62 protein-coding genes and 1 tRNA gene (2 of these 63 running past the window's edge) are annotated in these 52,723 nt (G+C 67.8%); 28 read left to right on the forward strand and 35 right to left on the reverse strand.

The genetic code is table 11. The annotated features are described in order from the left end of the window. A protein-coding gene (gene kdsA, locus NOV74_RS07415; protein WP_257310668.1) for a 3-deoxy-8-phosphooctulonate synthase crosses the window boundary here: on the reverse strand, positions 1-509 show its 5' portion. The gene continues 322 nt to the left of window position 1, outside the view; 509 of the gene's 831 nt are visible here — the first part of the coding sequence; its start codon is at positions 507-509; the stop codon falls past the left edge of the window. A 119-nt stretch (positions 510-628) separates the two neighbouring features. Here kdsA and NOV74_RS07420 point away from each other — a divergent pair, with 119 nt between their 5' ends. From NOV74_RS07420 to NOV74_RS07450, 7 genes are all read left to right on the forward strand, one after another. Then, on the forward strand, positions 629-1,132 hold the full coding sequence (locus NOV74_RS07420) for an Lrp/AsnC family transcriptional regulator (protein WP_257310669.1): 504 nt from the start codon (positions 629-631) through the stop codon (positions 1,130-1,132). Further along, the gene (locus NOV74_RS07425) at positions 1,129-1,467 is read left to right on the forward strand and encodes an antibiotic biosynthesis monooxygenase family protein (protein ID WP_257310670.1); all 339 of its coding nucleotides are present in this window, start codon (positions 1,129-1,131) and stop codon (positions 1,465-1,467) included. Before NOV74_RS07420 ends, NOV74_RS07425 begins: the two co-directional genes overlap by 4 nt. Beyond that, positions 1,467-2,333 carry an EamA family transporter gene (locus tag NOV74_RS07430; protein ID WP_257310672.1) on the forward strand — a complete coding sequence of 289 codons (867 nt, stop codon included), beginning with the start codon at positions 1,467-1,469 and terminating at the stop codon, positions 2,331-2,333. The genes NOV74_RS07425 and NOV74_RS07430 overlap by 1 nt, the downstream gene beginning before the upstream one ends. A gap of 213 nt (positions 2,334-2,546) precedes the next feature. Beyond that, a complete protein-coding gene (locus NOV74_RS07435) occupies positions 2,547-2,774 on the forward strand; it encodes a Fe-Mn family superoxide dismutase (protein WP_257310674.1) in 228 nt (75 codons plus the stop codon). A gap of 2 nt (positions 2,775-2,776) precedes the next feature. Further along, entirely contained in the window at positions 2,777-3,118 is a 342-nt protein-coding gene (locus tag NOV74_RS07440; protein WP_257310675.1) for a ferritin family protein, read from the forward strand. A 29-nt stretch (positions 3,119-3,147) separates the two neighbouring features. Then, positions 3,148-3,972, forward strand: coding sequence for a family 1 encapsulin nanocompartment shell protein (locus NOV74_RS07445; protein ID WP_257310676.1), 825 nt, complete (start codon positions 3,148-3,150; stop codon positions 3,970-3,972). A 78-nt stretch (positions 3,973-4,050) separates the two neighbouring features. Then, positions 4,051-4,617, forward strand: coding sequence for a hypothetical protein (locus NOV74_RS07450; protein WP_257310677.1), 567 nt, complete (start codon positions 4,051-4,053; stop codon positions 4,615-4,617). A gap of 95 nt (positions 4,618-4,712) precedes the next feature. Here NOV74_RS07450 and NOV74_RS07455 read toward each other — a convergent pair whose 3' ends face one another. From NOV74_RS07455 to NOV74_RS07465, 3 genes are all read right to left on the reverse strand, one after another. Beyond that, positions 4,713-5,930 (reverse strand): hypothetical protein, encoded by a 1,218-nt coding sequence (locus tag NOV74_RS07455; RefSeq protein ID WP_257310679.1) that lies wholly within the window; start codon positions 5,928-5,930, stop codon positions 4,713-4,715. Beyond that, the gene (locus NOV74_RS07460; RefSeq protein ID WP_257310682.1) at positions 5,927-7,654 is read right to left on the reverse strand and encodes a DUF2339 domain-containing protein; all 1,728 of its coding nucleotides are present in this window, start codon (positions 7,652-7,654) and stop codon (positions 5,927-5,929) included. The genes NOV74_RS07455 and NOV74_RS07460 overlap by 4 nt, the downstream gene beginning before the upstream one ends. Positions 7,655-7,733: 79 nt before the next feature. After that, the gene (locus tag NOV74_RS07465; protein WP_257310684.1) at positions 7,734-9,191 is read right to left on the reverse strand and encodes a GGDEF domain-containing response regulator; all 1,458 of its coding nucleotides are present in this window, start codon (positions 9,189-9,191) and stop codon (positions 7,734-7,736) included. A gap of 138 nt (positions 9,192-9,329) precedes the next feature. Here NOV74_RS07465 and NOV74_RS15470 point away from each other — a divergent pair, with 138 nt between their 5' ends. After that, the gene (locus tag NOV74_RS15470; protein WP_257310686.1) at positions 9,330-10,793 is read left to right on the forward strand and encodes an NFACT RNA binding domain-containing protein; all 1,464 of its coding nucleotides are present in this window, start codon (positions 9,330-9,332) and stop codon (positions 10,791-10,793) included. Between the two features lie 113 nt (positions 10,794-10,906). Here NOV74_RS15470 and NOV74_RS07475 read toward each other — a convergent pair whose 3' ends face one another. Genes NOV74_RS07475 through NOV74_RS07495 form a run of 5 tightly spaced genes read right to left on the reverse strand, consistent with a single transcriptional unit; the run spans position 10,907 to position 14,360 of the window. Next, positions 10,907-11,425, reverse strand: coding sequence for an SPOR domain-containing protein (locus NOV74_RS07475; protein WP_257310687.1), 519 nt, complete (start codon positions 11,423-11,425; stop codon positions 10,907-10,909). After that, positions 11,422-12,516 carry a beta-ketoacyl synthase N-terminal-like domain-containing protein gene (locus NOV74_RS07480; protein ID WP_257310689.1) on the reverse strand — a complete coding sequence of 365 codons (1,095 nt, stop codon included), beginning with the start codon at positions 12,514-12,516 and terminating at the stop codon, positions 11,422-11,424. Before NOV74_RS07480 ends, NOV74_RS07475 begins: the two co-directional genes overlap by 4 nt. After that, positions 12,513-13,691, reverse strand: a complete 1,179-nt coding sequence (locus NOV74_RS07485; RefSeq protein ID WP_257310692.1) for a beta-ketoacyl-[acyl-carrier-protein] synthase family protein — start codon at positions 13,689-13,691, stop codon at positions 12,513-12,515. The genes NOV74_RS07480 and NOV74_RS07485 overlap by 4 nt, the downstream gene beginning before the upstream one ends. Further along, positions 13,688-14,095: a 3-hydroxyacyl-ACP dehydratase FabZ gene (fabZ, locus tag NOV74_RS07490; RefSeq protein ID WP_257310694.1), complete on the reverse strand. Its 408-nt coding sequence runs from the start codon at positions 14,093-14,095 to the stop codon at positions 13,688-13,690. Before fabZ ends, NOV74_RS07485 begins: the two co-directional genes overlap by 4 nt. 7 nt (positions 14,096-14,102) lie before the next feature. Then, positions 14,103-14,360: a phosphopantetheine-binding protein gene (locus NOV74_RS07495; protein ID WP_257310695.1), complete on the reverse strand. Its 258-nt coding sequence runs from the start codon at positions 14,358-14,360 to the stop codon at positions 14,103-14,105. Positions 14,361-14,534: 174 nt separating this feature from the next. Between NOV74_RS07495 and NOV74_RS07500 the strand changes: the two genes are divergently transcribed. From NOV74_RS07500 to nuoD, 4 genes are all read left to right on the forward strand, one after another. Then, entirely contained in the window at positions 14,535-14,915 is a 381-nt protein-coding gene (locus NOV74_RS07500) for an NADH-quinone oxidoreductase subunit A (RefSeq protein WP_257310697.1), read from the forward strand. A gap of 2 nt (positions 14,916-14,917) precedes the next feature. Further along, positions 14,918-15,526: an NADH-quinone oxidoreductase subunit B gene (locus NOV74_RS07505; RefSeq protein WP_257310698.1), complete on the forward strand. Its 609-nt coding sequence runs from the start codon at positions 14,918-14,920 to the stop codon at positions 15,524-15,526. 12 nt (positions 15,527-15,538) lie between these two features. Further along, complete coding sequence (locus NOV74_RS07510) at positions 15,539-16,057, forward strand: NADH-quinone oxidoreductase subunit C (RefSeq protein ID WP_257310699.1); 519 nt, start codon at positions 15,539-15,541, stop codon at positions 16,055-16,057. Between the two features lie 121 nt (positions 16,058-16,178). Further along, positions 16,179-17,333 carry an NADH dehydrogenase (quinone) subunit D gene (nuoD, locus tag NOV74_RS07515; RefSeq protein WP_371748436.1) on the forward strand — a complete coding sequence of 385 codons (1,155 nt, stop codon included), beginning with the start codon at positions 16,179-16,181 and terminating at the stop codon, positions 17,331-17,333. 170 nt (positions 17,334-17,503) lie between these two features. On the opposite strand, the gene NOV74_RS07520 is transcribed toward nuoD, so the two are convergent. Beyond that, a complete protein-coding gene (locus NOV74_RS07520; RefSeq protein ID WP_257310703.1) occupies positions 17,504-17,992 on the reverse strand; it encodes a MarR family winged helix-turn-helix transcriptional regulator in 489 nt (162 codons plus the stop codon). Between the two features lie 115 nt (positions 17,993-18,107). Here NOV74_RS07520 and NOV74_RS07525 point away from each other — a divergent pair, with 115 nt between their 5' ends. From NOV74_RS07525 to NOV74_RS07540, 4 genes are all read left to right on the forward strand, one after another. Beyond that, positions 18,108-18,701: a YceI family protein gene (locus tag NOV74_RS07525; protein ID WP_257310705.1), complete on the forward strand. Its 594-nt coding sequence runs from the start codon at positions 18,108-18,110 to the stop codon at positions 18,699-18,701. A gap of 93 nt (positions 18,702-18,794) precedes the next feature. Then, a complete protein-coding gene (locus NOV74_RS07530; RefSeq protein WP_257310707.1) occupies positions 18,795-19,370 on the forward strand; it encodes an NADH-quinone oxidoreductase subunit NuoE family protein in 576 nt (191 codons plus the stop codon). 102 nt (positions 19,371-19,472) lie between these two features. Then, entirely contained in the window at positions 19,473-20,843 is a 1,371-nt protein-coding gene (gene nuoF, locus NOV74_RS07535; protein ID WP_257310709.1) for an NADH-quinone oxidoreductase subunit NuoF, read from the forward strand. 67 nt (positions 20,844-20,910) lie between these two features. Then, complete coding sequence (locus NOV74_RS07540; RefSeq protein WP_257310710.1) at positions 20,911-22,260, forward strand: metallophosphoesterase; 1,350 nt, start codon at positions 20,911-20,913, stop codon at positions 22,258-22,260. Here NOV74_RS07540 and NOV74_RS07545 read toward each other — a convergent pair. The 4 genes from NOV74_RS07545 to argF form a co-directional block, all read right to left on the reverse strand. Next, positions 22,244-23,722: an MFS transporter gene (locus NOV74_RS07545; RefSeq protein ID WP_257310712.1), complete on the reverse strand. Its 1,479-nt coding sequence runs from the start codon at positions 23,720-23,722 to the stop codon at positions 22,244-22,246. The two genes, NOV74_RS07540 and NOV74_RS07545, sit on opposite strands and share 17 nt — an antisense overlap. A 101-nt stretch (positions 23,723-23,823) precedes the next feature. Continuing rightward, positions 23,824-24,237: a nuclear transport factor 2 family protein gene (locus NOV74_RS07550; protein ID WP_257310713.1), complete on the reverse strand. Its 414-nt coding sequence runs from the start codon at positions 24,235-24,237 to the stop codon at positions 23,824-23,826. Positions 24,238-24,293: 56 nt separating this feature from the next. After that, positions 24,294-24,791 carry a hypothetical protein gene (locus NOV74_RS07555; protein WP_257310715.1) on the reverse strand — a complete coding sequence of 166 codons (498 nt, stop codon included), beginning with the start codon at positions 24,789-24,791 and terminating at the stop codon, positions 24,294-24,296. Positions 24,792-24,891: 100 nt separating this feature from the next. Continuing rightward, complete coding sequence (gene argF / locus NOV74_RS07560; RefSeq protein WP_257310717.1) at positions 24,892-25,884, reverse strand: ornithine carbamoyltransferase; 993 nt, start codon at positions 25,882-25,884, stop codon at positions 24,892-24,894. A gap of 213 nt (positions 25,885-26,097) precedes the next feature. On the opposite strand from argF, the gene NOV74_RS07565 reads away from it, so the two are divergent. After that, positions 26,098-26,526, forward strand: a complete 429-nt coding sequence (locus NOV74_RS07565) for a CBS domain-containing protein (RefSeq protein WP_257310719.1) — start codon at positions 26,098-26,100, stop codon at positions 26,524-26,526. Positions 26,527-26,557: 31 nt separating this feature from the next. Here the strand turns inward: NOV74_RS07565 and NOV74_RS07570 are convergent, their stop codons facing one another. Beyond that, on the reverse strand, positions 26,558-27,124 hold the full coding sequence (locus tag NOV74_RS07570; protein WP_257310720.1) for a hypothetical protein: 567 nt from the start codon (positions 27,122-27,124) through the stop codon (positions 26,558-26,560). Between the two features lie 95 nt (positions 27,125-27,219). Next, positions 27,220-28,347: a Rossmann-fold NAD(P)-binding domain-containing protein gene (locus NOV74_RS07575; protein ID WP_257310722.1), complete on the reverse strand. Its 1,128-nt coding sequence runs from the start codon at positions 28,345-28,347 to the stop codon at positions 27,220-27,222. A 92-nt stretch (positions 28,348-28,439) separates the two neighbouring features. Here NOV74_RS07575 and NOV74_RS07580 point away from each other — a divergent pair, with 92 nt between their 5' ends. The 5 genes from NOV74_RS07580 (at position 28,440) to thrC (ending at position 34,722) form a co-directional block, all read left to right on the forward strand. Continuing rightward, a complete protein-coding gene (locus tag NOV74_RS07580) occupies positions 28,440-29,714 on the forward strand; it encodes an NTP/NDP exchange transporter (RefSeq protein WP_257310724.1) in 1,275 nt (424 codons plus the stop codon). 31 nt (positions 29,715-29,745) lie between these two features. Further along, positions 29,746-29,892 (forward strand): hypothetical protein, encoded by a 147-nt coding sequence (locus tag NOV74_RS07585; RefSeq protein WP_257310725.1) that lies wholly within the window; start codon positions 29,746-29,748, stop codon positions 29,890-29,892. A gap of 71 nt (positions 29,893-29,963) precedes the next feature. After that, a complete protein-coding gene (gene thrA / locus NOV74_RS07590) occupies positions 29,964-32,447 on the forward strand; it encodes a bifunctional aspartate kinase/homoserine dehydrogenase I (RefSeq protein WP_257310726.1) in 2,484 nt (827 codons plus the stop codon). Beyond that, entirely contained in the window at positions 32,444-33,457 is a 1,014-nt protein-coding gene (locus tag NOV74_RS07595; RefSeq protein ID WP_257310728.1) for a homoserine kinase, read from the forward strand. The genes thrA and NOV74_RS07595 overlap by 4 nt, the downstream gene beginning before the upstream one ends. Continuing rightward, the gene (gene thrC, locus NOV74_RS07600) at positions 33,454-34,722 is read left to right on the forward strand and encodes a threonine synthase (RefSeq protein ID WP_257310730.1); all 1,269 of its coding nucleotides are present in this window, start codon (positions 33,454-33,456) and stop codon (positions 34,720-34,722) included. Before NOV74_RS07595 ends, thrC begins: the two co-directional genes overlap by 4 nt. 18 nt (positions 34,723-34,740) lie before the next feature. On the opposite strand, the gene NOV74_RS07605 is transcribed toward thrC, so the two are convergent. The 11 genes from NOV74_RS07605 to NOV74_RS07655 all read right to left on the reverse strand — a co-directional run bounded on the left by NOV74_RS07605 (position 34,741) and on the right by NOV74_RS07655 (position 42,357). After that, a complete protein-coding gene (locus NOV74_RS07605; RefSeq protein WP_257310732.1) occupies positions 34,741-35,178 on the reverse strand; it encodes a c-type cytochrome in 438 nt (145 codons plus the stop codon). A gap of 203 nt (positions 35,179-35,381) precedes the next feature. Then, the gene (locus NOV74_RS07610) at positions 35,382-35,591 is read right to left on the reverse strand and encodes a hypothetical protein (protein ID WP_257310734.1); all 210 of its coding nucleotides are present in this window, start codon (positions 35,589-35,591) and stop codon (positions 35,382-35,384) included. 33 nt (positions 35,592-35,624) lie between these two features. After that, entirely contained in the window at positions 35,625-35,864 is a 240-nt protein-coding gene (locus tag NOV74_RS07615; RefSeq protein WP_257310735.1) for a hypothetical protein, read from the reverse strand. Beyond that, positions 35,854-36,510: a glycerophosphodiester phosphodiesterase gene (locus NOV74_RS07620; protein ID WP_257310737.1), complete on the reverse strand. Its 657-nt coding sequence runs from the start codon at positions 36,508-36,510 to the stop codon at positions 35,854-35,856. Before NOV74_RS07620 ends, NOV74_RS07615 begins: the two co-directional genes overlap by 11 nt. An 11-nt stretch (positions 36,511-36,521) precedes the next feature. After that, positions 36,522-37,856 carry an FAD-binding oxidoreductase gene (locus NOV74_RS07625; RefSeq protein ID WP_257310738.1) on the reverse strand — a complete coding sequence of 445 codons (1,335 nt, stop codon included), beginning with the start codon at positions 37,854-37,856 and terminating at the stop codon, positions 36,522-36,524. Positions 37,857-37,889: 33 nt separating this feature from the next. Next, positions 37,890-38,594, reverse strand: a complete 705-nt coding sequence (gene pyrH / locus NOV74_RS07630) for a UMP kinase (RefSeq protein WP_257310739.1) — start codon at positions 38,592-38,594, stop codon at positions 37,890-37,892. 88 nt (positions 38,595-38,682) lie between these two features. Continuing rightward, on the reverse strand, positions 38,683-39,333 hold the full coding sequence (tsf, locus tag NOV74_RS07635) for a translation elongation factor Ts (protein WP_257306878.1): 651 nt from the start codon (positions 39,331-39,333) through the stop codon (positions 38,683-38,685). 88 nt (positions 39,334-39,421) lie between these two features. Then, on the reverse strand, positions 39,422-40,174 hold the full coding sequence (gene rpsB, locus NOV74_RS07640; protein WP_257310740.1) for a 30S ribosomal protein S2: 753 nt from the start codon (positions 40,172-40,174) through the stop codon (positions 39,422-39,424). A 155-nt stretch (positions 40,175-40,329) separates the two neighbouring features. Then, positions 40,330-40,722, reverse strand: coding sequence for a 30S ribosomal protein S9 (rpsI, locus tag NOV74_RS07645; RefSeq protein WP_257310741.1), 393 nt, complete (start codon positions 40,720-40,722; stop codon positions 40,330-40,332). A 13-nt stretch (positions 40,723-40,735) separates the two neighbouring features. Then, positions 40,736-41,170: a 50S ribosomal protein L13 gene (rplM, locus tag NOV74_RS07650; RefSeq protein WP_257310742.1), complete on the reverse strand. Its 435-nt coding sequence runs from the start codon at positions 41,168-41,170 to the stop codon at positions 40,736-40,738. A gap of 107 nt (positions 41,171-41,277) precedes the next feature. Next, positions 41,278-42,357, reverse strand: a complete 1,080-nt coding sequence (locus NOV74_RS07655; RefSeq protein ID WP_257310743.1) for a hypothetical protein — start codon at positions 42,355-42,357, stop codon at positions 41,278-41,280. 464 nt (positions 42,358-42,821) lie between these two features. Between NOV74_RS07655 and NOV74_RS07660 the strand changes: the two genes are divergently transcribed. Further along, complete coding sequence (locus tag NOV74_RS07660) at positions 42,822-43,559, forward strand: DUF4190 domain-containing protein (RefSeq protein ID WP_257310744.1); 738 nt, start codon at positions 42,822-42,824, stop codon at positions 43,557-43,559. Between the two features lie 6 nt (positions 43,560-43,565). On the opposite strand, the gene NOV74_RS07665 is transcribed toward NOV74_RS07660, so the two are convergent. Next, a complete protein-coding gene (locus NOV74_RS07665; RefSeq protein ID WP_257310745.1) occupies positions 43,566-44,147 on the reverse strand; it encodes a gamma carbonic anhydrase family protein in 582 nt (193 codons plus the stop codon). A gap of 20 nt (positions 44,148-44,167) precedes the next feature. Next, positions 44,168-45,121, reverse strand: coding sequence for a YeiH family protein (locus NOV74_RS07670; protein ID WP_257310747.1), 954 nt, complete (start codon positions 45,119-45,121; stop codon positions 44,168-44,170). 80 nt (positions 45,122-45,201) lie between these two features. On the opposite strand from NOV74_RS07670, the gene NOV74_RS07675 reads away from it, so the two are divergent. The 5 genes from NOV74_RS07675 to NOV74_RS07695 all read left to right on the forward strand — a co-directional run bounded on the left by NOV74_RS07675 (position 45,202) and on the right by NOV74_RS07695 (position 49,113). Next, the gene (locus NOV74_RS07675) at positions 45,202-46,125 is read left to right on the forward strand and encodes a LysR substrate-binding domain-containing protein (RefSeq protein WP_257310748.1); all 924 of its coding nucleotides are present in this window, start codon (positions 45,202-45,204) and stop codon (positions 46,123-46,125) included. Between the two features lie 10 nt (positions 46,126-46,135). Next, the gene (locus NOV74_RS07680; RefSeq protein ID WP_257310749.1) at positions 46,136-47,350 is read left to right on the forward strand and encodes a pyridoxal phosphate-dependent aminotransferase; all 1,215 of its coding nucleotides are present in this window, start codon (positions 46,136-46,138) and stop codon (positions 47,348-47,350) included. 82 nt (positions 47,351-47,432) lie between these two features. After that, positions 47,433-47,507, forward strand: a tRNA-Val gene (locus tag NOV74_RS07685). 75 nt (positions 47,508-47,582) lie between these two features. After that, a complete protein-coding gene (gene efp / locus NOV74_RS07690) occupies positions 47,583-48,149 on the forward strand; it encodes an elongation factor P (protein ID WP_257310751.1) in 567 nt (188 codons plus the stop codon). 289 nt (positions 48,150-48,438) lie between these two features. Then, complete coding sequence (locus NOV74_RS07695; RefSeq protein WP_243287177.1) at positions 48,439-49,113, forward strand: Crp/Fnr family transcriptional regulator; 675 nt, start codon at positions 48,439-48,441, stop codon at positions 49,111-49,113. A 65-nt stretch (positions 49,114-49,178) separates the two neighbouring features. On the opposite strand, the gene NOV74_RS07700 is transcribed toward NOV74_RS07695, so the two are convergent. The 6 genes in view from NOV74_RS07700 to NOV74_RS07725 are tightly spaced (at most 43 nt apart) and all read right to left on the reverse strand, a layout consistent with a single transcriptional unit that may run on beyond the window. Then, a complete protein-coding gene (locus NOV74_RS07700; protein ID WP_257310753.1) occupies positions 49,179-50,312 on the reverse strand; it encodes a molybdopterin molybdotransferase MoeA in 1,134 nt (377 codons plus the stop codon). A gap of 43 nt (positions 50,313-50,355) precedes the next feature. Next, entirely contained in the window at positions 50,356-50,976 is a 621-nt protein-coding gene (locus NOV74_RS07705; RefSeq protein WP_257310755.1) for an HPP family protein, read from the reverse strand. 40 nt (positions 50,977-51,016) lie between these two features. Next, entirely contained in the window at positions 51,017-51,244 is a 228-nt protein-coding gene (locus NOV74_RS07710; RefSeq protein ID WP_257310758.1) for a hypothetical protein, read from the reverse strand. Further along, on the reverse strand, positions 51,241-51,798 hold the full coding sequence (locus tag NOV74_RS07715; protein ID WP_257310760.1) for a QcrA and Rieske domain-containing protein: 558 nt from the start codon (positions 51,796-51,798) through the stop codon (positions 51,241-51,243). Before NOV74_RS07715 ends, NOV74_RS07710 begins: the two co-directional genes overlap by 4 nt. After that, on the reverse strand, positions 51,798-52,379 hold the full coding sequence (locus NOV74_RS07720) for a 4Fe-4S dicluster domain-containing protein (RefSeq protein ID WP_243302800.1): 582 nt from the start codon (positions 52,377-52,379) through the stop codon (positions 51,798-51,800). The genes NOV74_RS07715 and NOV74_RS07720 overlap by 1 nt, the downstream gene beginning before the upstream one ends. After that, positions 52,379-52,723 carry the final stretch of a molybdopterin oxidoreductase family protein gene (locus NOV74_RS07725; RefSeq protein ID WP_257310764.1) on the reverse strand. The gene runs 1,917 nt beyond the window's last position, so only the last 345 of its 2,262 coding nucleotides appear in the window; its start codon lies off the right edge, out of view; it ends in the stop codon at positions 52,379-52,381. The genes NOV74_RS07720 and NOV74_RS07725 overlap by 1 nt, the downstream gene beginning before the upstream one ends.

Below are 52,723 nucleotides of genomic sequence, written 5' to 3' on the forward strand. Positions count from 1 at the left end.
TTCCCGTAGCCGAAGCTGGAGCCGCGCTCGGTCACCCACACGGGCCCATGGCCGGGGACGGACTGGAGTTTCTCGACGCCGTGCTTGAGGTCCCAGGGGGCCAGGAACTGGCCCTTCTTCAGGTTCACCGTGCGGCCCGTGGCGGCGGCCGCCACCAGCAGGTCCGTCTGGCGGCAGAGGAACGCCGGGATCTGGAGCACGTCCACGGCCTGGGCCGCGGGGGCGCACTGGTCGCTCTCGTGCACGTCCGTGAGCACCGGCACACCGTAGCGGCTGCGGACTTCCGCCAGGATGTCGAGGCCCTCGTCCATGCCCGGTCCCCGATGGCTGTCGCGGCTGGTTCGATTGGCCTTGTCGAAGCTGGATTTGTAGATGAAGGGGATGCCTCGGGCCTCCGCCAGATCCCGCAGGCTGGACGCCATCTGGTGGGCGTGATCCCGGCTTTCGATGACGCAAGGCCCCGCGATCAGGAAGAAGCTCTGGCCGGTGAAGGGTCGGGCAAAGTCCATGTGCACCTCTGCCTGCATTTTACCTCTACCTGAGTCATTTACGGGTTGTCATCCGTATTGATGGGTAGTCTTGCACAGTGTTCAATGGATCCATCCAACCCCATTTTCCGGAGTCCAGCATGGTGAAGACGTTGATGGACGACGACCTTAACCGGCGTCTGGTGGCCCTGCTCCAGCAGGAAGGGCGCATGAGCCACGCCGAACTCGCGGAGCGGCTCGGCGTGAGCCGTCCCACCATCATCGACCGCGTGAAGCGCCTGGAGGCCGACGGCATCCTGGCGGGCTACGCGGCCCGCGTGGCGCCCGCGGCCGTGAACAAGCCCAACGTGGCCTTCGTGGCGGTGCGCTACAAGGACAACAACGAGGCCATCGAGCAGCGCTTCATCAAGGCGCTGGAGGACGAGCCCGACATCCTGGAGGCCCACACGGTGGCGGGCGAGGACGCCCTCATGCTGAAGGTGGTGGCGGACACCCCCGCGGGCATTGCCGAGCGTCTGCGCCGCATCCGGGCCCTGGGACCCATGGTCACCACCCGCACCACCATCGTGCTGGAGACCCACTGGGAGAAGGCCGGCCCCAGCCCCTTCCCCGCCGACGGCCAGGGGAAAAAGGCCAAGAAGTGATCGCGCAAACCCCTGAGCCGCCCTACCTCGCCGTCATCTTCAGCAGCCAGCGCACCCCGGGCGACCAGGGCTATGCGGCCATGGCCGAGCGCATGGTGGAACTCGCCAGCGCGCAGCCAGGCTTCCTCGGCGTGGAGAGTGCCCGCGACACCGACGGCTTCGGCATCACCGTGTCGTACTGGAAGGATGAGGCCTCCATCGCGGCCTGGAAGGCCCACGCGGAGCATGCGGTGGCCCAGCGCCTGGGGCGGGAGCGGTGGTATGGCGCCTTCCACCTGCGGGTCTGCCGTGTGGAGCGTGCGTCCGGCGTTGGAGCCAAGCCGGGATTGTCCTGATGCTCGCTTGGCTCGCCTACCTCACCGTGGCGGTGGTGTGGGGCTCGACCTACTTCGCCATCGCCCTGGGCCTGGAGTCCTTCACGCCCTACGGCATGGTGGCGGCGCGGTTCTCCGTGGCCTCACTGCTGGCGCTGGGCCTGGGGCGACTGCGCCGGGAGTCCTGGCCCTCCGCGAAGGAGGTGGGCCACCTCATGATCGTGGGGGCCCTGCTGCTGGGTTGTTCCAACGCCCTGATCTCCTGGGCCGAGTTGCACGTCTCCTCGGGCCTGGCGGCGGTGCTGGCGGCTCTGGTGCCCCTGTGGCTGGCCGTGTTCTCCATGGCGAAGCAGCCGCTGGGGACCAAAGGCTGGTTGGGGCTCCTCCTGGGCCTGGCTGGCGTCTGCGTGCTGGTATGGCCCGCCGGTGGCGTGCGGGTCCACGGGGGAAGCCTGATCGCGCTGATCGTCGCGCCCATCCTCTGGTCCTGGGGCACGCTCCACGGCAAGCACTTCGTCCACGGCGGCGGACTGCTGACCAACGTCGGCATCCAGATGGCCACGGCCGCCGTCATCGGCCTCGCCGCCGCGCCGCTCCTGGGCGGGTTCCTGCGCGGCCCGCTCACGCACAAGGCGCTCGCGGCCGTCGCCTACCTGGCCCTGTTCGGCTCCATGCTCGCCTTCTCCGCCTACATCTACCTGGCCAAGGCTTGGCCCCCCGCCAAGATGGGCACCTATGCCTACCTGAACCCGTTGGTGGCCGTCCTGCTGGGCAGCCTCGTGCTGCACGAAGCTTTCGGCCTGCGCCAGGTGGTCGGCATGGCCATCATCCTCGGCGCGGTGGCCCTGGTGCAGGTGCGGGCGAGAAGAGCGGATGGGGCGGCCTGAGCCACCTTTCCTTCAGCTGAGAGCACTACATCTGGGCCTTCAAATTGAAGGGACCGATAACTCATCTTGATAGAAAGTGGTGCTAAACCAGTTGATGTTTTGTTATTTAAATATTGGTAATAAAAAGTTTATAAATCGGATCGAATATTGCCCAAGGACCCGTTGATGTGATTGGACCGTTGTGCCCGTCAACAACAAATCCGAGGGGACTTCATGGCCTACGAGCCGAAGAACTATGAGCACTTGAAGGGCGGAGTCATGAAGGGGTTCAGCGACAGCCAGCTGGACCTGCTCCTGGTGTTGGATAGCTGGGAGCACGCCTTCATGGTGGACTACGGCATCAAGCGGCCCGAGTACATCAACGCCTTCATGGACAACATCAAGTGGAGTGAAGTGTCCCGGCGTTTCGATGAAGTGAGCGCCGGAGGAAGGAGACCGTAGCCATGAGCAGCGGATCCATTGAAACGGGACTGTCCAGCGAGGCCCTCAACATCCATCGGGCCCTCGCCAGCCTGCAGGAGGAGCTGGAAGCCATCGACTACTACCACCAGCGGGTGGATGTGGCCGAGGACGAGGCCCTTAAGGCCGTGCTGGCCCACAACCGGGACGACGAGATGGAACACGCGGCCATGTTGCTGGAATGGCTGCGGCGCGCCCTGCCCGGGTTCGACCTCCAGCTGAAGACGTTCCTGTTCACCTCGGAGTCCATCCCGGCCCTGGCGGGGGGGAGTAAAGCACCAGCAGCCAACAACGGCACGGGGTTGGGCTTGGGGCCGTTGAAATGAGCGGGCGTTAAGGCCCAGGAGGAGCGGTCATGGTCGACATACTCAGGCGTGAGATGGCACCCATCGTGGACGAGGCCTGGCAGGAGATCGAATTGCAGAGTTCGCGTCTCCTGAAAGGGAATCTCTCCGGCCGGAAGCTGGTGGATTTCAGGGGCCCCCATGGCTGGTCGTTCGCAGCCGTGAACCTCGGAAGGCTGGAGGTGGGCGCTGAAGATGCGGCGACCGGCGTGGCCTGGGGCCTGCACAAGGTGCTCCCGCTGGTGGAGATCCGGGTGCCCTTCACCTTGAAGGTCTGGGAACTGGATGACGTGGCCCGGGGCGCCAAGAACCCGGACCTGAGACCCATGATCGAAGCCGCACGGAAGGTGGCGGTCTTCGAGGAGACGGCCCTCTACCGCGGGTTTGGTGGGGCCAGCATCCAGGGCATGCTCGAAGTCTCCAGCCATGCGCCGGTGCCTCTGAGCTCCGATCGAAGCAAGCTGACAGAATCGGTGGAACTGGCCCTGCTCGCCATCCAGGAGGCGGAAATCGGTGGGCCCTTCGCGCTGGTGCTGGGCACCGAGCCGTACAAGTGGTTGATGGCGGGGGAGCCCAGTGCCTACCCCTTGCGCGAGCGCATCAAGGCCCTGGTCACCGGCGGCATCCACTGGAGTCCGGTCCTGGATGGCGGCGCCGTGCTGTCGCGCCGGGGCGGCGATTTCGAGATGACCGTGGGCCAGGACGTGGCCATCGGCTACAAGATGCACACCGCCCGGGAGGTGGAGCTGTACTTCACCGAATCCTTCACGTTCAGGGTGCTGGACCCCGCAGCCGCTGTGGAGCTGAAATTGAAAGCAGCCGCTCGTTCTAAGTGAACGCGATCCAACCGGCCGTTCCGGCAGGGACTGGGGAAGGCTGATCTTCCGGGGGAACGCCGGGATGGCTTCCAGATCGTGGAACAGCTTGCCCATCACCTTGTGGAGGGACGCCTGGAGCTGGCGGTTGCGCCGATTTTGTTCCGCAGGCGGAAAGGCGGCCAGCTCCCGGCGGGCCCACAGCACGTAGTAGGTCTCCTGCCAGAGCGGCTTCTCCTCGCCGGCACGGATGACCCGCGCCTCCACCACGGCCGGGCTGGACCACCGGCCCACGAGGACCGAGCCGCCGATCCAGAAGGCGCTCTCCTCCACCAGCTCGTAGGCCCCGAGGCCCACGGCCAGTCGCGGGTCGTGGGCCAGCAGGCCCACCCCCACGCCCCAGCCGACGCCGCTGGCGATGCCCCAGGCGATGTACTTGGCTCGCACTTCGCCCAGGCTGGTGATGGTGAGGTCCAGGCGCAGGTCCGCGGCCGGATCCAGGCGCAGGCCCCGGGCGGCGGCTTCTCCGCGCAGGTCCGCCTCGAAGGCCGCGCGCTGGCCCTCCAGGGCGGCCCGGCGCGTGGTGGGCGTGTCCACCTCCCCTTCAGGATCCTTCAGGCGGGCCAGCTTCCGGCTGTGGTCCTCGAGACGGACGGTCAGGGCTAGGGAAGGTGGGCCGTGCTCGAGTTTCAGGTCCGCCAGCGGCGATCGGCAGGCAAGACCCACCAGCCCGAGGGCCGCAAGCAGGAGGGCGCGGCCCCTCATGCGGCGGGGCTTCCCTTCAGCAGCCTCCAGGCCACGGCCGCCAGGGCCAGCACAACGATTCCGGCCACCCATGGCATCCAGGGCCGGGCGCGCTCATCGGCGCCGATGCGGTGGGGGATGCCCTGCGGATCCGGCTCGCTGGGACCGAGCGTCAGGGGCGCGGCCGAGGCGAGGGTGCGCAGGGAGGGGAGGGCGCCCAGGTTCCCGGGGGCGGGTTTGGGCTCACCGCCGAGGTGCAGCGAGTAGGACTGCCCGGCCTCCACGGGAAGGATCAAGGTCTGCCTCCGGATCAGGACCCGCAGGCTTTGCGGGGTGGCGCCTTCGGGCAGGCTGAGGGTGATCGTCTTCGCGAGCCTGGGGGCGAGGGCGATCCGGGTGGAGCGGGTGCGAAGGGCCGGGAGGTTCCACACCAGGTCGCCGCAGGCCCAGGTTTGCTCGGTCTCCGGGCTTTCGCCCAGGTGGATATCCGGGGCCAGGGGCGCGGCGGGCGGCGCCAGCACCAGCTCCAGGCCCACCACGCGCTCGGTATCCGGCAGCGTCAGCCGCCAGGTGCGGGGTCGGCCGGGCTCGGGTGCCAGCGTTCCGTCCAGGGCCAGTTCCGTTTCCAGGGCCTCAGGCCGTGTTTCGGCGCGGGCGGAAAGGCCGCGGATCCGCGGAGCCTCCCCTTGGGATGCCAACAGCGTCAGCCGGTAGCGCTGGCCGTCCCAGGGCAGATCCAGCGTGTGGCGACTGCCCGAAGGCGACAGATCGTAGAGATGAAACGGCGACACCGGATCGTAGGCGATGAAGGCGCCGCCATCGCCTCCATCCTCGCGTCGCCGCTCGGCCTTCACCTGGGCCACCCATGGCGCGTGTCCGTCGAGCTCGAAATCCAGCTTCAGTGTTTCCCGTTCGCCCACTTGCCAGCCTTTGGGGAGCTTCAGGGAGAACTCCACTGTGGGTCGGCCGTCGCCGTCCTTGCCGGTCAGCAGATGTTTCAGTGGCAGGGTGCGGGCTTCCCACAGACCTTCCCGCGCCTCCAGGAAGGGGATGCTGCGCCCGGCGGAGTCGCCGATCCAGGCGCCCTGCAGCTGGCGCTGGGCGTCCGCGTCCAGGGGCAGGCGCGCCCACCCGCTGGCGGCGGTCGGCGGGATGGGGCGGCGATGCAGGGCGGCGGTGTCTTCGCGGGCGCAGGCGAGGCAGAGCAGGGAGGCGAGGAGGAGGGCCGGTTTCATGCGTTCTCCCCGGGATGACGCCGATGCGCGAGGATGGCGGCCGCCATGCCGATGGCGCCCACACCCAGGAAGGCCAGGGCGCGCAGCGGCGTGTCCGCGCGGTCCAGGTCCGAGACGATGAGCTTGAAGCTGGCCAGGCCCATCCAGGCGTAGCCGGCGGCGAGCAGGGCCCGGCGGGCTGCCTCGCGCTGCCCCAAGCCGCGCATCCACTGCCAGGCCCCGGACAGGGCCCAGACCAATGTCATAGCGATGGAGGCAGCCCGGGAGGGACCCCAGCCCCAGCGCTGGGGGCCAGGGGCCTGCAGCCAATGGACCAAGCGCGCGGCCTCGAAGGCCAGGGTCACGTTGGCGGTCAGCTCCAGGGCGAGGAAGGCGATCAGGCCGAGCGGACCACCCCTTCGCGTGAGCAGGAACCAGGCGACGGAGGCCAGGGCCCCTTCCGCAAAGGCCGCATTGAAGAAGGGCGTCAGTCCGCCGCCCTGGAAGAACAGGCCGTCCAGGCCATGGACCGCCCAGCGCACCGTGGTCAGCAAGGCCATGCCGGCCGCCAGCCAGCGCAGGGCAGTGGCTTCCTGGGCGAAATCACCGGCCTCGGCCTTCAAGGAGGCCCAGGCCAGGCCCAGCGCGAAGGCCCCCCAGAGCGGGCCCACCCAGCGCCAGGCCAGGGCCACAGGCACCGCCAGGGCCAGGTGCCCTGTGGCCAGGGCCAGGAGGCCCCAGTCCGCCTGACGGCTCCCCAGGCGGCCCCGCAGCGGCTTCACCAGGGCCAGGTTCAGCGCGGCGAGGACAAGCACCGGCAGGGCGAAGGCTTCCGGGGCGAGGTCCAGGCGCTTCCACAGCAGCCATCCGTACGAGGTGGCCAGGATCGAGGCGATGAGCCAGAGCACCGTGGGCGTACCGGGTTTCTCCTCCCGCCCCGGCAGCCAGGCCCAGCAACCGGCCAGGGCCAGGTGGAGCACCAGCAGGCCCGCCAGCAGCGGGGCGTCGGCCTTCAGCACCTCGGCGCAAGCAGAGAGTAACAAGAGCCAGGTGCCGATGAGCGCCGTCCAGCGGGCGCCATGCCAGGCGCCACCGACTCCTGCGAGGTAGGGCACCGCCAGGGTGGCGGCCATGAGCACGGCGAGGTAGATGGTCAGGGCCACTTCGTGGTGGCCCCCCTGGCTGAAGACCAGGGGCGCGACCAGGCCTGAGATCAGGGCCACCGTCAGGGCGCCGCCGCTGCGACCGCGGGCCGCCAGTCCGCCCGCCACCAGCGTGACCAGCGCCGCCGCAGCCAGGCCAAGGGCGGCGGGGTAGAAGTGGTAGGCTATGGCCCCGGCGCGGAAGGTGAACTGGAGAGTGCCGAGGCCCGCCAGCAGCAGGGCCACGCCCAAGCGCCGGTTGTCTCCGAGAATCAGCTTCGCGGCCATGGCGGCGATGGCCCCTCCGGCCAGCAGGCCGAGGAGGAAGCGCAGCTCGGCGCCAAGCCAGCCCTGCTGGATGGCCCAGCGGAAGAAGAAGATCGCGCCCACGAGGAAGATGGCCGCCCCGGCACCGGCGATCCAGACCACCGGGGACAGCTCTTTCCGGGGAGGGGCGGCAGGCGCAGGCCGCGGCCGCGCCGGGGCCGGCAACGGCGCGGGTGCCTGCTGCCGCTGAAGGAGCCAGGCCACCTGGGCCTCCAACTGCGACACCCGGTCAGCAAGGTCCTGCGGTCCGGCTTGATCCTGCGGAAGGTCGGCCATGCTGTCTCCATACGGAAGCGTATGGAATCATGCAATGGGGGTCCGGCCCTTGTCAATCGGCCCGAGGAGTCCCGAACAATCAGCCGATGACGCGGTCCCGGCCCTCGGCCTTCGCCTGGTAGAGGGCCTTATCCGCCCGGTCGAGCATCCGCTCCATCGTGTCCGCAGAGCCCTCCCAGGTGGCGATGCCGATGCTCAGGGTCACGCGGTCGTTCTGGGGGAGGCCGGGCAGGGGTTCCAGGGCGACATGCTCGCAAAGCCGTTCGGCCAGCGCCCGGATGCCCTCCAGGTCCGTCTGGGGGCCGTAGGCCAGGAACTCCTCGCCGCCGATGCGGCCCAGTTGATCCACCTTCCGCAAACCGAAGGACATGCGTTGCGCCATGACGCTGAGCACCTGGTCGCCGATGGCGTGGCCGAAACGGTCGTTCACGGCTTTGAAGTGGTCGAGGTCGATCAGCATCAGGGACAGGCTTTGCCCGAAGCGCGCGCACTGATCCACCTCGATCTTCAGCATGTCTAGGATGTGGCGCCGGTTGAACAGGCCCGTCAGAGGATCGCGGATGGCCTGGTGGTACAGGCGGAGCCGCGAATCCTCCAGCGTGAGGAGGCGCCCCAGTTCCTCGTTGGCGATCTCGAACAGGCGTTCGTACTCTTCGACGGAGCGGCGCTCGGCGAAGAAGCCGAGGGCACCCACCGCCGGGTAGCCGGGCAGGAGGGCGGGCACCACCCGCATCACCGGGTCCCGAAGGGTACGGCGGCGCTCCTCGCCATCATCGACTGGATGCCAATGGCACTCCGCGTGAACCCCGACCGGGCCGAACTCGAGGGCGGCGGTTTCTAGTGCCTTCCGGTCCTCGTCGCTGGCGGAGGCGCCATGGACACCGTGGCAGACGGTCCCCTCCTCGCCCATGTAAGCCACCAGGAGCGCGCCGGGCAATATGAGCTCCTGGAGGATCTCGATGAAGCCCCGAATCAACCGCAGCGTGTCATGTTCGACGGTATAGAGCCGGGAGATGGAGTCACGCAGGGCGGTCTCCACCACCCGCTGCTCCAGGGCCTGCGCCAGACGGCGCTGGATCGCATCGACGCCGAAGTTCTCCTGGGCCAGGCGGGGCGTGCCGGGAAGCGGGCGCAGGCGGTCGCTCTGCTCGACGAGGGAGATGGCCGCTTCCACCACGTGGTCCAGATCCCGCCCTTTCACCAGGAAGCGGTCGGCACCGCAGGTCTTGGCCCAGAAGCGCGCCAGGCCTACGCCCTGGGCTGTCAGCAGAAGAACCGGCAGGTTGCGCGTGGCCCGATCGTCCTTGAGCAGGCGGCAGAGCTGATAGCCGTCCAGGAGGGGCATGACGCAATCGCTGACCACCACATCCGGACATTCGGTGGCGAGGACAATGAGAGCCTCGGCGCCGTTCTTGGCCTCGAGGGTGGTGTGCCCGTTCCGCTGGAAGAGGTGGTGGAGGAGGCTCAGCTGGATAGGGTTGTCGTCCACCAGGAGGACCTGGAGTGTCTTGGAGGCCTTGGGGGCGGCAATCGTCATGGGGTCCAGTACCGGGAAAAGAGAATCGGGCCGTGACTTCGGTCCGGGCCATCCGTGGGCCGGGCATGGGATGCTGAGGCCGGGAGGTTGCCCCATCATGGCCAGCGTCGGGTGGAAAGAACAGAGAAAGGTGTGTCCGTGGATGCACCCCTGATCCTGGCCCTGGGGCAAGCCTGGCTCCGCGAGCGGGGAGAGCTTCCCCTGGAGGCCGTCTGGGCCTCGGGCCGGGCCCTGGGCCTGCGCTGGGCCGGACGCAAGCATTCCGAGGGTTGGGTGCTGCTGCTGCAGCCGCGGCCCGAGCTGTGGCTGCTGGGGGTGGACCACCCCGCCTGGACGCGCCTCCAGGCGGAAGCGCCCAGGGAGAGCGGGAAGGTCTGGGCCCCATTTCTGGTGGGAGCCCGGCTGAAGGCCGTGGAGGGGGATCCCCGGGAACGCTGGCTGGGCCTGCACTTCCAGCGGCGGGCCATCACCGGGCGCCTGGAGACCCTGCGCCTCGCCTTCCAGGCCATCCCCGGCCGGGCCGGCATCCGGGTGGATGGCCTGGATGTGCAACTCCCCCGCCTGGGCTTGGGGTCGCCCTTCCCTGCGGCGGCGCCGGAACCGCAGGAAGAGCCACCTCCCTATCGACGCTGGCGGGAACAGTGGGGCCCCGACCTGGACCGCGCCCTGGCGGGGGAGATCCCTGAGGTGCTCGAGGGCGAGGGCAGTCTGCTGGACCGGCACCGGGCCTGGTCCGAAGCCCGGGCGGAGGCGCTCATCCTCCAGCCCGCCAAAGCCGCCGCGGAACGGAAACGCCAGACCGAGGCCGCCCGGATGGAACGCCTGGCCCAGGCCCTGGCCCGGGACCGGACGAAGCACTTGGCAGTGCTGCCCCTGAAAGTTCAGGCCCAGCGCCTGTCGGGGGAACTCTACCGGTTGAAGGGCGTCACGCGGGAAGCGGTGTTGCTGGATGGGACCCGGATCCCGCTGCCGGAGGGGGCCCCGGTGGAGACGGCCGTCCAGACCTGGTTCGCGGCGGCCAAGAAGGCTGAGCGGGGCCTCTCACGGGTGGCCGAACTGGAAGCGGAACTCGGGGCCGAGCGGGCCGCCTGGGCGAAGCGGATGGAGGCGGAAAGCGGAGGCCTTGCGCCTGGGCCCCTTCCCGCGAGACAACCAATCGGGAAGGGCGCGGCGAAGGGCCAGAGCACCTCGAAGGGCAAGGGGACGAAGCGGATGCAGGCAGAAGGCAAGCGCAAGGATGGAAAGGGCGTGGCCTTCCGGAGCGTCATGGTGGACGGCTTCGAGGTTCTCATCGGCAAGGGCGATGCTGAGAACGACCAGCTCACCTTCAAGGTGGCCGAGAACACGGACTTCTGGCTGCACGTGGCCAGCGTACCGGGCAGTCACGTGGTCATCCGCAACCCCGACAAGCTCAGCGAGCTGCCGCGGCATGTGCTGGAGCGCGCCGCCGAGCTGGCCGCCTACCACAGCAAGGCCCGCGACGGCGGCAAGGTGGAGGTCCACCTCGCCCGCATCGCCGACATCAGCAAGCCCCGCGGCTTCGCACCGGGCAAGGTGATCCTCAAAAAGTGGATTGGCATCCGCGTTTATCCCAAACCGTGACCAGAATCGGAGAAGGGCGGATGGAGCGCAAGCGATGTCTCGCGTATCGCCGCAGGCGATATGGAGAAGAAATGGGTGAGTATCCGCGTCTATCCGAAGCCGTAGCCCGGTAGCTAGCCCACCTTCACCGCGAAGGGCTTGAAGCCGGCCTTCTTCAGCTTCTCGGCGGCCTTGTCGATGGCCGCGCGGTCGGCGGACTTGGCGAGGCGCACCTTCACCTGGCCCTTCTCCTTGTGGGTGGTGGTGGCGAAGCCCGCGGCCTTGGCCTTGTCGGCCACGCGCTTGGCCTCGGCCGGATCGGAGGTGGCGACCAGCTGGAGGGTCCAGGTGCCGCCTTCGGCCGGCGCGGCCTCCGCCTTCGGCTCCACCCTGGGCGCCGCGGCGTCCACCCGTGGCGTCGCCACCAGCTTGTCCGGCCCGTCACCCTCGAAGATCTTGAGCTGGTCCAGCAGGGGCTCGGGGAGATCCTTCAGTTCCTCCTCCACGCCGCGCTGGGCGGGACGGCGCAAGGCCGCGCCCTGCTTGCCCACCTGGACCCCGAGAACAAACGCCAGGGTCACCAGGCCCACACCCACGCCCGCCACCCAGAGGATGGATTGGCTGCCGATGCTGATCTGGTCGCGCTGGATCATAGGCTTTCCAGCCTAACCCCTTCGAGAAGGGCGGCGAACTGGGCTCCGGAACTGGCGGGGGCGGTGACCAGGATCCGGTCCACAGGTTCCAGCAGGGCCGTGGCCAGCAGCTGCCCGCCCGAGCCGCCAAACTCACCCCAGAGGGTCTTGGGAAACCGGGGCATGGGCCAGTCCGGGTGGGCTGCCGCCAGGTGAAGCTCGGCAGCATCCAGTCGAGCCTGACCGTTGCCGCCGCCGATCCAGCGGGTGGGCGAATTTCCGTCAAGCACCTGATCCACCGCTTGGGCCAGGGCCTGGGTGCGCTCGTCCTTCTCATTCCCAGGCGTGGACCGGCTGGCCAGATCCTGCAGGGTCGCCCGGGGCCGGACGCCGCGAGCCTTGGCCCCATCCTGCGTTTCCAGCAGGAAGGCCTGGGCGCCCTCGCCCAGCAAGAAGCCCCGGCCTGACCCGACCTCCGGGTTTCCGTGGCGATCCAGCAGGCGGGCTCCGCCGCAGAGATCGAAGAGCAAGGGGAAGAGGCCGTCCGCCCCGAGGACGAGGGCGGCGTCGACAAGGCCGGCGCGCAGCCAGCGGCTCGCCTGATCCAGGGCTGTGAACGTGGCGTTCTCCCGGTCCACGAAAGTCACGCCGGGGCCCTTGAGGCCGAAGGCCAGGGCCAGATGGCCGCTGGCGGCGTTGGCCACGGTGTTGGGGAAGATCAGGGGGGAGGCACCCTCGGGGCCCCGCTGGAGGTAGGGGCGCATGAAGGCTTCGCTGGCCTCGCTGCCGCCGCTCATGGTGCCCACCGCCACGGCGATCCGCTCGCCTCCGCCCCACAGGTCCGCCTTCGGATCGAGCCCCGCGTCCAGGAAGGCCTGGTGGGCGGCCACCCAGGCGAACCGGGAGGCCCGGTCCAGGCGGCGCAGCTGCATGGGTGGGATGATGCCGGTGGGGTTGAACGCAGTACTGGCCGCGCCCCGGCCGTGCCCCAACGTTTCAGGCAATTCCGCGAAGTAGGGCACGCCGGAGGCGAGGCTGCCGCGGGCGGCCTCGAGGCCATCCCCGCAGGGCAGCACCAGGCCGAGGCCCGTGATGACTAGGCCGTCGCTCATGCGCCACCCCAGCGGCCCAGCAGCAGGCTCACGTTGTTGCCGCCGAAGGCGAACGCATTCACCAGCGCCGCCCGGAGCCGCCGTTCCTTCGCCACCAGGGGGGTGCAGTCCAGGTCGCAGACCGGGTCGGGGTCCTCGAGGCGCAGGGTGGGGCTCACCGCCTGGTCGCGCAGCGCCAGCAGGGCGGTGGCTGCCCCGAAGGCCCCGGCGGCACCCAGCGTATGGCCGAACTGGCTCTTGGTGCTGGTGACGGAAACGGTGTCGGCCGCCGGGCCCAGGGCCCCGCGAATGGCCAGGCATTCGGCGCCATCGTTGGCGGGAGTGGCCGTGCCGTGGGCGGAGACCAGATCCACACCGGCCGGGTCCATCCGCCCCATGCGCAAGGCCATGGTCATGGCCCGGGCCGCGCCTTCCCCGGCGGGATGGGGGGCCGTGGCATGGTGGGCGTCCATGCTGGCGCCGTAGCCCAGCACTTCCCCGTAGATTGTGGCGCCCCGGGCGAGGGCCCGGTCCAGGGGTTCGAGGAGGAGCTGCGCCGCGCCCTCGCCCAGGTTGAGGCCCGCCCGGTCCCGGCTGAAGGGCCGGCATTTCCGGGCATCCACGGCCTTCAGGCAGGAGAAGCCGGCGTAGGTGGTGCGGCAGAGGCCTTCGGCCGCCCCCGCCACGGCCAGATCCAGTTCGCCGGCGGCGAGGCGCTCCCAGGCCTGGCCCAGGGCCAAGAGGCTGGACGAGCAGGCGTTCATGATGGTGCCCCGGGGACCTTCGGCCCCCAGGCGGCGGGCCAGGGCATCGGTGACCGTGCAGGGGCTCTGGAAGGCGGGTTCCACGGCCCGGCCCCGCCGTCCGGCCAGGCGGTCCTGCAAGTAGGCCTCTGCCACAGGCAGACCGCTGGTGCCCGCACCCTGGAAGACCCCGATGCGGGCCGGGTCGCCACCCAGTTGAAAGCCGTCCAGCGCCTCCTCCAAGGCCAGCAGGGCCATGCGTTCGCAGAGGGTCTGATGCCGCAGGGGACCGAGAGGTACCTGGCCCGCGATCTGCGCGGGCTCCGCTGGCAGGTCCAGCCGGGTGAGGGGGCCCAGGCCGTCGCGCCCTTCGAGCATGGCGGACCAGGTGCCCTCGCGGTCCAGCGCCAGCGAACTCACGAGGCCGAGGCCCGTCACGACGACGCGGTTCATAGCCGCTTCACCAGCAGAGTGGCGGAGCAGAGCTCGCGGCCTTCGCAGGTCACCTCGCCCTTCAGCTTCATCAACCCGGCGAAGGCACCTTCGGAGGTCACCTCCAGCCGCAGCCGGTCGCCGGGAAAGGCGGGGGCCCGGAACCGGGCATCCTTGACGCCAGCCAGGAAGATGGCCGCGCCGTGGAGGGTTTCGGCTTCCAGGAACCCGCCGGCCTGGGCGAGCATCTCCAGCAGCAGCACGCCAGGGACCAGGGGGCGGTCTTCGAAGTGGCCCTGGAGGTAGGGCTCGCCGTTCGTCACGAGCTTTTCCGCCACCACGCGCACGCCCGGTTCCCGCTCCAGCACCCGGTCCACCAGGAGGAAAGGGAAGCGGTGCGGCAGGTGGGCCGGAATGTCGGTCATGGGTGCTTCAAACTTTGGCGTGCTCGGCGATGAAGTCGGTGAGGGCTTCGACGGACTTGAACGCCTTCAGGCCCGCGGCCTCGTCCTCGATCTTGACCCCGAACACCTGCTCGATGCCCAGGACCAGTTCCAGGGCGTCGATGGAATCCAGCCCCAGTCCATCCCCGAAGAGGGGGGCCTGGTCTTCGATCTGGTCGGGGGTCATGCCTTCGAGCTTGAGGCGCTCGATGATCATTTCTTTGACGCGCAGCTTCAAGTCGCTCATGAGATTCCCGGCAGAACGGTGGAAAGATCCCCCTAGATCCTAGCCGACGCTTGCGTCGGCAGGGAATTCTATCCTTAACGGGAGGCCCCGGTGGGGTTGTGATATTGGCACGGTTTCGGGATCTCCAAAGGGCGCTAAGCTGGATCTTCGCGGAAACCTCCGCCCGAGAGCGCCATGGCCCATCCCGCATCGCCTTTCCTGCCGATCCTGATCCTGCTGCTGGTCGCCGCCGTGACGGCCATCGCGATCCTCGTGCTGTCGGGCAAGGTGTTGCCCCTGCTGAAGCCGAACAACCCGCAGGAAGCCAAGCTGCGGCCCTACGAATGCGGTGTGCCGCCCCTGCAGGACGGTGCCCGGCACAAGTATTCCGTGAAGTTCTACCTCACCGCGATGCTGTTCATCCTGTTTGACGTGGAAGCCGCATTCCTGCTGCCCTGGGCCGTGAACTTCAAGCATGCCCTCTGGACTTTCGCCGCCATGTTGAGCTTCATGGCCACCCTGCTCGTGGGCTTCATCTACGCCTGGGGCAAGGGCGCCTTCGAGTGGGAGCACTGATCATGGCCGAGATGAACATCAACGACGCGGTGGTGACCACCCGTCTGGACGCGGTGGTCAACTGGGGTCGCAAGAACAGCCTGTGGCCGCTGCCCTTCGGCACCGCCTGCTGCGCCATCGAGTTCATGAGCATGATGGCGTCCAAGTACGACATGAGCCGGTTCGGCGCCGAGGCCATGCGCTTCAGCCCCCGCCAGAGCGACATGATGCTGATCCTTGGCACCGTCACCAACAAGATGGCCCCCATCCTGCGCACCATCTACGCGCAGATGGCCGAGCCCAAGTGGGTGATCTCCGTGGGCGTCTGCGCCTCCTCAGGTGGCATGTACCGCACCTACGCGACCCTCCAGGGCGTGGATCGGGTGATCCCCGTGGACGTCTACGTCCCCGGCTGCCCGCCCCGGCCCGAGAGCATGATCTACGGCGTCATGAAGCTGCAGGAGAAGATCGAGAAGGAATCGCTCTCCATGCGCAAGGACCACATCGCACGGTTCTACGAAAGCCTGGCCCGGCAGGATGCCATCCAGGCGGAACAGGGCCTCACGGGCCAGCAGACCATCCGCAACATGCTGATGGATGCCGCCGAGCGCGGCGCTGGCACGATCTTTTAGGACGGTGCGACCATGATCATCGAGCACATCGACGCACAGCTGCCGGCCGCCGTCACGGACCGCCACGATTTCCGCGGCGACCAGACCATCGTGGTGGCGAAGGCGAACCTCCTTGCGCTGGTGGACCTGCTCCACCGCGAGGGCTTTCAGTTCCTGGTGGACATCACGGCGGTGGATTGGCCCGAGCGGCCGAATGCCGAAGGCGCCGCCGCCGCTGGGCGGTTCGACGTGGTCTACCACTGGCTCAACCTCGCCAGCCAGGAGCGCTTGCGGGTGAAGGTGCCCGTGGCCGACGGCGAGACCGTGCCCACCCTGGCGGGCCTGTTCAAGACCGCCAACTGGTTCGAGCGCGAAGTCTTCGACCTCTTCGGCATCTGCTTCGAAGGGCACCCGAACATGAAGCGTCTGCTCACCTGGGACGACTTCCCCGGCCATGCCTTGCGCAAGGACTTCCCCCTGGATGGCGGGGACCCCTTCTGCATGGAAGGCTGCACTGCCCCCTACAACAACGGCGAACGGGCAAGGGGTTGAGGACATGACCATGGATTCCATCGCCATCTCCCGCCAGCAGAACTCGCCCGCGACGGGTCCCCGCTCCGAAGGATCCACTGGATCCTCCTCCGCGACCCGTCATGCGAGCGACGGCGATCACATGATCGTCAACCTGGGGCCGTCGCACCCCACCACCCACGGCACGCTCCGCATCATTCTCGAACTCGAGGGCGAGACGATCCTGAAGGCCACCCCGGAGATGGGCTACCTCCACCGGGGCGTGGAGAAGCTGGGCGAGAGCCTCAGCTACCAGCAGTTCATCCCGCTCACGGACCGCCTGAACTATTGCAGCTCCATCATGAACAACGTGGGCTACACCTGCGCCGTAGAGAAGCTGCTGGGCATCGAGATCCCGAAGCGGGCGCAGCAGATCCGGGTGCTCGTCTCCGAGCTGGCCCGCATCGCGGACCACATCGTGTGCGTGGGCGTGAACGCCGTGGACATCGGCGCCTTCACCGCCTTCCTCTACCTCTTCCGGCAGCGCGAGACGGTCTACGACCTCTTCGAGATGGCCGCAGGCCAGCGCCTGCACACCAGCTTCACCCGCATCGGCGGCCTCTTCCGGGACATCCCCGAGGGGTTCGTGCCCCTCTGCGAACGCTTCCTGGTGGAGTGCGAGGCCTCCGTGGACGAGTGCGAGCGCCTGCTCACGCACAACCCCATCTGGCATGACCGCACCAAGGGCATCGGCGCCATCAGCCCCGAGGACGCCGTGAATTATGGCTACTCGGGCCCCTGCCTGCGCGCCGCCGGCGTGCCCCAGGATCTCCGCAAGGCCCAGCCCTACCTGGGCTACGAGACCTACGACTTCGACATTCCCGTGGGCACCACCGGCGATGTGTTCGACCGCTACCTGGTCCGCATGGAGGAGATGCGCCAGAGCCTGCGCATCATCCGCCAGGTGCTGGACCGCCTCGAGCCCGGACCCGTGAACGTGGACGATCCCAAGATCGCCCTGCCGCCCAAGGAGAAGGTCTACACCCGGATGGAAAGCCTCATCCACCACTTCAAGCTCATCATGCACGGCATGGAGATGCCGGTGGGCGAGGTCTACAGCGCCACCGAAGCCGCCAATGGCGAGCTGGGCTTCTACATCGTGAGCGATGGCGGCAAGAACCCCTACCGCATCCGGGTCCGTCCCCCCTGCCTCCCCATCTTCAGCAGCTTCCACGACCAGGTGAAGGGCTGCCTGATCGCCGACGCCGTTGCGGTGCTTGGCGCCATGAATATCATCGCGGGTGAGCTGGATCGCTGACGCCGAGGACGGCGACCGGGCGAAGCCCGGTACCGGGCTAGGAGCCATGAGGACGAGCGCGGCGAGTCCCACGGTGCCGCAGGCACCGCCCGGAGGGCTAGGCGCCACGCGCCAAGTGAGGATCATTGCGGGTGAGCTCGACCGCTAAAGGGTTATCACCGCCAGCCTGGCTACTTCGCCAAGGCTTCCAACTGGGTCCGGTAGTCGTCCCGCAGGCGCTCAAGCATGGCCAGGAGCTGGGTACGCTCTTCCACGCTGAGACAACGGTCCACCTGCTGGCTGAGGGCCTGGTGGCGATCGTGCATCCGGGCTTCCAGGGCCAGGCCCTTGACCGTAATCTGGACCCGGCTGCCCCGCCGGTCGGCCGGGTTCTCGCAGCGCTTCACCAGGCCCCGGGCCTCCAGGCGGTTCACGAGGCGCGGCACGTCCGCGAACCGGTAGATCATCCGGCAGCGGATGTCCTTCACCAGGTAGCCGTCCTTGCCGCCCCCCTTGAGGATGCGCAACACATTGAACTGCTGGTCGGAAAGATCCTCCGGCTCGTAGAGGGCCTGGTCGAACAGACGAGCCACGTACTCCCGGGTCAAGAGGAGCGCCAGGGCCACCTCGTGGCCTGGCTCGAGGGGTTTGGTGATCTGAAGTTCTTCCTGGATGTGCATGGTCCTGCTCCTGCGCATCCAAGATTGACAGATTTCACTGGAAAAAGGTGTTGCAACTTCTTAAAACCGGCCTAGACTGATTTACATGGTGAAACACCTATTTCCTGGAGGTTCCATGCGACACCCCTTCCGCGTTCTGCTCGCCACCCTCGCCCTGGCGGCCGTGCCCGCCCTGGCTGGCCAGGACACCTACAAGATCGACCCCGTCCATAGCGAGGTGAGCTTCAAGGTCAGCCACCTGCTCGCCAAGGTGAGCGGCCGGTTCACGAAGTTCGAAGGCACCATCCAGGTGGACACCGCTGACATCAGCAAGTCCAGCGTGGCGGCCACCATCGACGCCGCCAGCCTGACCACGGACAACGAGGCCCGGGACAAGCACCTGAAGTCACCCGACTTCTTCGACGTGGCCAAGTTTCCCGTCATCACCTTCAAGAGCACGGGCGTGAAGGAAGTGGCCAAGGGCAAGTTGGAGATCACCGGCGACTTCACCCTGCACGGCGTGACCAAGCGCATCACCTTCCCCATCACCAACGCGGGGACCCAGCCCGGCATGACCCCCGGCAGCGTGGTGGCAGGCTTCATTGATGGCGCCCTGACGTTGAACCGCAACGAGTACGGCATCAAAACCTTCCCCGGCGTCGTCGGCGAGTCCGTGGCCGTCAGCCTGAATGCCGAGGCCGACAAGGTCGCGCCCGCCGCCAAGAAGTAACCGGATCATCCTGTTCGTGATGGGGGGCACCCGCTTTGGCCGGGTGCCCCCTCTGCGTTTCGGGCTAAACTGGCCGTTCATGCGAGCGCGCCCATGAATCATCCCCTGCCTCCCGACACCGTCAACGAGCCCATGGCCCCGGGCCTGCGGCTTCCGGAATCCGAGCGAAAGGAATTCAGCCCCGAGGCCCTGGCGGAAATCCAGGCCATCATGGCCAAATTTCCCGACAAGCTCGCGGCCACGCTGCCGGCTCTGCACATCGCCCAGCGCGAGTTCGGCTTCGTGAGCCTGGCGGCCATGAAGGCTGTGGCGAAGGCCATCGGCATTCCCGAGGGCCACGTCTTCGGTGTCGCCACGTTCTACACGATGTACCAGAAAGCCCCAGTCGGGAAATTCCATTTCTCGGTCTGCACCAATATCAGCTGCGCCCTCCGCGGCGCCGCCCAGCTGCTGGAGAAGGTCTGCGAGAAGACCGGCGTGAAGCCCGGCCAGGGTCCCAGTGCCGACGGCCTGTGGAGCGTGGAGGAGGTTGAGTGCCTCGCCGGCTGCGGCAGCGGTCCTTGTGTGCAGGTGAATCACAATGTCTACGACGAGTTCGTAGACGAGCAGAAGCTCATCGAAGTCATGGAAGCCTGCAAGCGGGGTGACTACCGCCCCTGGGCGAATTGATGCTGTCAGGGGGAACTGCCTGCTCGCGTCGCTCGCGATGTTCCCCCTGGCCCCCGCTACTCAGCCGGCAAAGCCGTCTTCGCAGCCAATCGAGGTAACCCAATGGCCGCCATCCGCACCAAGCCCGATCCCCAGATCTACACCTTCCCCGGTTTCGGCACGGACAAGTATCCAAACCTGATGCTCCGCGGCGCGGGCGATCTGGACAACTGGCACCTCAAGGTCTACGAGCAGAAGCACGAGGGCTACGTGGCCATGAAGGCCGCGCTGAAACTGGAACCCGTGGCCGTGGTCGAGGAGATGAAGGCTTCCGGCATCCGCGGTCGTGGCGGCGCGGGCTTTCCCTGCGGCCTGAAGTGGTCCTTCATGCCCAAGGACACCCCCGAGCGCAAGTTCACCCGCTACCTGGTCTGCAACGGCGACGAGGGCGAGCCCGGCACTTTCAAGGACCGCGCGATCCTCGAGTACAACCCGCATCAGCTCATCGAAGGCATGATCATCGGTGGCTGGGCCATGCAGTGCAAGCTGGGCTTCGTCTACATCCGCGGCGAGTTCCTCTGGCTCATCGAGAAGCTCGAAGCTGCCCTCCAGCAGGCCCGCGACGCCGGCTACCTCGGCAAGAACATCCTGGGCACCGGCTGGGACTACGACATCCTCGTCTACCGCGGCGCTGGCGCCTACATCTGCGGCGAGGAGACGGCCCTATTGAATTCGCTGGAAGGCCGCCGCGGCGAGCCCCGCGTGAAGCCGCCCTTCCCGGCGGCCAAGGGCGCCTTCGGCCAGCCCACCACCGTGAACAACGTGGAGACGCTCGCGGCTGTTCCCCCCATCCTCCGCATGGGCGGCGCCGAGTACGCCAAGCTGGGCACCCCCAAGAACACGGGCACCCGCATCTTCGGCGTCAGCGGCCACGTGAAGCGCCCCGGCCTCTTCGAGCTGCCCCTGGGCACGCCCATGGACTTCGTGGTGAACGAGCTGGCGGGTGGCTCCAGCACCGGCAAGAAGATCAAGGCGATCATCCCCGGCGGTGCCAGCGCACCGATGTTCGACGAGAAGGACTTCGACTGCCCGCTGGACTTCGACACCGTGAAGGCCCGCGGCTCCATGGCCGGCTCCGGCGGCCTCATCTGCATGGACGAGGACACCTGCATGGTGCAGGCCACGCTGCGCCTCATCCGCTTCTACGCCCACGAGAGCTGCGGCCAGTGCACGCCCTGCCGCGAAGGCTGCAACTGGATGGAGATGGTCCTCTACCGCATCGAGCACGGCGAGGGCCGCATGGAGGACCTGGATCTGCTGGCCAGCCTCACACCGCGTATCGGCCTGCGGACCCTCTGCCCCCTGGGCGACGCGGCCTGCGGCCCCATGGACTCGGCGTTGCAGAAGTTCCGTCACGAGTTCGAGCATCACATCACCCACAAGACCTGCTATGCCACAGGATCGCGGCTGCTTTCGGGAGTTGGGGCGCACTAGCCTTCGTTGTTTCCTCGCATCAAAACGGGCGCCAGCGGCGCCCGTTTTGATGCTGGAATAATGCCACATGCGAATCATGCTGCTGCTCCTCCTCACGGTGTTCCTGCAGGCTCAGGACGCCTTCCTGGTGAAGCCCTACCTCCAGCTGGGCGACGCGCCACGGCCTGCCGCTAAGGAGCGCCTCGACCTGCTATGGCACGCCGAGGATCGGGACGTGGCCTGGACGGTGGAAGTGAAGGGCACCCGCGGCTGGATCGTCCAGGCCACGCCCACGTTCCACCGTCTGGACGCGCCACCCCTGCCGGCGCACCGGATCTATCGCACGACCTTGCGCGACCTCACGCCCGGTGCCCGCATCCCCTATCGCGTGAAGCTGAAGGGAGCGGTGGTGTTCGAGGCCAGTGCTCAAGCGCGCAAGCCGGGCGCCCATCGAATGATCGTGTTTGGTGATGCGGGGGACGGTTCCAAGGAACAGGCCGCCATCGCCAAGGCCATGGCGGCCCAGCAACCCGATGCGGTCTTCCTCACCGGGGATCTGGTCTATGGCCGGGGGCGCGCCTCGGAATACCGCGCGCACTTCTTCCCCGTCTACAACAGCGAGGCGATGCCGCTGATGCGGTCCGTGCCCTTCCTGGGCGTGCCGGGCAACCATGACGTGCCCTGGGATCTCCAGCGCTGGCCCGATACGCTGGCCTACTTCGCCTACTGGTCCCTGCCGCTGAACGGGCCGGCCCTGAAGCCGGGAGAATCAAACGCCGCCCCGGCCGTGGCCGGGGTACACGAGGCCATGGTGGCGGCTTCGGGCCCGGCCTTCCCCCGTATGGCCAGCTACAGCTTCAACTACGGCAAGGCCCACTGGACGGTGCTGGATTCCAACGTCTACACGGACTGGGGAAGCCCCGCGCTGAAAGCCTGGCTGGAAGCCGACTTGAAAGCCGCCAAGGGCGCCGCCTGGCGCATCGTGGCGCTGCATCATCCCTTGTTCCAGAGTTCGCGCAGCCACATGGAGGACCAGTGGATGCGCCCCATCAGCCCGATCCTCGAACAGTACGGCGTGAACCTGGTGCTGGCGGGTCACGTCCACAACTACCAGCGCACCGCGCCGATCCGCTTCAAGCCCACCAAGGTCGGTCCCCGCGGCAAGCCGGTTGCTGGCGCCTTCACTGTGGACGAGGCCTTCGACGGCAAGGCCGCCACGCGCGCCAAGGGCATCATTTACATCGTGACGGGCGCCGGTGGCGCCGAGCTCTACGACCCCTGGCAGACCGACGCCCAGGCCAGCTGGCAGCCCTGGACGCGCGCCTTTGTGTCCGACAAGCACTCCTACACGGTGCTGGATGTCGAAGCCAAGAAGCTGAAGCTGCGCCAACTCGACGCCGAGGGGCGGGAGCTGGATGCCATCACGATGACGAAGTGACCTCCGCCGGATCCTGGCGGGGCCCCCGGGCCAGAGAGGCCCAGGCACCCAGGAGGGCCAATCCGGCGCCGGTGGCCATGGCAGTGGCGTAGCCCTGGGCGAAAGCCGCCGAGGCCTCCGGGGAGCCTCCCACCCGCAGCAGCAGGCGCCAGCTTCCCGGGCCGAGGTGGCTGGCCGCGATGCCGCCGAGGATGGCCACGCTGAGCGCCTGTCCCGTCACGCGCATGGTGCCCAGGAAGGCGCTCGCGATGCTGAGCTGGGACCGGTCCACGCTGCCCATGATGGCGCTGGTGTTGGGGGCACTGAAGGCAGCCATGCCGATGCCCACGATGGCCAGGGCTGTCGCGATGGGAAGGATGTTCGAGTCCCGGCTCGTGAGGCTGAGCAGGGCCATGCCCAATGCCACTAGAAGCATGCCGGAGGTGCTCAAAACGCGGGAGCCGAGCCGGTCGCTGAGGTGGCCGGCCAGAGGGCTCAGGCAGGCCTGCATGAGCGGTTGGCTGAGCATGATCCAGCCGGTGAACCGGGCCGACCTACCTTGGACGAGCTGCAGCTGGGCCGCGGTGAGGATGGCGATGGCGTAGAGCGCCATGTAGTTGAGCAGGGTGGCGAGGTTGGCGGCCGCGAAAAGCCGGTTCCGACGCAGGAGGTTCAGGTCCACCAGGGGAATGGACGCCCGAGTCTCGTGGGCCAGGAAAGCTCCAAAGGCGAGGACGAAGAGACCCAGCAGCAGCCGGACGCGAAGAGACTCCCAGCCCCATTCGGAGGCGAAGGTCAGGGGCACCAGCAGGCTCGCCAGCAGGAGGGCCAGCAAGGCGGCCCCAGGCAGATCCAGGCTCGTCCAGGGCGCCGGTGAAGCGGGCATGGCGGCTTCTCGCCGGCCTGGCAGGATGCGCCAGCCCCAGAGGAAGACGCCCAGGCCGATGGGCAGATTCACCAGGAAGATCCAGGGCCAGCCGAAGTGGTCGACCAGGAAACCCCCCAAGGGTGGTCCCACGCTGAGGCCCAGATAGACGGCCATGACATTGATCCCCAGGGCCCGGCCCCGTTCGTGGGTCGAGAACACCGACGTGACGATGGCGGCGGAGGTGGCGAATAGCAAGGCCCCACCCACGCCCTGGACGATCCGGCTGAGGATCAGCGTGGTCCCGTTCCAACTGAGTGCTGCCCCCAGTGAAGCCACGGTGAAGATGGCGGTGCCCGTCAGGTAGAAGTGGACCCGGCCGCGCTGATCCGCCAGGCGGCCGATGGGGATCAGGAGCGTGGCGATGCTCAGCAGGTAGGCGGCCTGCACCCAGAGGGAGGTCGCGAAGCTCAAGCTCAGCAGGGGCCCCATCTTCGGCAGCGCCACCGCCACGATGGAACCGTCCAGGGGGGTCATGAAGGCGCCCACGCTGGTCAGTGCCAGCAGGGCCCAGCGGCGGCTCTCCAGGGTGCTCTCCTGCCCTGCGGATGAACCCATGGATGTCCTCCATGCTGCGCCCTGGACCGGTAGGGTTTTCATACTCGAAGGGAGCGGGCGTCACCAACGTGGATCCCCGCCGCCCAGGCGGAGGCAAGCGCTTAGCGCTGGCCAGACGCGAGTGAGTAGGCGCGGATCTTGTGGTTCTTCATCTCGAAGATCCAGGTGTCGGACCAGATGACGTCGGTTTCGACTTTGACGGCGGCGTGGATGGTGCCCTGGACGACCTGCACGGAAGCGACTTCGACGCGGAGGTTCGGGTATTTCCGGAAGGTGGACTGGAAGAAGTCCCGGATCTTCGGCTTGGGCAGAGACCCACCCGAGCCGCGGAAGATGGCATCCTCGTCCAGGTACCGCATCATTCCGTCCAGGTCCCGGCGGCCGTAGGCGGTGAGGAAGGCAACGACAACCTTGGCGTTCGCATCGCTGGGCACGGGCACGGAGACCGGTGACCGCTGACAGGCGGCCAGGAACGCGATCACGAGGAGAGCGGTGAGCCGGGCTGCGAGCTTCATGGGGCGCTCCGCATGAAACCGGGCCCATGAGCCCGGAGGCTCATGGGCTCAGGTTCCTACCGCCCGAAGCTGATCGAGTAGGTCAGCGGCTTGGGCAGCTTGGGACTCTTCACGGTGGCGGTCATGGTGAGGGACTTGCCGTCGGGGCTCATGTGGAAGACGTTGGTGCGCTCGCCTTCATCGTTCTTGAAGGTCTGGATCATCTGATCGTGGCCCACCTGGGCGGCCACCATGAACTTGTCGCCGTCCTCGCGCGTCCAGGGGGCGGCTTTGCCGCCGGGCGGCATGTGGATGGGCGCCCGTTCGTCGAACTTCACGACCACTTCCTTGTCGGAGACCGCGATCATCACCTTCCTGTAGGCGGGGTTCACCTTGGTGAGCCGCCCCCGGGCGATGGGCCGCTTGATGAAGTTCATGTCCGCTACGGTGTTGTTGATGGCAGCGGCAATGTCATCGGCCCTGGTCTGGGTCCAGGTACCGGAAAGGGAAGGCTGCTGGGCCGCCAGGGAAAGGGCTGCGAAGACGGGAACGACAAACAGCCGGGCCATGCGCATGGTGCCTCCGTTGGGGTTGGTGGTCCCAACCTTAGCACTTGAACAGGAGAATTGGCCCCAAACGGGGCCAATTCTCCTGGGAGGAAGGACCAACCGGCCGCTACCCGATGGTCGCCACCATCACCGCCTTGATGGTGTGCATGCGGTTCTCGGCTTCATCGAAGACGACGCTGTGCCTGGAGCGGAAGACCTCGTCGGTGACTTCGCGGATGTCGTGGCCCAGGGCCTTCTGGTCCTTGGCGAGCTTGGTCTCGAAGTCGTGGAAGGCGGGCAGGCAGTGGAGGAACTTCACATCGGGGTTGCCGGTCTTCTGGATCATCTCCATGGTGACCTTGAAGGGCGTGAGCAGCTTCACGCGCTCGGGGATCTGGTCCTCCTCGCCCATGCTGGCCCAGACATCCGTGTAGAGCACATCCGCACCCTTCACGGCGGCGTCCACGTCATCGGTGACGTCGATGGTGGCGCCGGTCAGCTTGGCGGCCTCCCGGGCGGCGGCCAGCACCTTAGGGTCAGGCGAGAGCGCCTTGGGGCCCAGGGCGACCATGTGCATGCCGGTCTTGGCGGCGCCGTACATCAGGGCGTAGCTCATGTTGTTGCGGATGTCGCCGCAGAAGACGAGCTTCACTTTGTTCAGGGGCTTGGCGACGTGCTCCTCAATGGTGAGGAAGTCCGCCAGGATCTGGGTGGGGTGGTCCGTGTCGGTCAGGCCATTCCACACGGGCACGCCGCTATGCTTCGCCAGGGCCTCCACAACTTCCTGCTTGTAGCCGCGGTACTCGATGCCGTCGTAGAAGCGACCCAGCACCTTGGCGCTGTCCTCGATGGATTCCTTCTTGCCCACCTGGGAACTGGCGGAATCCAGGAAGGTCACGTGGGCGCCTTCTTCGAGCGCCCCGACCTCGAAGGCGCAGCGGGTGCGGGTGCTGGTCTTCTCGAAGAGCAGGACGATGTTCTTGCCCTTGAGCAAGTAGTTGAACACGCCCATGCGTTTCTTGGCCTTCAGGTCCCGCGACAGGTCCAGCAGGTAGCGGACCTCTTCCGGCGAGAAGTCCATCAGGGTGAGAAAGCTGCGTCCCTTGAGATTGACGGCCATGGGGTCCTCCAATGCGTAGGCAGGGCCCAGAGTAGCGCTGAGGCCTCGACCCAGCGCTTTGAAAAGACTTCACTGGGTCGGGGTTTGACATAGTGTCAGCCCCCTATTTCACGGCCCGACCTCGTATTCAACTCCCCACAGATCAGGTCTTGGACGTATATTCAGGGCCACGCAGCTCATCATCACCATCCGACCGCCGCACGGGAGGCACACATGCGACCACTTGCCCAGTTGATCCAAGGCAAACAGCCCCTGGTGTCGGTGGGGCCCGACGACACTGTGCTCACGGCCTTGTCCCTGCTGGCGCAGCACGATATCGGAGCCTTGCTGGTGCTGGAGTCCGGCCGGTTGGTGGGGATCTTCTCGGAGCGGGATTACGCCCGCAAGATCATCCTCAAGGGCAAGTCCTCCAAGGACACCCTCGTGCGGGAGATCATGAGCGACCGGGTGAGCTGCGTGACCCTGGACGAGACCGTGGAGGAATGCATGGCCCTCATGACGGGGCGGCGCATCCGCCATCTGCCCGTGCTCGGGGAAAACAACGAGGTGCTGGGCATCATTTCCATCGGCGACCTGGTGAAGGAAACCATCTCCGACCAGAAGTTCACCATTGAGCAGCTGGTGCACTACATCCAGAACTGAATCGAGCGATCCAGAGCCGAATCGGCAGGCCCTAGCCTCTGGCTTTTTCCTGGACTTTGCTGTGCCGGTAGGAGCCGAGCAGGAGATTGGGGCCGCGCTCGGCAATCCCATCTTCCAGGGGTTCGGCCCCGTAATAGAACTGGTGCTGCATGTACACCAGGGAGTGCCCGGCGAGTTCCGGGATGCTGCGGAGCACGGCGAAGGCCAGATGGATCAGCGCATCGGTGGTCTGGAACTGGGTCATGGAGACCCGGTCCAGCAGCAGGTGATCCTCGTACCGATTCATGGGACGGGAATAGAAGATGGTCTTCCCGTTGAAGGATATGTCGGACCCATCCGTGGCGATGATGTGGGTCTTCGCCTTGTCGGTGACTTCGAACTTGAAGGCGGCGCCTTTCTTGAAGGCGGTCATCAGGCTCTGAAATTTCGGATGACTCAAGTAGATGGCCCCGTAGTTGACCTTCTTGACGGCGGGTTTCATCTCTTTCGCGGTGGGGCCGTACATCATGCGGTTGTAACGCATGGCTTCCAGACGCTGCTCCGGCGTCTGCTTCTTCGCCTTTTCCTTCTTGGGAGCTTTCTCAGGCTTGGCGGTCATGGGGCCCCTTCTCACGCGTCATTGCTGAATGCATTGTCGCATAGAGCCCCCTTGCGCGGCGGTGGCGCGGCTTCCGGAACGAAGGGTGCGGCTGGTCAGCCCTTGGCCCTGGCGGCCTCGCGCCAGGCGGCGATGAGCTTGGCTTCCTGTTCGGCGCTGGGGCCGGCGAGCTTGGTGCGGCCCTTCTCCGCCTTCTCCTGAAGCTTGTACCAGGCGAGGGTGTCCTTCACGGTGTCCAGGGCCGGGCGGAAACGCAGGCCGGCCTTCACGGCTCGGTCGTTGCGCCAGGTGTGGAAACCCTTGGTCTCGCCCGCATAGGGGGCCCAGATGGGGAATTCGATGTCCTTCTGCTGGGCCAGGTAGTCGGCGGGTATCCAGACCGGCTTGGCGTTGGGATTTCCGGCCTTCTGGAAGGCTGCCACGAGGCTGCCCCAAGCCAGGCGCGTGTCGGGGCCGCAGGCGTTGAAGGTGCCCACCGTGCCCCGCTCGACCAGGTGCACCAGCCAGGCCGCCAGGTCGCGCACATCGATGATCTCCACCGGATCCGTGGCCGCACCGGGTACGGCGATCTCGCCACCCTTGTCGAAGCGCACGGGCCAGTAGGTGAAGCGGCCCGAGGGATCGTCGGGACCCACGATGTAGCCGGGACGGATCACCGCCGTGCGGCCCGGCATGGCCTTCTGGGCGGCCTGCTCGCAGAGGGCCTTCAAGCCCCCGTAGTTGGCGTAGTCCTTCCCCATATCCTCCACGGCGGGATCGGCAAGCGTGGCCAGGGGCGCGTCCTCGGTGCCGTTCTCGGGGTTGGGTTCCTTGTAGGCGCTGATGCTGGAAATGATGAGGTACTGCTTCACGCGCGGGGCCAGGAGGCCCGCCGAGGCTGCCACCATGCGCGGGTAGTAGGCGCTGTTGTCGATGACGGCGTCCCAGGTGCCCGTCTCCAGGGCCTTCAGGCCCTCGCCCTTCTTCGGATCGCGGTCGCCGTGCAGCTTCTCCACGCCAGGGAAGAGGTCGGGGCGCGTCTTGCCGCGGTTGAACATGGTGATCTGGTGCCCACGGGCCTGGGCGAACTCGATGGTGGCGGGTCCCAGGAACCCCGTGCCGCCCAGAATGAGGATGCGCTTGGGTGCAGGCTTGGTCGGCACGGTCGACAGGTTGCAGCCCGTGGCGGCCAAAGCCGAGGCGGTGGCGGACCACTGGAGGAACTCGCGGCGGGAGACGGTCATGAAAACCTCCGACAGGAAGGATGAACTTAATACATCGTGAATCGATATATACTCCCTCCATTCGCATCCGCAACATCTTTCCCGGACCACTCATGACGCCCGCCCGCCTGCTCCGCCGTCTGGTCCTCCTCGAGGAGGGCGAGGCCCCGGCGCTGCTCTGGTCGGCGCTGTACTTCTTCCTGCTGCTCTTCGGCTTCTACCTGCTGCGGCCCGTGCGGGAGGCCATCGGCATCGCCCGAGGCGCGGACAAGCTGCCCTGGCTGATGACGGGCACCCTGGTGGCCATGGCGCTGGCGAATCCGGCCTTCGCCGCCCTGGTGTCGCGGCTCCCGCGCCGGCGCTTCATCCCCTGGGCCTACCGTTTCTTTGCGCTCAACATGCTGGCCTTCTTCCTCGCCTTCCGGCTGCTGCCCGGCCACGGCGGCGCGGGCCTGGGCTATGCCTTCTACATCTGGCTCAGCGTCTTCAACCTCTTCGTGGTGTCCGTGTTCTGGGGCCTGATGTCGGACGTGTGGTCCGGGGCCCAGGGTAGGCGGCTCTTCGGCTTCATCGCCACCGGCGGCACCCTGGGTGCCATCGCGGGCGCGGCGCTCACCGGGGCCCTCACGAAGGGCTTTGGCCTGGGTGGCCTCCACTTGAAGGTGGATCCACTCTCCCTCCTGCTGCTGTCGATGGTGACGCTGGAACTGGCCGTGCAGTGCGTCAAGCGCCTGGCGACAATCTTCGCGCTGGGCGACGTGGCCCACGGCGCACGGGAACCCGGCCCGGGCCTGCTGGAGGGTCTGCGCCTCATCACCACCTCCCGCTACCTCCAGCTCATCTGCGCCTACATGCTGCTCTTCACCATCACCAGCACTTTCCTCTATCTGCAGCAGGGCGCCATCGTGGCGCGGGCCTTCAGTGGCACGGCAGCACGGACGGCGGCCTTCGCCCGCATCGACCTCTGGGTGAACGTGCTGACCCTGGCCACCCAGGTGTTCCTCACGGGGCGGATCATCACCAGGCTGGGCATCCCCTTCGTGCTTTCCATCCTGCCGGTGCTGAGCCTGGCGGGGTTCGGCGCCCTGTGGGCCTGGCCCACATTTGGGGTGATGGCACTGTTCCAGGTGCTGCGCCGCGGCTTGCACTACGCCGTGGACCGGCCCGCCCGGGAGATCCTCTACATCCCCCTCGGGCCCGAGGAACGCTACAAGTCGAAGCCCTTCATCGACACCTTCGTCTACCGCGGGGGGGACCTGCTGGGGGTCTGGGCCCCCACGGCCCTGATGGCCCTGGCCATCCCCGTGGGCTTGGCGGCGGTGGGCTGTTCGGGTCTCTGGTTGGGCAGCAGCCTCGCGCTGGGCCGTCGCGTGAAGCAAATCGGTTGACTTTCCGCCCTCATCCCGGATGATGTCGGACATGGTTCGTCTGTCTGAACAGCTCCTGAGTGCCTCGCGGGTCTCCGCGATGGGCGCTGCGCGCCTGGGCGCGACGGGTACCGGGCTGTCCTGCCAGATGATGACCACCAACGGTACCATTACGCACCCGGACCACCGCGGCGCCTGACCTGACCCTTCCTTCAGATTCGGCCCCGCGCACCCCGCGGGGCTTTCTGTATTGAGCCATACGGAGTCCCCATGCAGCCCACCCCCATCCGCGTCATGAAATTTGGCGGGACCAGTGTCGCTGGCGCCGCGCGACTCCGCACCGTGGCGGACCTGGTGGTCGCCGCCCGGACCACCCACCGCGTCTGCGTCGTGGCCTCGGCCATGGCCGGGGTGACGAACCTGCTGGTGAACGAGGGTCGCGTGCCCGATCCGGCCGCCGCGGATCAGCTCATGGACAGGTTTCGGGCCGTCCATGCCGAGGTGGTGGAGGCGCTGGCGGAGGAGTTGGGCGCCGGCCTGGGGGCGCTCCGCGCTGAGCTGGACGGATTGGAGAGTCTTGGCCGCCGCCTGCTCCACGGCATGGCTCTGCTGGAGGAAGGGCCGCCCTCGGTGTTGGCCCAGGTGGCGAGCCTGGGCGAGCGGGCCTCCTGCGCCATCCTGGTGGCCCTGCTGGCGGCCCGGGGCCTGCAGCCCTGCTACCTGGACCCCGTCGAGCACGTCCGCGTGGAGGGCGACCCGCTCCAGGCCCGGCCCTGCCTGGCCGAGACGGAAGCCCGCTTCGCCGCGGTGAAGGCCGGCAGCGGCGACCTCTGGGTGTTGCCGGGGTTCTTCGGCGGCGATGCCCAGGGGCGCATCCTGTCCCTGGGGCGCGGCGGCTCCGACCACAGCGCGGCCCTGGCGGCCGCGGCCCTGGGCGCGGAGCTGCTGGAGATCTGGACCGACGTGGTCGGCCTCTACAGCGCCGATCCCCGCCTGGTGCCCGAGGCCTTCCCCCTGCCGGAAGCCAGCTTCGAGGAGGCCATGGAGCTCTCCTTCTTCGGCGCGAAGGTCCTCCACCCGAAGACCATCCCACCTGTGCGCGAGCGCGGCATCCCCGTGCGGGTGTGCAGCAGCTTCGACCCCGCCCACCCCGGCACGGTGATCCGCGAGGCGGTGCCACCACCCCCCAGTGGCGTGCGGGGCATCTCCTTCCTGCGGGGCCTCTCCGTGGTCAACCTCACGGGGCCGGGCATGCTGGGGGTGCCGGGCATCGCGGGCCGGGTGTTTGGCGCCCTGGCGCGCAAGGGCATCTCGGTGGTGCTCATCACCCAGAGCTCGTCGGAGCTGTCCATCTGCTTCGCCGTGCGCCAGGCAGATGGGCCCGGCGCCGTGGCGGCCATCCAGGAGGCCTTCCCCGCGGAGCTGGCGGCGGGCTTCCTGGATCCCCTGGATCTGCGCGAGGGGCTCTCCGTGCTCAGCATTGTGGGCGACGGCATGCGCACCCGGCCCGGCGTGGCGGGCACTTTCTTCGACGCCCTGGCGGAGGTGGGCTGCAACGTGGTGGCCATTGCGCAGGGCGCCAGCGAGCGGATCATCTCCGCTGTGGTGGACGAGGCCGAGGGCGCCCGGGCCCTGCCGCACATCCACCGCCGCTTCTTCCAGACCCAGGTGGTGGTGGACGTGCACCTCCTGGGCGCGGGCAACGTGGGGAGCAGCCTGCTGGGCCAGATCCAGCGGCAGCAGGCCAAGCTGGCCCAGCAGGGCCTCGACCTGCGGGTGACCACCATTGCCACCAGCCGCCGCATGCGGCTGGACGCCAAGGGCTTGGACCTGGACCACTGGCGGGAGGACCTGGCGCAAGGTGAGCCCACGGACGTGGACCGCCTGATGGCCGTCGTCCGCAACGGCCCGCCGGCCTTGTCCGTGCTGGTGGACTGCACCACCAGCGGCGACCTGGCCGCCCGTTACCCGGAGCTCTTCGACGCGGGCTTCCACGTGGTCACGGCCAACAAGAAGGCCAACAGCGCCTCCCAGGCCTTCTACCGCGAGCTGCGGCAGCGCTCCTCCCGCCGGGGCCTGCGTTTCCTGTACGAAGCCAACGTGGGCGCGGGCCTGCCCATCATCGACACCGTGAAGAACCTGGTGCTCACCGGCGACCGGGTGCTGCGCGCCGAGGGTATCCTCTCGGGCTCCATGTCGTACATCCTGGGCCTTCTGGGGGATGGGGTGCCGCTATCCGAGGCCGTGCGCTCCGCCAAGGAGAGCGGCTTCACCGAGCCGGATCCCCGAGACGACCTCAGCGGCATGGACGTGGCCCGCAAGCTCCTCATCCTGGCCCGGGAGCTGGGCATGGAGCTGGAGCTGGCGGACGTCCAGGTGGAGGGCCTGCTGCCGGAGTCCTTCGACGCCAGCGGCGATATCCCCACCTTCATGGCCCGCTTGCCGGAGCTGGACGCGCCGTTCCGGGAGCGTCTGGCAGCCCTGAAGTCCGAGGGGAAGACCTTGCGTTACGTGGGCAGCCTTTCGGACAGTGGCTGTCGCGTCGGCCTACTGCCGGTGGACGGGGAGCATCCCTTCATGCCCATCAAGGGTGGCGAGAACGCCTTGGCCTTGCTCACGGAGCGCTACCAGCCCCATCCCATGGTCATCCGCGGCTACGGCGCGGGAGCGGAGGTGACGGCCGCGGGCGTGCTGGCGGATGTGCTGCGCCTGGTGCCACCAGGCGCCCGGCCCTCGCGGCGGAGGGCTTCGTGACCTCCTCTGACTTTTCCCTGGCGGGCGTGACGGCCTACGCCCCCGCCAGCATCGGCAACTTCGCCGCGGGGTTCGACCTGTTGGGCGCGGCCCTCGCCCCCCTGGACGGCAGCCTGCTGGGCGACCTCGTGCATGCCGCGCTGGCGCCGGAGGCCTCCTTCCAGCTGGAGGGGCCGTTCGCCAAGGCCCTGGCGGACGACACCCGTCCCAACCTGGTGCTGCGGGTCGCAGACCTCTTTCAGGAGGCGCTGCAGGCGAAGGGTCGGCCGGTCGGCCCCTTTGCTCTCCGTCTGGAGAAGCGGCTTCCCGTGGCCAGCGGCCTCGGTTCCAGCGCCAGTTCCATCGTGGCCACCCTGGCGGCCCTCCAGGTCCTCTGCGGGGATCCCCTCTCCGTCCCTGAACTGCTCGAGCTGGCGGGACGGGCCGAAGGCAGCACCAGCGGCGGCATCCACCTGGACAACGTCGCGCCTTCCCTGTTGGGCGGCCTGCAGCTCACGGTCCCGGGTCGCGATGGGAAGCCCGCCGCCCGCCGCTTGCCCTGGCCCACGGACCTGCTGCTCGTGGTGGCGCATCCCGACTACCAGCTGGCCACGGCGCGAAGCCGAGCTGCCTTGCCGGAGCGACCGGCCTGGACCGAGACGGTGGAATTCGCGGGCAACCTCGCGGGCTTGGTGCACGCCCTGCACACCGACGACCGGGCCCTGCTGGCGCGCTGCCTGCGCGATCCGCTGGTGGAGGCTCATCGCGCGCCGCTGGTACCGGGCTTCCGGGCGGCGCAGGCTGGGGCCCTCGCCGCCGGGGCGCTGGGCTGCACCTTGTCGGGCTCCGGGCCCTCCGTGTTCGCGGTAGCCGGGGATGAGGCGGACGCTGGCGCCGTGGCCGCGGCCCTCCAGGAGGGCTTTGCCCAGGCGGATCTGCCCAGCCGCGCCTGGATCTGCGCCCTGGATCTGGAAGGCGCCCGAACCCTGTCGCCCGTGCCCCGCCATCCTCTGTTCGAGGCCCACCCATGAAGCTCGCCAGCACCCGGAATCCCTCCACCCAGGCCACCTTCCTGGAGGCCGCCCGCATGGGTCTGGCCCCGGACGGTGGCCTCTTCGCCCCTGTGGCGATCCCCCCGTTCAGCGATATGGCAGATCTGCTGAGACTCACCTTCCTGCCCCGCTCCGTAGAGATCCTGCATCGCATCCTGGGCGACGAGCTGCCCCGACTGGTGGTTGAGGATCTGGCCCGCTCTGCGTTCACCTTCCCGGCGCCCCTGGTGCCGGTACGGCCCGGGATCTCCGCGCTGGAGCTGTTCCACGGGCCCACGCTAGCCTTCAAGGACTTCGGCGCCCGCTTCCTCGCCCGCGTGCTGGCCCTCGATGCAGGCGCCAAGCCCCGCACCGTGCTCACGGCCACCTCCGGTGATACCGGCGCCGCGGTGGCCAATGCCTTTCTGGGCCTGCCGGGTGTGCGCGTGGTGGTGCTCTATCCCTCGGGCCGCGTATCGCCACTGCAGGAGCGCCAGTTCGCCACCTGCGGCGGCAACGTGCTGGCCCTGGCGGTGGATGGCGTGTTCGACGACTGCCAGCGCCTGGTGAAGGGGGCCTTCGAGGACCCTGAGCTCGTCGGCAGTCTGGGCCTCACTTCCGCCAACAGCATCAACATCGCCCGCCTCCTGGCGCAGCTGCTGTACTACTTCGAGGCTGCAGCCCAGGCCGAGCGCGGCGCACCCCTGACGGTGGCCGTGCCCAGCGGCAACTTTGGCAACCTCTACGCGGGCCTGCTGGCCCAGGCCATGGGCGCGCCCATCGGCGCCTTCGTGGTGGCCACGAACGCCAACCGCGTGGTGCCGGACTACCTCGATACCGGGGTGTACCGCCCCCGGCCCTCGGTGGCCACGCTCTCCAACGCCATGGACGTGGGCTCGCCCAGCAACTGGGAGCGCATCCACGCGCTGTTCCGCGGCGATCATGACGCCATGGCCGCGGCCCTGCGCTGGGGTGTCCGCAGCGACGCGGAGACACGGCAGACGGTCCTCGACCTGGACCGCGAAGGCTACCTGGCCGATCCCCACGGGGCCGTGGCCTGCGGCGTGCTTCAGGCCCAGCTGCGCGAGGGTGAGCAGGGCATCTTCCTCGCCACGGCTCATCCCGCCAAGTTCCGCGAGTCCCTGGAACCCACCCTGGGCAGGGAGATTCCGCTGCCCAGGGCCCTCAGCGACTTGCTGGAGAAACCGCTGCTGAACGAGCCGCTTCCTGCGGAGCAGGCGGCGCTGAAGCGCAGGCTGAGCTGACGCCTGTTCCGCGTCAGGTCACTTGGCCTGGAGGCTCTCGATGTACTTGGTCAGGTTGGCCACGCGCATGCGAACAACGGGCTCCTGGCTGCTGTTCAGGCTGCGGAAGACGGGCCCCCACACGGGCATGTCCTGGAGGCTGTGGGTCTCGGCCCTGGCCTCGCCGCGGATGACCTGAGAGACCTGATCCTTGGGGAAGGTCCCCTTGTTGCGTTTGGCCAGGCTGGTCAGATCAGGCACCGCGTGCTTCAGGCTGCCCTTCGCGGGCCCGTCGCCCAGGCCTTTGGAACCATGGCAGGTGGCGCAGTAGGACTGGTACATCTCGGACCCCGAGGCGGGTGACGTGTAGCGGGCCGGGGCCATCTGGATCGCAGGGGGTTTGGCGGCCGGGCTTTGCGCCATGGCGGGCAGGGCGAGCGCGGTGGCGAAGAGGAGCGAGGCAACGCGGGAGGACATGGGCTTCTCCTGGAGAATGGGTGAAACAACAACGCTTCCGCCCCCTCGGGGTCGGCAAGGGTTCAGCTGAAGCCACCTTCGGGCCCAGCACAGGAGTGAAGATAGACCTGGGAGAAGATCAAACAAGACTTCGAGATCGTGTTTGATCCAAAACGCCGCGGTACTCCGGGTCAGATTCACAAAGCGTCAAAATGGGTGAGGCTTCACCAGAGGGCGTAGGGGACTTCGCGGTGCCACTGCCCGCCGGGAAGGTTGTGGCGGGTGATCTCGTTGGAGGCCAAATCGAACGTGTAGGCCTGCCGGAAGGGACTGAAGCGACTGACGCAGTAGAGGCGAAGGTAGCGGGCCCGGTTCGGTGCCGTCTCGCGCAGCAGGATCCAGGACCCGTCGAAGCAGGCCGCGTGAATCAGCACCTGCTCTCCCAGAGCCGGGTCCTGATCCACCAGTCAATACTGTGGATCGTCGCGGATGGCCTGAAGCACCTGATCGTAGGGCCTGGTGGCCTTCAAGGCCTCGTGGTCCTGGCAGGCTAGCTTGACCTGGCCGCCTCCGGCCTCAGTGTCCGCCAAGGTGGAGAACCAGAGGTTCCCGAGCCAGCCGAAGAACCAGAGATCTGCCAGACTGCGCCAAAGCGGGCCCAGGCCGCCGCCCGAATCCACCACGCTGAAGCTGGTTTCAGAGACCATCGGCGATGAGCACCGCGGGCACGAAGGGCAGATCCTTCGCCTCGGCGGGGGTCTTCATGCCCCAGATGGCCAGACGATCGGCGTAGGGCAGCCAGAGGCGGGGGGTGACTTTCACGGCCTTGAGGGGCGGGTGGAGCCAGAGGGGCTCGGGCAGGTCGGCCAGTTCCTCGGCGCTCAGCTCCATGGCCTCGTCCAGCTCCCACAGGAAACCGCAGCGGGCGGTTTCGCAGGCGGCCCAGAGCTGGAGCACCTCACTGTGCTCGAAGCTGCTGAACAGCACGCGATCGAGGGCCTCGGCGGCTTCCACCGTGGCCAGGGCCTGCTGCCAGCCGGGTTCGCTCTTCAGTTCGACGTTGATGAGCTTCGCGGGCAGTTCCAGCACGTCCGCCAGGCGGGGCAGGGGCTCACCGTTCTTCAGGAGCGGCAGCTCTGCGGCCTTCAGCTTGCGCAGGATGCCCGACCCGTTCGCGGTGCGGGCCAGATCCTCATCGTGCAGCACGGCGCACACGCCGTCGCGGGTGGGCTGCACGTCCAGCTCGAAGCCGTCCATGCCTGCCGCCAGAGCCGCACGGAAGGCCTCCATGCTGTTTTCCAGGTGCTTCGCGGACAGGCCGCGGTGGCCGAGGATGAGGGACTGCTTGGGCATGAGAACCCCCTTCAGATGACTTTGCCAGGGTTGAAGATACCGCTGGGGTCCAGGGCCTGCTTGAGCGCCCGCAGAACCTGGATTTGCCCGGGGTCGGACAGCGTGAGGAACGCCTCCCGCTTCGCGAGGCCGATGCCGTGCTCGCCGCTGAGGGTACCGCCCAGGCTGAGGGCGAGCCGGAAGAGGTCCAGGAGCTGCCGTTCGAGCACCGCGGGCTCGGCGTCGCCGGCGCCCAGCAGGTTCACATGCAGGTTGCCATCACCCAGGTGGCCGTAAGTCACGCTGGGAATGGCCAGGCGCTCCAGCCCCGCGAAGAACTCCCGCAGGCGGCTGCGGGGCACCACGATGTCCTCGCTCACCTTCTTTGGGTGGCGTTCCTTGAGGAAGGCGCTGGTCATGCGACGCACGGCCCAGATCCCGGCCCGCTGGCGTGCGTCCGAGGCAATCTCCAGGTGCTCGGCCATGGGTCCCAGCACGTCCGTGAGGCCTTCGAGGAAGGGTGCGGAGGTGCAGCCGCGATCATCGAATTCGAGGATGGCCAGCGCCTCGCCCGGCAGGCGCCGCGCCTCCTCGGGGCCATGGGCGCGCAGCTCCGCCAGCACGGCGGGATCGAAGAACTCGAAGGCACTGGGCAGGTAGCCCGCGCCGCAGAGGCGGCCCGGTAGATCCAGAAGATCCTCCCAGCGCTTCACGGGCAGCAGCAGGGTGGCGTATTCCTGGGGCAGGGTCGTGAGCCGCAGCGTGGCGCCCACGATGAAGCCGAAGAGGCCTTCGCTGCCAATGAGCAGCTGGCCCAGGGCTGGGCCCGCGTTGGCTTTCACGCTGGAGATTCCAAAGGTATGCACCTCGCCGTCGTCCAGCAGGGCATCCACGGACAGCACCCAGTTCCGCGTCATGCCGTACTTGCAGGCGTTGGGTCCCCCGGCGTTGGTGGCCAGGGTGCCGCCCAGGGCGCAGCTCTCCCAGGAGTTGGGATCGGGCGGGTAGAAGAGGCCGGCAGCGGCGGCCGTGGTTTTCACCTCGCGCAGCGGGGCGCTGACGGGGGCGCTGAGGCAGAGATCCTGGGGTGAGAGGCGAAGTTCGCCGGGCCAGGCGGAGAAGTCCACCACGACGGCACGCCCCCCCACAGGCACGCAGCCGCCCGCCTTGCCCGTGCCCGCGCCCCGGGGAACCAGGCCAAAGCCCTCAACCTTGGCGAGGCGCACCAGCCCCTTCAGGGCCGCGGGGCCTCGGGGCAGCACCACGGCGAGGGGGAGCGTCCCCTGAACGTGGGATTCATCGCGGCGATAAGGCTCCAATGCCTCCGGGTCCGTGAGGACCGTGGCATCGGGAAGGTTCGGGAACAAGGCCATGCCCCAGTGTGACGGATGGCTGTCTGGTTAGGAAACCAGCGTCCCCACGGGCTCGCCCTTCACGGCGGCCACCAGGTTGCCGGGCTTGTTCATGTCGAACACCAGGATGGGCAGCCTGTTTTCCATGCACAAAGCGATGGCGGAGGCGTCCATGACCCGCAGGCCCTTTTCCAGCACATCCTGGAAGCAGATGCGGTCGAAGCGGGTGGCGGTGGGATCCGTCTTGGGGTCGGCGGTGTAGATGCCGTCCACGTTGGTGGCCTTCATCACCACTTCGGCGCAGATCTCATTGCCGCGCAGGGCGGCGGCGGTGTCGGTGCTGAAGTAGGGGTTGCCCGTGCCGGCGCCGAAGATCACCACGCGGCCCTTCTCCAGGTGGCGGGTGGCCCGGCGGCGGATGTAGCTCTCGGCCACCTTGGGCATCTCTAGGCCCGAGAGGGTGCGGGTGTCCACGCCCTTGTGCTCCAGGGCGTCCTGCAGGGCCAGGGCGTTGATCATGGTCGCCAGCATGCCCATGTGATCGGCGGTGGTGCGGTCCATGCCCTTGGTGGCGCCTGCCACGCCGCGGAAGATGTTCCCGCCACCGATGACCAGCCCCACTTCCACGCCCAGTTCCCGGATGGCCTTCACCTGATCGGCGATCATGTTGACCACCGCCGGGTCGATGCCGTACTTCTGGTCGCCCATGAGGGCTTCGCCGGAGAGTTTCAGAAGGATGCGCTTGAACTTCATGGAGGCTCCAGGCCGGATTCGGGACAGGTGGGGTCCTACCTACAAAAAGGGCGGCCCAGGGGCCGCCCTTTTTGTAGCAGACAAATGACTACTTGGCGGCGGCGACTTCGGCGGCGAAGTTTTCGCTGCGCTTCTCGAGGCCCTCGCCCATGACGTACTTGGTGAAGCGGCGGATGCTGAGCTTCTCGCCGATCTCGGCGGTCTTCTGGGACAGGTACTGCTGGATGGTGAGGTCGGGGTTCATGATGAAAGGCTGTTCGAGGAGGCAGACCTCTTTGAAGATGCTGTTCATCTTGCCTTCGACGATGCGCTCGACGATGTTCTGGGGCTTGCCGGTGGCCAGGGCCTGCTCCATGGCGATGCGCTTCTCGGTCTCCAGGAAATCCTGGGTGACCTCTTCCTTGGTGACGAAGCGGGGCGCGGGATCGGCCGCCGCGATGTGCATCGCGATCTCCTTCACCAGGCGCTGGAAGGCTTCGTTGCGAGCCACGAAATCAGTCTCGGAGTTCACTTCGACCAGCACGCCCACGCGGCCGCCGGGGTGGATGTAGGCTTCCACGATGCCTTCGGCGGCAATGCGGTCGGCCTTCTTCGCGGAGGCGGCCATGCCCTTCTTGCGGAGCCACTCGATGGACTGCTCCATGTCGCCGTTGTTCTCTTCCAGGGCCTTCTTGCAGTCCATCATGCCGAGGCCGGTCTTCTCACGCAGCGTCTTCACGTCATTGGCGGTGAATGCCATAGGTTATCTCCTGGATCGTGGGGGCTTCAGACCATCAGCCATCAGCGGGCGGACCCTCTGATGGCTGACGAAGGTAGTGGGGGAGGGTCTAGCCCTCGACTTCCATCTTTTCGGCCATCATCTTCTTCATGTCCTCGGTGTCGCCCTTGTCGCGGAAGGACTGGCGGCCCTCGAGGATGGAGTCGGCCACGCGCTCGGAGAAGAGCAGGATGGAGCGGATGGCGTCGTCATTGGCGGGGATCACGTAGTCCACCATGTCGGGATCGCAGTTGGTGTCCACGATGCCCACCACCTTGATGCCGATCTTCTTGGCCTCGGTCACGGCGATGTCTTCGCGATGTGGATCGATGACGAAGATGATGTCGGGCAGCGAGCGCATGTCGCGGATGCCGTGAAAGGAGGCCTCCAGCTTCAGGCGGGTGCGGTTCAGGGTGAGCAGTTCCTTCTTGGAGAGCAGGGCCGTGCGGGCGGGATCGGCCAAGGTGGCCTCGATCTCGCGGAACTTCTCCAGGCTCTTCTTGATGGTGGTGAAGTTGGTCAGCATGCCGCCCAGCCAGCGGTTGTTGACGTAGAAGGCGCCGCAACGGGCGGCCTGCTCGGCGATGAGCTCCTGGGCCTGGGGCTTGGTGGCCACGAAGAGGAAGTTCTTCCCCTCGCCGGCGGCCTTGGTCAGGAAGTTCGCAGCGGTGTTCCAGAGGCGCAGGGTCTTCTGGAGGTCGATGATGTAGATGCTGTTGCGGGCCCCGAAGATGTACTTCTTCATCTTGGGATTCCAACGCTTGGTCTGGTGTCCGAAATGGGCACCGGCCTCGAGAAGTTCCTTCATCTGGATGGCAGCCATGCTGGCCTCCCTGGTCAAGCGGCGCATACGAGTGAAGGAGCGCCGCGGGTGGGATGAAAGGCTTGGGGATGGTTCCCTTCGCCCGAATCGTCCGCAACTGGATACGGACCGGAAAAGCGAGAGGGGGACCCGAAGATCCCCCTCCCAGAGAACGACTAGCGCTTGCTGAACTGGAAGCGACGACGGGCGGCCTTGCGACCGGGCTTCTTGCGTTCCTTCATGCGGGGGTCGCGGGTCAGGAGACCGGCGCCGCGCAGCAGGGACTTCAGCTGCTCGTTGTAGCCCAGCAGGGCGCGGGAAATGCCCATGCGGATGGCCGAGGCCTGGCCGGCAGGGCCGCCGCCGGTGACGCTGATGATCATGTCGAACTTGCCATTGAGATCGGCCAGCACCAGGGGCTGGTGGACCATCATGCGGAGCACGGCGTTCGGGAAGTAGCTCTCGAGGCTGCGGCCGTTGACGGTGATCTTGCCGGTGCCGGGACGGAGGAAGGCGCGAGCGGCCGCACTCTTGCGGCGACCGGTTCCGTAGTTCTGGGAAATGGCCATGGGTTCCTCGCCTCTACTTCTGGATGGTCAGGATCTGGGGCTGCTGGGCGGACTGCTCGTGGTCGGGGCCGGCATAGACCTTGAGCTTGCGATACATCGCCCGGCCGAGGGGGCCCTTGGGCAGCATGCCCTTGACCGCGCTCTCGATGATGCGCTCGGGGAAGGTCACCTTCAGCACCTCGGCGCGGACTTCCTTCATGGAGCCGGGCTGGGTGGTGGTGCGGCGGTACATCTTCTGCACGCCCTTCTTGCCGGTCAGCACCGCCTTCTCGGCGTTGATGACGATGACGTGGTCGCCGGTGTCGAGGAAGGGGGTCCAGGTCGGCTTGTTCTTGCCGGAGAGGACATCCGCCACCGCGGTGCTCAGGCGGCCCACGGGGATACCGGTGGCATCCACCAGGAACCACTGGCGCTTCAGATCATTGGCTTTCGGGAAGTACGTGCTCATGGCCTGCTCCGGGATCGGGATCGGGCTGCGGGAACACCACCCTACGGGCAGCGAGTCCACAGAAGGGAAAGCTTATCGTTGAGAGGCCGGGGGGTCAAGCCGGGATTTCAGCCTTGAGCCTCCGTCAACCGCCACAACTCCTGGGTGACGCGCGAGGCACCCAGGCCATCCACCAACGCCATGCCGTCGCGGACCTGCTCCTGCCGGTTGTCCTGGCCCTCGGGGCCCAGCCACTGGCCCAGGGCCTCCCGCACGATGGCCAGGTCGGCCTCGGGGCCCACGCCCAGGTCGAAACAGCCGTTGGCCAGAGCCAAGTCCGCCAGAATGGTGTGCTGCCGCTCGTTCTGGGCCCAGACCGTGGCGGGGACGCCCATGCAGAGCGATTCGGCGAGCGTGACGCCGGCGGAACACCAGATGGCGTCGTACTCCGGGATGCGGCGGGTGAGGCCGGGGAGGCTCTTGACCACGGTACAACCAGGGAAGGAGTCGCCCTGGATGCCATTGGGGGCCAACAGCGTACAGGCACCGCGCCAACGGTCTTCCGCGGCCAGGCGTGCGAGGCTGTCAAAGGCCTTCTGAGCCAGGTTGGGGCCGTCGCTGCCACCGAAGGTGATCAACAGCTTGTGGACGGCCAGGGGCTGGAGGGGCACCCGTTTGGGGCGCAGCTCCAGGGCGGCCTTGTCCACCACGATGAAGTTGGAGCCGCGCACCACGCGGCAGGCGCCGGACTTGGTTTCGTAGGGGCGCACCTTGCGACCCTCCACCACTTTCACGGGATGGTCCAGCCAGCGCACGCCCTCCAGAAAGGGCTGGAACAGCAGGTCCGCCGTTTCGTGGGCCTCCGTGTCGTCCTCCATCACGGCCACCTTCAGGGGACGGAGGGCCCGGAGGAAGTCGGTGCTGGTGTCCCACTGGTCCACGAGCACGGCGGCGGCACGGGCCTTCAGCTCCGGCGGCAGTGGTGCATGAATGGCCGCGCCCAGGTAGACCGCCTCGCAAGGCATGGGCTGGTCGAGGAAGGGATGGGTGCCGCTTCCCACACGACGTGCCCGGTCGTCGCCGGAGACCGCTACGCACGCTCGGCCGCCAAGGGTGCGCCAGGATTCCTGCAGGGCCAGGGCCCGGGCCACATGCCCCAGCCCGAGGCGCAGATCGGCGTGAACGCGGAGGATCAGCAGGGGGGACATGATCCGGAGAGTCTAGGAGCCTGTCCGGGTAATTGGAATACCCAGGGCCTGTTTTCAAATTGGGTGTGAGCCGCGACGTCGGCCAGCCGCGTCCATGGCAGATGTCGGTTTGTCTCGCGTATCGCCGCAGGCGATACCGAGAAGGCGGGGGCCGAAGGGCGATGCGGGACATCGTTCGAGGCCGCCAACGCAGCCAGGGGTGCGGTTGGCTGACGTCCCGTAGGGCAAGGGGCGGCGCCCGGCGCGATGCTGCGTCAAGCTCCTCGTCGATAGTGCCGCTATCGCCTTCGTCGCTTTCCTGGCCTCGCTTGGGCGGCGCCCCTTGCGCGGCCGCACCCCAATTTGAAAACAGGCCCTAGCTCGTGCGGGTGCTGACCCCGATCGTCAGGGTGAGGAGAGGAACGGCCTTCCAGGAGAGGCCCCGATCTGAAATGCTGAGGAGCCCATCCCCATTGGAGATCTCCATGTCCGACGCCTTTCCGACGTCCATGCCCATTCCGGCCCCCGGCGCCCAGGCCGCCAAGATCTGCGGCATTCTCGCCATCATCTTCGCCCTCACCTGCGTGGGCATTCCCGTGGCCATCATCCTGGGCATCGTGGCCCTGGTGCAGCAGGCCAAGGCCAAGCGTCTGGCCAAGGCGGATCCCCAGACGTTCGCGCCGGTGCCGGCCACGGGTCTGGTCACGGGCATCATCGGTCTCGTGCTGCCCGTGGTGATGCTGCCCTTCGTGGGCATCGTGAGCGCCATCGCCATCCCGGCCATGCTGGTGCAGCGGGAACGAGCCAGGGAACTGGTCGTCCAGGGGACTCTGGAGGCTGCCAGGAAGCGGGCGGAAGCCCTCGTTGCGGACATGCAGGCCAGGACACCGGGCCAGGTCCCCTCTCAGGAGGCCATCATCCAGGACCTCTCCAAAGACCCGGGCCTCAAGGGCCTCAAGAATCCCTACAGTCCATCAGCTCCGGCCATTCAGCGCGGTGCCGAAGGGCCCCTCGGCACCGTCATGATCTATCCCGGCCGCGAAGAAGAGGGCGGCGTCATCACCTGGTCCATCAAGTTCAGGGCGGTGGTGCGCAGGGGCGGGCAGGATCGGGTACTCGAAGCGGAAGTCATCACCCACGCGCAGGAGCAAGTGCAGGGCCGCACTGAGGACGGCTGGGAAGTCGTGAGCCCGGCACCGGAAGGAATTGCTCAGCACCCCTAGGGCAAGTCAGGGAAAGGGGTGTCCTTCGGCGAAACCAGGCCTGGGCGAGTCGATGGCCGGCGCCTCGGCGATAGGCCAGCCGTCGGCGAAGTAGGCCTCCTTGTACCGCACGTAGCGGGCCCAGACGCTGGCCACCAGCTCGCGCTGCTTCCCGCTGAGAGGCCCTTTCACGGTGGCTGGCCACCCCGCCACCAGGCTGTGAGGCGGCGCATGGAGGCCTTCGCGCACCAGGCTGCCTGCGGCCACGAGGCAGCCCTCGCCAATCTCGGTGCCATCCATGATGGTGGTGCTCATGCCGATGAGCGCGTTCTTCCGGACGGTGCAGCCGTGGAGCATCACATTGTGCGCGATGCTGACCTCCTCCTCAATGAGCAGCGGCCACTTCCCGTTGGTGACGTGCAGGCAGCAGGCGTCCTGGATGTTGGTGCGGGCCCCGATGCGGATCCAGTTCACATCCCCGCGAATGGCGCAATTGAACCAGATGCTGGCGTCGTCGCCGATGGTCACGTCGCCCAGCACCAGCGCGCTGTCCGGGAGGAACACGCGGGAGCCGAGCTTGGGAATCATGCCTTGGAAGGGGCGGATCATGCGACCTCCAGACGCTGAGTCTAGCCGACCGTCAGCAGCCCCAGCTTCACGGCCCCCAGGCCTAGCGAGCCCACGATCAGCCACAGCAGCAGGCCCTGGAGGAAAGGCCGCAGGCCCACGTTGCGCAAGGCCTCGCGGCTGAGACCCGCCCCGATGAGGAAGAGCGTCAGCACCAGCACCCTGCGGGCGGCGGCCGCCACGAAGTGCCCGGGCACCTGCAGGACCGGCACGAACGTCACCAAGGCGGCCATGGCCAGGAAGCCGGCGATGAACCAGGGCTTCTTCAAGGGAGGGGCGTCGGCCGAAGCGGGTTCGCGCCGGGCCATGGACCATCCGATGCCCAGGGTGAGCGGCACGATCCACAGGGCGCGAGCCAGCTTCACGGTGGTGGCCACTTCCAGGGCCCGGGGCCCATAGGCCAGTCCCGCCCCCACCACGGAGCTGGTGTCGTGGATGGCCAGTGCCGACCAGAGGCCGAAGGCATCCTGGCTGAGACCGGTGGCATGGCCGATGGGCGGGAAGATGACGAGCGCCGCGGCGTTGAGGAGGAATACCGTGGCCAGAGCCACGGAGGTGGCCTGCTCTCGGGCCCGGACCACGGGTGCCACGGCGGCGATCGCGCTGCCGCCGCAGATGGCTGTACCCACGGAGATGAGCAGCCCCGCTTGGCTATCCACCTTCAGGAGCCGCGCCAGCCAGAGGCCCAAAGCCAGGACCAGCATGAGGCTCACGGCCGTGTAGCCCAGGCCGTGCAGGCCCGCCTTGGCCACGGCGCGCAGGTTCATGTCTGCCCCGAGGCCCACGACGGCCAGGGGCAGCAGGCGATGCGTCCAGATCCGCGTGAGGGGCAGCCGAGGGTTGCCCACGGTGAGGGCGAGGACCGCGCCACCCACCAGGGCCGCGGCGGCCGGCGTGAAGGGGGCCAGGGCCAGCAAGGCACCGAGGAGCAGAAGGGCGGGGGCGACACGTTTCATGGGCTCGAGGTTAGCCTTGGACTATCCAAAAAAATAATTGATAATACGTATATACCATCAAAAAAACAGATGGAGGCCCTGTGCTCCCCGAACTCGACCCACGACGGCTGGAGACCTTCCGGGTGGTGGCCCAGGTGGGCCAGGTGTCCGGGGCCGCGCGCAGCCTCAACCTGTCCCAGCCCGCCGTGACGGCCCAGATCCGGCAGCTGGAAGCGGATCTGGGAAGGTCCCTCTTCACCCGGCACGCGTCGGGCGTACAGCTCACGGAGAGCGGCCGGGTCCTGTTGGACTACGCCCGGCGCGTCCATCGCCTGCTGGAGGAAGCCGGCGAGCGGCTCCAGGCCGAGCAAGAGGTGGGCGGGGAACTGCACCTGGGCGCGAGCACCACGGCCGCCGCCTACATCCTTCCCCCGCTGATCCGCACCTTCGCGGCGGACCATCGCCCGGCCCCGCTGGTGCTGGAAGTCGGCAACACCGACGAGGTGCTGGGCTGGGTGAAGGAGGGCCGCCTGCCCCTCGCCCTCGTGGAAGGGTTGACCCGGGCGTCGGGCCTGTCCCTCCAGCCCTACTTGCGGGACGAACTGGTGGCGGTTCGGGCTGGGCGGGCCCCAGGTGGGCTGGGTTCGGTGCGGACCGCCGTGGATCTGGCCGGGGTGCCGCTGATCTGGCGCGAATCCGGTTCCGGGACCCGGGTGGTGGTGGAACGGGCCCTCCGCAGGGCCGGCGTGGTCCGGGCTCCCCGAGACACAGACCTGGTGGTGGGCGAGACCGAGGCCATCAAATCCTGTGTCCTGCTGGGCCTGGGCATCGGCTTCCTCTCCCGGTGGAGCATCCAGCGGGAGCTGGTGCGCGGAGACCTGGAGGTGATTCCCCTGCCGGATCTGAGCATCCCGCGGACTTTCTCCTGGGCCCAGGCCGGTGGCGGCTTGGCGGGCCCGGCCTCGGCCTTCCTGCGCCATGCCCTGGCACATCCCCCCGCGCCATCCAGGGGGCCGGGACGGTAGTCTGAATGGCATGACCGAGCAGCTCATCCCCACCCGCCGCGCCTTTCCGGCGGACGATCCCATCTTCGCCCTGAACGCGGAGGCCCAGCGCCGGAAGGCCGCGGGTGACGCCATCCTCAACGCCACCGTGGGCGCCTTGCTGGACGAGGCTGGCCAGCTGGTGGTGCTCGATACCGTGATGGACCTCTGGCGCGGCTTGGGTGCCATGGAGGTGGCCCCGTACGCGCCCATCGCCGGAGACCCCGCCTTTCTGAAGGCTCTGGTGCAGCGACACTGGCCCCGGCTGGATGGCCCCGGTGCCGCCTGCGCCACGCCGGGGGGCAGCGGCGCCCTGTCTCTCTCTCTGCGGAATTTCCTGGAGCCGGGCCAGACCCTGCTTACCACGGCGCCCTACTGGGGGCCCTACGCCACCATGGCCGCGGAGAACGGCATGGGCTTGGCCACGGCCCCTTGGCCCGCCGCGGGGCAGGTCCTGGACGCGGCGGCCTGGGAGCGGACCTTGCGGGCGTTGATGAAGGCCCAAGGCCGGGTGATGGTCTGGCTCAACGACCCCTGCCACAACCCCTCGGGACGCAGCCTGTCCGCTGCCGATCGTGCGGCGCTGCTCGGGCTGCTGCGGAGCCTGGCTGGCCAGGGCCCCGTCACCCTGCTCCTGGACCTGGCCTACCTGGACTACACGCGGGAGCCGGAGGCCGTGGCCGAGGCCTTGCGGGACTATGCGGCCCTGGGCGCGCAAGGCCGGGTGCTGGTGGGCGCCTCCATGTCCCTTTCCAAATCCATGACGCTCTACGGGGCCCGCGGCGGGGCCCTCGCCTTCCCCTGGTGCGCGGACGCGGCCGTGCAGGCGGCCCTGACCCAGTCCTGCCGGGGCACCTGGTCCAACTGCGCCCGGGCGCCCCAGGCCCTGCTTCTGCGCCTGGCGCAGGACGGCAAGGCGCAGGCGCGCCTCGCGGCGGAGCACCGCCACTGGTCCGAGGTGCTTGCGGCCCGCGCCTTGGCCCTGGATGCGGCCCTGGTAGCCGAGGGCATGGAAGCGCTCCACTGGCAGGGCGGATTCTTCGTGACCGCACCCGCGGCCGACCCGGAAGCCGCCTGCGAAGGGCTGAAGGCCCACGGCGTGTTCACGGTGCCCCTGCCGCAGGGCCTGCGCGTGGGCCTGTGTGGGTTGCGAGCGGATGAGGCGCCACGGTTCGCGCGGGCGCTGCGGCAGGTGGCTTCCCGGTGATCTCCCCGGCCACGCAGACGTGGCCTGGGATCCGACGTCGGGCTTGGAAACGGACGGATCCTGGGATATTCTGGTTGACCGCGGGCGTATAACTCAGCGGTAGAGTGCTACCTTCACACGGTAGAAGTCCCAGGTTCGAATCCTGGTACGCCCACCACTCCAAGCTAAGGCCCTGATCGTGATCGGGGCCTTTTCTTCTTCCAGCCAATCCTCATTCCTTCGGGAGTCTTCCATGCCTCTGATCCTTGCCACTCAGGTTCGCGCCGGGATGATCGTCAACTTCGAGAACGAGCTCTGCCGCGTCATCAGCGTCGAGCATCAGACCCCCGGCAACCTGCCGGCCCGGGTCCAGGTGAAGATGAAGCGGCTCAAGGACGGCATCAACCGGGAGAACCGCTTCGGCAGCTCCGACAAGGTGGACAAGGCCAGCCTCGAACAGCACATGCTGGAGTTCCTCTACGAGGACGGCAGCAACCTCGTCTTCATGAACAACGAGACCTACGAGCAGCTGGAAGTGAGCAAGGAGATCCTCGGCGAGGACATGGTCTTCCTCGAGCCGAACATGCAGGTGGAGATCGAGTTCTACGAGGGCCAGCCCATGGGGGCGACCCTGCCTCCCAGCGTCGTGCTGGAGATCGTGGAAACCGATCCCGTCATGAAGAACGCCAACGCCACAGGCTCCTACAAGCCCGCCAAGCTGGACAACGGCATCACCGTGGGGGTCCCTCCTTACATGGAGGCGGGGCAGAAGATCCGCGTGAACACGGTGGATCGCACGTTCATGGAGCGGGTGAAGTAGTTCTGCTCTCCCTTCGGCGGGGAGGCCTTGCGCATCGCCACAGGCGATACCAAGAGAATCCACGTGAACACGGTGGAGCGCACATTCATGGAACGCGTGAAGTAGACTCGTTCGCAACACACAAGGGCCCCGGTAGGCAGATGCCGCCGGGCCTTGTTCTGTACGAATTCCGCCGGACGAAATTCCAACCACGCGGTAAAGTACTGGTCGCCCGGTCCTCTGGTGCGTGACCAGAATCACAATCCGATGGAAATGTGCGATAACTGATCTAGTGCCTTGGTGGAGCCCCATGCCTCAAGCAGTCCTCAATCTGAGAAGGATCGAGTTCCTGGCCGGGTTGCCGATGAACGCGGCGGAGGAACTGGCCAGCATCGCCGAGATGAGGCGGTTCCCTGACGGCGCCCGGGTGTACACCCAGGGCGACCAGGTCCCCGGCGTCTACGTGGTGGTGAAGGGTGGCCTCAAGGTCTTCCGCACGGACGGACGCGGCCGGGTGCAGGTGCTCCAGTTCCTCAAGGTCGGGGACTGCGTGGGCGAGGTGGCCGTGTTCGATGGTGCGTCCATCGCCTCCAGCGCCGAGTCCCACGGCGAGACCGAGTGCTGGCTGATCCCTTCCGCCCCCTTGCGCCAGATCGTCCACCGCCATCCGGAAGTGGCCGAGATGCTCATCCACCACTTCGCCGCCAAGGTGCGCCACCTGGTGACCCTGGTGGAGACCCTCAGCCTGCACAGCGTGCCGGAGCGCGTGGCCCAGCTGCTGCTGGAGGCCCATGAATCCCACCCCATGCGGTCTCTGGTGGAATTCCAGGAGACCCAGGAGGACCTGGCCCAGTGCATCGGCGCCAGCCGCGAGGCCTTCAGCCGAGCCCTGCGTCTGCTGACGGACCTCGGCCTCATCCAGAGCACGTTCCCGGTGGTGCGCATCCTGGACCTGGGGAAGCTGCAGCGGTACGCGAAGGGCTGAGCCGCGGCACTCAACTGTCGACTTTGCGAAACGAGGCGCCATCGGCGCCTCGTTTCGCAGCTGAGCTACACGACCGTCAGGTAGCGGGTCTTCACCCCTGCCTCTAGGCCACCCACGTCAATCCAGGCGAAGGCATCGGCCTTGGCCAGGGTGACGAGATCGGCGGAACCCTTGCCAGGCAGTGGTTCGAGACGGCCCTCCGCCAAGCGGCAGGGGTGCAGCAAGGGGCGGTCGCCCTTGTGCTTCACGGAGGCAGCCAGGCGGGCGTGCCGCCAGGGATCGGGCAGGGCGCGGCCCTCCAGTTTCGCCAGGGCGACGGGGAGGAACAGCAGCGCATTGAGGTAGGCGGATACGGGGTTCCCGGGCAGGCCGAGCACCAGCAGATCGCCCAGCTGGGCCGCCAGCATGGGCTTGCCGGGCTTGAGGCGGATCTTGTGGAAGAGGACCTCCGCCCCGAGATCTTTCAGAACCGCGGGCAGGTGGTCGTGCGCGCCCATGCTCACGCCGCCGGAGGTCATGAGAATGCGGGCGCCGCCGGGGTTCCGCAGGGCCGCCGCCAGGGCCGCCGGATCGTCTGGCAGGGCGGGACGCCGCTCCACCTCGGCCCCCAGGGCGTGGGCCAGGGCCACCAGCATGGGGCCGTTGGAATCGCGGATCTGGTGTGGCGCTGGATCGGCCACCAGCTCATCGCCCGTGGACGCCACGGCCACGCGGATGCGCGAGGGTGCGGGTAACGGGCGACCGACCCAGGCGCGCAGGGCCGTCCGGGCTACGTTGATGGCCTGGTCTGCGGGCAGCAGCAGATCCCCGGCCCGGGCTTGGCCGGCTCGGCGGCGCACATGATCGCCGGGCTCGGCAGTCTCCCCCGGATGAATCAGGCCGTCCGCCTCGCGCAGCTGCTCGACGGGCAGGATGGCATCCGCGCCTGCCGGGAGGGCCGCGCCGGTCATGATGCGCACTGCGGTCCCGGGGGTCACCGTGAAGGCCGCGGGATCATCCCCGGCGTACAGGGTGCCCAGCAGCCGCCGCGGCGCGCGTCCCTCCTCCGAGCGCAGGGCCACACCGTCCATGGCGGCGAGGTCGGCTGCTGGATCGTCCCGGTCCGCCCGCACCTCCGGGAAAGCGGGCGCGGGAAGGGCCGCCCAGAGACGGGCCAGGGCCTCGTCCAGGGGCAGCAGGTCGGGATGGTCGCAGCTCATGGCCATGCTCCGATGCTACTCCCGGAGGCGGCCGGCACCCCGGTCATGGGCGGGCGGGAGGCGTCCGTTTGGCCCAGAGAGGATAGTCGATGCCTGCCAGCCGGTTGATGAGGATGGCCTGGACGGTCAGCAGGGCCACCGCCAGCAGCATGATGGCGAGGTGCATGGGCTTGGTGATGATGCCCAGCGAGACGATGAGCGTCGTGGCGCCCGCGGGGGGATGGGCCGCCTTGAAGAGGATCATGAGGGCGCCCGTGGCGGCCAGGGACAGGGCGGCGGCGGCGATGCGGGCGGGATCCACACCCATGACCATGGCCGGGGGCGCATGCTGCAGGCCCACCAGGCAGAGCGCGCCATAGCCGCAGGCGATGCCGATGATGTGACCGTAGATGGTGTGGCGGGGGCTGGCAGAGGGTAGGGTGGGCGAGAAGAAAAAGAGGAACGCCGTGGGCCCCAGCGAAGGAAAGACGAACGGTGTCCGGGTGAGCATGGCCAGACCTGCCAGCAGGCCGATGGTGACCAGGCCGTTGATGAACATGAAGGCGGCCCAGAGCTGGCGTTCGGGGAACTGCCCCAGAAGCGCCGTGAGGCGGAACCTTGCCATCAGGCCGCGGGTGACGCTGGGCTCCAGCAGCTCCAGGGGGGGGCGGCGATCGGGGGTCATGGCATCTCCATCGAGGGCGAGGTCCGGGCGTTGGGTGGGGTCAGGATTCGGGCCCGTCGTCGAGGCGCGGCGCCTTGAAGGCCAGGAAAAGGGCCACGACAGTCAGCACCAGCGACGCGGAGAAGGCGCCTGGAAGCAGGGCCCGCTGGCCGTCCAGCACGGACTGGAGCACGGTCTCGAACAGATAGAGCTGGACGGCCAGGATCAGGAGCGTCACCCCAAGGGCGACATCGGAGAAATGGCCTTGGCGTGGGCGGGGCTGGTTCATGACCGCACCTCCATCCTGGTATCACGGGGACAGGCGGCGGCCCGCGTGGGAACATTCGTGGGCTTGGGCAGCTCGCCCACGGCCCAGAGGCTGCCATCGGCGCGCGTCTCCAGGGCAATGCCCGAGAGGGGGCGGGTCGGGGGACCCTGCACCGGAAAGCCCCGGTCCACTTCGAAGAAACCCTCGTGGCAGGGGCACTCCAGTCGTTCGCCCCGGAAGCGCACGGCGCAGCCCAGGTGGGTGCAAGTCTGTCGGTACGCCTTCAGCTCGCCGGTGGGCGTGCGAAGCAGGATGCAGCGGTCCTGGGCGTCGCGGAAGGTGAAGAGCCGGCTCTGGCCCGGTTGGAGGTCCGAGGCGCGGCCCAGGGCCACGGCCAGCTCGTGGGTTCCGGTCGGCTCCGGGGCCGTTTCCAGGGGTTTCTTGCGCAGCCACAGGTAGCCGATGCCGGCGGTGAACCCAGCGCTCACCACGGCCAGGAAGCGGGCAAACTCGCGGCGGGAGAAGTGGCCCTCCTCGGCGAGATCCAGGGGGAAGGCGCGACGCCACCAGCTCATCAGAGGCCTCCATCGATCAGCAAAGCCGCGTCCAGGTGCAGGGGCGTGTCCGGATCGGGCACCATGATGGCGTTCCTAGTTTTCACCCGCACGCTGCCGATGAGGAAGTCGCGCAGGGGCTTGTTGTGGCGCAGGTTCGCCACCTCGTCCTTGCGGACGAAGAGCAGGGCCTGGCTGGGGCACACCGTGGCGCACATGGGCTTGTGGCCCACGGAGGTGCGGTCGTAGCAGAGGTCGCACTTGAGCATCTGCTCCAGGCCCGAGAACACGATGGGCACCCCGAAGGGGCAGCTCAGCTCGCAGTTCTGGCAGCCGATGCAGCGGGGCTTCTGGGCCGCATGCACCACGCCGTCCTCGCTGCGCTTGATGGCGTCCGAAGGGCACACCTGGGCGCAGATGGGGTCCTCGCAGTGCATGCAGACCGTGGGCACCGTCTGCGGGCTGTCGAAGCGGTCCATCTCGTCCAGGTGGATCATGGAGCGGCCGCGGTGGGTGCCGCACTCGGCGCAGGCACCCACGCAGGAGCGGCAGCCGATGCAGCGCTGCGGGTCAATAAAGAAGCCGTAGTCCTGGGGCACCATCAGAACACCTGCTCAGGCATCTGGGACTGGCCGCTGCGGGCCTCGAAGGCCATGCGCTGAAGCTCCGCCAGCTCGGGGGAGAACTGGTCCTTGGTGGTCTTCTTCAGCCGCACGGCGCTCACCTTGAACTCGGGGATCTTCGAGACGGGATCCAAGTGCCGGGCCGTGAGACGGTTGGCCGACAGGGCCCCGGCCCAGTGGTAGGGGATGAACACGGTGTCGGGGCGGATGGTCTTCACCACCTTGGCCGGCAGCACCATGGAACCGCGCCGGGAGGTGATCTCCACGGCGTCGCCTTCCGCCAAGCCGTACTTCTCCGCCAGGCGCGGGTGGATCTCCAGGTA

Origin of the sequence: Geothrix fuzhouensis, assembly GCF_024609325.1 — a bacterium.
Classification (GTDB): Bacteria; Acidobacteriota; Holophagae; order Holophagales; family Holophagaceae; genus Geothrix; species Geothrix fuzhouensis.

What these genes read in the sequence shown, in the direction of transcription:
- NOV74_RS07420 (WP_257310669.1), top strand. Translation starts at nt 629, where the DNA reads ATGGTGAAGACGTTGATGGACGACGACCTTAACCGGCGTCTGGTGGCC.
- NOV74_RS07430 (WP_257310672.1), top strand. Translation starts at nt 1,467, where the DNA reads ATGCTCGCTTGGCTCGCCTACCTCACCGTGGCGGTGGTGTGGGGCTCG.
- NOV74_RS07435 (WP_257310674.1), top strand. Translation starts at nt 2,547, where the DNA reads ATGGCCTACGAGCCGAAGAACTATGAGCACTTGAAGGGCGGAGTCATG.
- NOV74_RS07440 (WP_257310675.1), top strand. Translation starts at nt 2,777, where the DNA reads ATGAGCAGCGGATCCATTGAAACGGGACTGTCCAGCGAGGCCCTCAAC.
- NOV74_RS07445 (WP_257310676.1), top strand. Translation starts at nt 3,148, where the DNA reads ATGGTCGACATACTCAGGCGTGAGATGGCACCCATCGTGGACGAGGCC.
- NOV74_RS07455 (WP_257310679.1), bottom strand. Translation starts at nt 5,930, where the DNA reads ATGAAACCGGCCCTCCTCCTCGCCTCCCTGCTCTGCCTCGCCTGCGCC.
- NOV74_RS07460 (WP_257310682.1), bottom strand. Translation starts at nt 7,654, where the DNA reads ATGGCCGACCTTCCGCAGGATCAAGCCGGACCGCAGGACCTTGCTGAC.
- NOV74_RS07465 (WP_257310684.1), bottom strand. Translation starts at nt 9,191, where the DNA reads ATGACGATTGCCGCCCCCAAGGCCTCCAAGACACTCCAGGTCCTCCTG.
- NOV74_RS07475 (WP_257310687.1), bottom strand. Translation starts at nt 11,425, where the DNA reads ATGATCCAGCGCGACCAGATCAGCATCGGCAGCCAATCCATCCTCTGG.
- NOV74_RS07480 (WP_257310689.1), bottom strand. Translation starts at nt 12,516, where the DNA reads ATGAGCGACGGCCTAGTCATCACGGGCCTCGGCCTGGTGCTGCCCTGC.
- NOV74_RS07485 (WP_257310692.1), bottom strand. Translation starts at nt 13,691, where the DNA reads ATGAACCGCGTCGTCGTGACGGGCCTCGGCCTCGTGAGTTCGCTGGCG.
- fabZ (WP_257310694.1), bottom strand. Translation starts at nt 14,095, where the DNA reads ATGACCGACATTCCGGCCCACCTGCCGCACCGCTTCCCTTTCCTCCTG.
- NOV74_RS07495 (WP_257310695.1), bottom strand. Translation starts at nt 14,360, where the DNA reads ATGAGCGACTTGAAGCTGCGCGTCAAAGAAATGATCATCGAGCGCCTC.
- NOV74_RS07500 (WP_257310697.1), top strand. Translation starts at nt 14,535, where the DNA reads ATGGCCCATCCCGCATCGCCTTTCCTGCCGATCCTGATCCTGCTGCTG.
- NOV74_RS07505 (WP_257310698.1), top strand. Translation starts at nt 14,918, where the DNA reads ATGGCCGAGATGAACATCAACGACGCGGTGGTGACCACCCGTCTGGAC.
- NOV74_RS07510 (WP_257310699.1), top strand. Translation starts at nt 15,539, where the DNA reads ATGATCATCGAGCACATCGACGCACAGCTGCCGGCCGCCGTCACGGAC.
- nuoD (WP_371748436.1), top strand. Translation starts at nt 16,179, where the DNA reads ATGATCGTCAACCTGGGGCCGTCGCACCCCACCACCCACGGCACGCTC.
- NOV74_RS07520 (WP_257310703.1), bottom strand. Translation starts at nt 17,992, where the DNA reads ATGCACATCCAGGAAGAACTTCAGATCACCAAACCCCTCGAGCCAGGC.
- NOV74_RS07525 (WP_257310705.1), top strand. Translation starts at nt 18,108, where the DNA reads ATGCGACACCCCTTCCGCGTTCTGCTCGCCACCCTCGCCCTGGCGGCC.
- NOV74_RS07530 (WP_257310707.1), top strand. Translation starts at nt 18,795, where the DNA reads ATGAATCATCCCCTGCCTCCCGACACCGTCAACGAGCCCATGGCCCCG.
- nuoF (WP_257310709.1), top strand. Translation starts at nt 19,473, where the DNA reads ATGGCCGCCATCCGCACCAAGCCCGATCCCCAGATCTACACCTTCCCC.
- NOV74_RS07540 (WP_257310710.1), top strand. Translation starts at nt 20,911, where the DNA reads ATGCGAATCATGCTGCTGCTCCTCCTCACGGTGTTCCTGCAGGCTCAG.
- NOV74_RS07545 (WP_257310712.1), bottom strand. Translation starts at nt 23,722, where the DNA reads ATGGGTTCATCCGCAGGGCAGGAGAGCACCCTGGAGAGCCGCCGCTGG.
- NOV74_RS07550 (WP_257310713.1), bottom strand. Translation starts at nt 24,237, where the DNA reads ATGAAGCTCGCAGCCCGGCTCACCGCTCTCCTCGTGATCGCGTTCCTG.
- NOV74_RS07555 (WP_257310715.1), bottom strand. Translation starts at nt 24,791, where the DNA reads ATGCGCATGGCCCGGCTGTTTGTCGTTCCCGTCTTCGCAGCCCTTTCC.
- argF (WP_257310717.1), bottom strand. Translation starts at nt 25,884, where the DNA reads ATGGCCGTCAATCTCAAGGGACGCAGCTTTCTCACCCTGATGGACTTC.
- NOV74_RS07565 (WP_257310719.1), top strand. Translation starts at nt 26,098, where the DNA reads ATGCGACCACTTGCCCAGTTGATCCAAGGCAAACAGCCCCTGGTGTCG.
- NOV74_RS07570 (WP_257310720.1), bottom strand. Translation starts at nt 27,124, where the DNA reads ATGACCGCCAAGCCTGAGAAAGCTCCCAAGAAGGAAAAGGCGAAGAAG.
- NOV74_RS07575 (WP_257310722.1), bottom strand. Translation starts at nt 28,347, where the DNA reads ATGACCGTCTCCCGCCGCGAGTTCCTCCAGTGGTCCGCCACCGCCTCG.
- NOV74_RS07580 (WP_257310724.1), top strand. Translation starts at nt 28,440, where the DNA reads ATGACGCCCGCCCGCCTGCTCCGCCGTCTGGTCCTCCTCGAGGAGGGC.
- NOV74_RS07585 (WP_257310725.1), top strand. Translation starts at nt 29,746, where the DNA reads ATGGTTCGTCTGTCTGAACAGCTCCTGAGTGCCTCGCGGGTCTCCGCG.
- thrA (WP_257310726.1), top strand. Translation starts at nt 29,964, where the DNA reads ATGCAGCCCACCCCCATCCGCGTCATGAAATTTGGCGGGACCAGTGTC.
- thrC (WP_257310730.1), top strand. Translation starts at nt 33,454, where the DNA reads ATGAAGCTCGCCAGCACCCGGAATCCCTCCACCCAGGCCACCTTCCTG.
- NOV74_RS07605 (WP_257310732.1), bottom strand. Translation starts at nt 35,178, where the DNA reads ATGTCCTCCCGCGTTGCCTCGCTCCTCTTCGCCACCGCGCTCGCCCTG.
- NOV74_RS07615 (WP_257310735.1), bottom strand. Translation starts at nt 35,864, where the DNA reads ATGGTCTCTGAAACCAGCTTCAGCGTGGTGGATTCGGGCGGCGGCCTG.
- NOV74_RS07620 (WP_257310737.1), bottom strand. Translation starts at nt 36,510, where the DNA reads ATGCCCAAGCAGTCCCTCATCCTCGGCCACCGCGGCCTGTCCGCGAAG.
- pyrH (WP_257310739.1), bottom strand. Translation starts at nt 38,594, where the DNA reads ATGAAGTTCAAGCGCATCCTTCTGAAACTCTCCGGCGAAGCCCTCATG.
- tsf (WP_257306878.1), bottom strand. Translation starts at nt 39,333, where the DNA reads ATGGCATTCACCGCCAATGACGTGAAGACGCTGCGTGAGAAGACCGGC.
- rpsB (WP_257310740.1), bottom strand. Translation starts at nt 40,174, where the DNA reads ATGGCTGCCATCCAGATGAAGGAACTTCTCGAGGCCGGTGCCCATTTC.
- rpsI (WP_257310741.1), bottom strand. Translation starts at nt 40,722, where the DNA reads ATGGCCATTTCCCAGAACTACGGAACCGGTCGCCGCAAGAGTGCGGCC.
- rplM (WP_257310742.1), bottom strand. Translation starts at nt 41,170, where the DNA reads ATGAGCACGTACTTCCCGAAAGCCAATGATCTGAAGCGCCAGTGGTTC.
- NOV74_RS07655 (WP_257310743.1), bottom strand. Translation starts at nt 42,357, where the DNA reads ATGTCCCCCCTGCTGATCCTCCGCGTTCACGCCGATCTGCGCCTCGGG.
- NOV74_RS07660 (WP_257310744.1), top strand. Translation starts at nt 42,822, where the DNA reads ATGTCCGACGCCTTTCCGACGTCCATGCCCATTCCGGCCCCCGGCGCC.
- NOV74_RS07665 (WP_257310745.1), bottom strand. Translation starts at nt 44,147, where the DNA reads ATGATCCGCCCCTTCCAAGGCATGATTCCCAAGCTCGGCTCCCGCGTG.
- NOV74_RS07670 (WP_257310747.1), bottom strand. Translation starts at nt 45,121, where the DNA reads ATGAAACGTGTCGCCCCCGCCCTTCTGCTCCTCGGTGCCTTGCTGGCC.
- NOV74_RS07680 (WP_257310749.1), top strand. Translation starts at nt 46,136, where the DNA reads ATGACCGAGCAGCTCATCCCCACCCGCCGCGCCTTTCCGGCGGACGAT.
- efp (WP_257310751.1), top strand. Translation starts at nt 47,583, where the DNA reads ATGCCTCTGATCCTTGCCACTCAGGTTCGCGCCGGGATGATCGTCAAC.
- NOV74_RS07695 (WP_243287177.1), top strand. Translation starts at nt 48,439, where the DNA reads ATGCCTCAAGCAGTCCTCAATCTGAGAAGGATCGAGTTCCTGGCCGGG.
- NOV74_RS07700 (WP_257310753.1), bottom strand. Translation starts at nt 50,312, where the DNA reads ATGAGCTGCGACCATCCCGACCTGCTGCCCCTGGACGAGGCCCTGGCC.
- NOV74_RS07705 (WP_257310755.1), bottom strand. Translation starts at nt 50,976, where the DNA reads ATGACCCCCGATCGCCGCCCCCCCCTGGAGCTGCTGGAGCCCAGCGTC.
- NOV74_RS07710 (WP_257310758.1), bottom strand. Translation starts at nt 51,244, where the DNA reads ATGAACCAGCCCCGCCCACGCCAAGGCCATTTCTCCGATGTCGCCCTT.
- NOV74_RS07715 (WP_257310760.1), bottom strand. Translation starts at nt 51,798, where the DNA reads ATGAGCTGGTGGCGTCGCGCCTTCCCCCTGGATCTCGCCGAGGAGGGC.
- NOV74_RS07720 (WP_243302800.1), bottom strand. Translation starts at nt 52,379, where the DNA reads ATGGTGCCCCAGGACTACGGCTTCTTTATTGACCCGCAGCGCTGCATC.